Source organism: Streptomyces sp. NPDC058576 (assembly GCF_042718715.1).
Classification (GTDB): Bacteria; Actinomycetota; Actinomycetes; order Streptomycetales; family Streptomycetaceae; genus Streptomyces.
Genome location: NZ_JBHXPF010000037.1, coordinates 1 through 53,906, shown reverse-complemented (window position 1 = coordinate 53,906; position 53,906 = coordinate 1). Strand labels below are relative to the sequence as shown.

The 53,906-nt window shown below is 72.7% G+C and carries 55 protein-coding genes, 1 tRNA gene and 1 pseudogene (1 of these 57 running past the window's edge); 28 read left to right on the top strand and 29 right to left on the bottom strand.

What is annotated here, in order from left to right; all coding sequences use genetic code 11:
* The 3 genes in view from ACFWRV_RS24145 to ACFWRV_RS24135 are tightly spaced (each overlapping or abutting the next) and all read left to right on the top strand, a layout consistent with a single transcriptional unit that may run on beyond the window.
* Positions 1-1,650: the 3' portion of a putative cobaltochelatase gene (locus ACFWRV_RS24145; RefSeq protein ID WP_384337815.1), read on the top strand. It extends 402 nt beyond the left edge of the window; only the last 1,650 of its 2,052 coding nucleotides appear in the window; the start codon falls outside the window, past its left edge; the stop codon is at positions 1,648-1,650.
* A complete protein-coding gene (gene cobO, locus ACFWRV_RS24140; protein WP_384337814.1) occupies positions 1,650-2,249 on the top strand; it encodes a cob(I)yrinic acid a,c-diamide adenosyltransferase in 600 nt (199 codons plus the stop codon). Before ACFWRV_RS24145 ends, cobO begins: the two co-directional genes overlap by 1 nt.
* Positions 2,243-3,610 carry a cobyrinate a,c-diamide synthase gene (locus ACFWRV_RS24135; RefSeq protein WP_384337813.1) on the top strand — a complete coding sequence of 456 codons (1,368 nt, stop codon included), beginning with the start codon at positions 2,243-2,245 and terminating at the stop codon, positions 3,608-3,610. The genes cobO and ACFWRV_RS24135 overlap by 7 nt, the downstream gene beginning before the upstream one ends.
* A 47-nt stretch (positions 3,611-3,657) precedes the next feature.
* Here the strand turns inward: ACFWRV_RS24135 and ACFWRV_RS24130 are convergent, their stop codons facing one another.
* Entirely contained in the window at positions 3,658-4,389 is a 732-nt protein-coding gene (locus ACFWRV_RS24130; RefSeq protein ID WP_384337811.1) for a ZIP family metal transporter, read from the bottom strand.
* Between the two features lie 178 nt (positions 4,390-4,567).
* On the opposite strand from ACFWRV_RS24130, the gene cobC reads away from it, so the two are divergent.
* Positions 4,568-6,169: an Rv2231c family pyridoxal phosphate-dependent protein CobC gene (gene cobC / locus ACFWRV_RS24125; RefSeq protein WP_384337809.1), complete on the top strand. Its 1,602-nt coding sequence runs from the start codon at positions 4,568-4,570 to the stop codon at positions 6,167-6,169.
* A gap of 56 nt (positions 6,170-6,225) precedes the next feature.
* On the opposite strand, the gene ACFWRV_RS24120 is transcribed toward cobC, so the two are convergent.
* Both ACFWRV_RS24120 and ACFWRV_RS24115 read right to left on the bottom strand, forming a co-directional pair.
* On the bottom strand, positions 6,226-7,227 hold the full coding sequence (locus ACFWRV_RS24120; protein WP_384337808.1) for an SCO1860 family LAETG-anchored protein: 1,002 nt from the start codon (positions 7,225-7,227) through the stop codon (positions 6,226-6,228).
* Between the two features lie 303 nt (positions 7,228-7,530).
* Positions 7,531-8,607, bottom strand: coding sequence for an amidohydrolase family protein (locus ACFWRV_RS24115; protein WP_384337841.1), 1,077 nt, complete (start codon positions 8,605-8,607; stop codon positions 7,531-7,533).
* Positions 8,608-8,753: 146 nt separating this feature from the next.
* On the opposite strand from ACFWRV_RS24115, the gene ACFWRV_RS24110 reads away from it, so the two are divergent.
* The 6 genes from ACFWRV_RS24110 (at position 8,754) to ACFWRV_RS24085 (ending at position 14,692) form a co-directional block, all read left to right on the top strand.
* Positions 8,754-9,860 (top strand): pyridoxal-phosphate-dependent aminotransferase family protein, encoded by a 1,107-nt coding sequence (locus tag ACFWRV_RS24110; RefSeq protein ID WP_384337806.1) that lies wholly within the window; start codon positions 8,754-8,756, stop codon positions 9,858-9,860.
* A gap of 310 nt (positions 9,861-10,170) precedes the next feature.
* Positions 10,171-10,701 (top strand): diaminobutyrate acetyltransferase, encoded by a 531-nt coding sequence (gene ectA / locus ACFWRV_RS24105; protein WP_384337804.1) that lies wholly within the window; start codon positions 10,171-10,173, stop codon positions 10,699-10,701.
* Between the two features lie 184 nt (positions 10,702-10,885).
* Complete coding sequence (gene ectB, locus ACFWRV_RS24100; protein ID WP_384337802.1) at positions 10,886-12,148, top strand: diaminobutyrate--2-oxoglutarate transaminase; 1,263 nt, start codon at positions 10,886-10,888, stop codon at positions 12,146-12,148.
* 89 nt (positions 12,149-12,237) lie between these two features.
* A complete protein-coding gene (locus ACFWRV_RS24095) occupies positions 12,238-12,636 on the top strand; it encodes an ectoine synthase (RefSeq protein WP_006123624.1) in 399 nt (132 codons plus the stop codon).
* A 3-nt stretch (positions 12,637-12,639) separates the two neighbouring features.
* Positions 12,640-13,533 carry an ectoine hydroxylase gene (gene thpD / locus ACFWRV_RS24090; RefSeq protein WP_384337800.1) on the top strand — a complete coding sequence of 298 codons (894 nt, stop codon included), beginning with the start codon at positions 12,640-12,642 and terminating at the stop codon, positions 13,531-13,533.
* Positions 13,534-13,657: 124 nt separating this feature from the next.
* A complete protein-coding gene (locus ACFWRV_RS24085; RefSeq protein WP_384337798.1) occupies positions 13,658-14,692 on the top strand; it encodes a VOC family protein in 1,035 nt (344 codons plus the stop codon).
* On the opposite strand, the gene ACFWRV_RS24080 is transcribed toward ACFWRV_RS24085, so the two are convergent.
* Positions 14,668-15,738, bottom strand: coding sequence for an alkene reductase (locus tag ACFWRV_RS24080; RefSeq protein ID WP_384337796.1), 1,071 nt, complete (start codon positions 15,736-15,738; stop codon positions 14,668-14,670). The genes ACFWRV_RS24085 and ACFWRV_RS24080 overlap by 25 nt on opposite strands.
* Before the next feature lie 164 nt (positions 15,739-15,902).
* On the opposite strand from ACFWRV_RS24080, the gene ACFWRV_RS24075 reads away from it, so the two are divergent.
* Positions 15,903-16,409, top strand: a complete 507-nt coding sequence (locus tag ACFWRV_RS24075; protein WP_384337795.1) for a MarR family winged helix-turn-helix transcriptional regulator — start codon at positions 15,903-15,905, stop codon at positions 16,407-16,409.
* A 24-nt stretch (positions 16,410-16,433) separates the two neighbouring features.
* Here the strand turns inward: ACFWRV_RS24075 and ACFWRV_RS24070 are convergent, their stop codons facing one another.
* The 4 genes from ACFWRV_RS24070 to ACFWRV_RS24055 all read right to left on the bottom strand — a co-directional run bounded on the left by ACFWRV_RS24070 (position 16,434) and on the right by ACFWRV_RS24055 (position 20,563).
* On the bottom strand, positions 16,434-17,492 hold the full coding sequence (locus ACFWRV_RS24070; protein WP_384337793.1) for an aminotransferase class V-fold PLP-dependent enzyme: 1,059 nt from the start codon (positions 17,490-17,492) through the stop codon (positions 16,434-16,436).
* A 97-nt stretch (positions 17,493-17,589) separates the two neighbouring features.
* Positions 17,590-18,306 carry a DsbA family oxidoreductase gene (locus tag ACFWRV_RS24065; RefSeq protein ID WP_384337791.1) on the bottom strand — a complete coding sequence of 239 codons (717 nt, stop codon included), beginning with the start codon at positions 18,304-18,306 and terminating at the stop codon, positions 17,590-17,592.
* A 125-nt stretch (positions 18,307-18,431) separates the two neighbouring features.
* Positions 18,432-19,043, bottom strand: a complete 612-nt coding sequence (locus ACFWRV_RS24060; protein WP_384337789.1) for a DUF1349 domain-containing protein — start codon at positions 19,041-19,043, stop codon at positions 18,432-18,434.
* The gene (locus ACFWRV_RS24055; protein WP_384337787.1) at positions 19,040-20,563 is read right to left on the bottom strand and encodes an aldehyde dehydrogenase (NADP(+)); all 1,524 of its coding nucleotides are present in this window, start codon (positions 20,561-20,563) and stop codon (positions 19,040-19,042) included. Before ACFWRV_RS24055 ends, ACFWRV_RS24060 begins: the two co-directional genes overlap by 4 nt.
* A 237-nt stretch (positions 20,564-20,800) precedes the next feature.
* Here ACFWRV_RS24055 and ACFWRV_RS24050 point away from each other — a divergent pair, with 237 nt between their 5' ends.
* From ACFWRV_RS24050 to ACFWRV_RS24020, 7 genes are all read left to right on the top strand, one after another.
* Positions 20,801-21,571, top strand: coding sequence for an IclR family transcriptional regulator (locus tag ACFWRV_RS24050; RefSeq protein WP_384337785.1), 771 nt, complete (start codon positions 20,801-20,803; stop codon positions 21,569-21,571).
* A complete protein-coding gene (locus ACFWRV_RS24045) occupies positions 21,571-22,050 on the top strand; it encodes a GNAT family N-acetyltransferase (RefSeq protein ID WP_384337783.1) in 480 nt (159 codons plus the stop codon). The genes ACFWRV_RS24050 and ACFWRV_RS24045 overlap by 1 nt, the downstream gene beginning before the upstream one ends.
* Positions 22,051-22,144: 94 nt before the next feature.
* A complete protein-coding gene (locus ACFWRV_RS24040) occupies positions 22,145-23,224 on the top strand; it encodes a hypothetical protein (protein ID WP_384337782.1) in 1,080 nt (359 codons plus the stop codon).
* Positions 23,221-24,534 (top strand): sensor histidine kinase, encoded by a 1,314-nt coding sequence (locus ACFWRV_RS24035; protein WP_384337780.1) that lies wholly within the window; start codon positions 23,221-23,223, stop codon positions 24,532-24,534. The genes ACFWRV_RS24040 and ACFWRV_RS24035 overlap by 4 nt, the downstream gene beginning before the upstream one ends.
* On the top strand, positions 24,531-25,193 hold the full coding sequence (locus ACFWRV_RS24030; protein ID WP_384337778.1) for a response regulator: 663 nt from the start codon (positions 24,531-24,533) through the stop codon (positions 25,191-25,193). Before ACFWRV_RS24035 ends, ACFWRV_RS24030 begins: the two co-directional genes overlap by 4 nt.
* 90 nt (positions 25,194-25,283) lie before the next feature.
* The gene (locus ACFWRV_RS24025; protein ID WP_384337776.1) at positions 25,284-26,735 is read left to right on the top strand and encodes a peptidoglycan D,D-transpeptidase FtsI family protein; all 1,452 of its coding nucleotides are present in this window, start codon (positions 25,284-25,286) and stop codon (positions 26,733-26,735) included.
* Positions 26,736-26,861: 126 nt separating this feature from the next.
* Positions 26,862-28,091 carry an MFS transporter gene (locus ACFWRV_RS24020; RefSeq protein ID WP_384337840.1) on the top strand — a complete coding sequence of 410 codons (1,230 nt, stop codon included), beginning with the start codon at positions 26,862-26,864 and terminating at the stop codon, positions 28,089-28,091.
* Here the strand turns inward: ACFWRV_RS24020 and ACFWRV_RS24015 are convergent.
* Complete coding sequence (locus ACFWRV_RS24015) at positions 28,077-29,252, bottom strand: hypothetical protein (RefSeq protein WP_384337775.1); 1,176 nt, start codon at positions 29,250-29,252, stop codon at positions 28,077-28,079. The genes ACFWRV_RS24020 and ACFWRV_RS24015 overlap by 15 nt on opposite strands.
* Positions 29,249-30,223 (bottom strand): 5-dehydro-4-deoxyglucarate dehydratase, encoded by a 975-nt coding sequence (locus ACFWRV_RS24010; RefSeq protein ID WP_384337773.1) that lies wholly within the window; start codon positions 30,221-30,223, stop codon positions 29,249-29,251. Before ACFWRV_RS24010 ends, ACFWRV_RS24015 begins: the two co-directional genes overlap by 4 nt.
* A gap of 238 nt (positions 30,224-30,461) precedes the next feature.
* On the opposite strand from ACFWRV_RS24010, the gene ACFWRV_RS24005 reads away from it, so the two are divergent.
* The 3 genes from ACFWRV_RS24005 to ACFWRV_RS23995 all read left to right on the top strand — a co-directional run bounded on the left by ACFWRV_RS24005 (position 30,462) and on the right by ACFWRV_RS23995 (position 32,870).
* Positions 30,462-31,271, top strand: a complete 810-nt coding sequence (locus tag ACFWRV_RS24005; RefSeq protein ID WP_384337771.1) for an NAD-dependent epimerase/dehydratase family protein — start codon at positions 30,462-30,464, stop codon at positions 31,269-31,271.
* A gap of 72 nt (positions 31,272-31,343) precedes the next feature.
* Complete coding sequence (locus tag ACFWRV_RS24000; protein WP_384337769.1) at positions 31,344-31,565, top strand: hypothetical protein; 222 nt, start codon at positions 31,344-31,346, stop codon at positions 31,563-31,565.
* 84 nt (positions 31,566-31,649) lie between these two features.
* On the top strand, positions 31,650-32,870 hold the full coding sequence (locus tag ACFWRV_RS23995) for a TerD family protein (protein WP_384337767.1): 1,221 nt from the start codon (positions 31,650-31,652) through the stop codon (positions 32,868-32,870).
* 97 nt (positions 32,871-32,967) lie between these two features.
* On the opposite strand, the gene ACFWRV_RS23990 is transcribed toward ACFWRV_RS23995, so the two are convergent.
* The 4 genes from ACFWRV_RS23990 to ACFWRV_RS23975 all read right to left on the bottom strand — a co-directional run bounded on the left by ACFWRV_RS23990 (position 32,968) and on the right by ACFWRV_RS23975 (position 35,866).
* Positions 32,968-33,198, bottom strand: coding sequence for a hypothetical protein (locus ACFWRV_RS23990; protein WP_003969918.1), 231 nt, complete (start codon positions 33,196-33,198; stop codon positions 32,968-32,970).
* A gap of 191 nt (positions 33,199-33,389) precedes the next feature.
* Positions 33,390-33,476 (bottom strand) — tRNA-Gly (locus ACFWRV_RS23985).
* Positions 33,465-34,961 carry a hypothetical protein gene (locus ACFWRV_RS23980; RefSeq protein ID WP_384337765.1) on the bottom strand — a complete coding sequence of 499 codons (1,497 nt, stop codon included), beginning with the start codon at positions 34,959-34,961 and terminating at the stop codon, positions 33,465-33,467. Before ACFWRV_RS23980 ends, ACFWRV_RS23985 begins: the two co-directional genes overlap by 12 nt.
* Before the next feature lie 191 nt (positions 34,962-35,152).
* Positions 35,153-35,866 (bottom strand): antibiotic biosynthesis monooxygenase, encoded by a 714-nt coding sequence (locus tag ACFWRV_RS23975; protein WP_384337763.1) that lies wholly within the window; start codon positions 35,864-35,866, stop codon positions 35,153-35,155.
* Positions 35,867-36,036: 170 nt separating this feature from the next.
* Here ACFWRV_RS23975 and ACFWRV_RS23970 point away from each other — a divergent pair, with 170 nt between their 5' ends.
* Positions 36,037-36,822 carry a phosphodiesterase gene (locus tag ACFWRV_RS23970; protein ID WP_384337761.1) on the top strand — a complete coding sequence of 262 codons (786 nt, stop codon included), beginning with the start codon at positions 36,037-36,039 and terminating at the stop codon, positions 36,820-36,822.
* A 69-nt stretch (positions 36,823-36,891) separates the two neighbouring features.
* Here ACFWRV_RS23970 and ACFWRV_RS23965 read toward each other — a convergent pair whose 3' ends face one another.
* A complete protein-coding gene (locus ACFWRV_RS23965) occupies positions 36,892-37,566 on the bottom strand; it encodes a DUF4232 domain-containing protein (RefSeq protein ID WP_384337759.1) in 675 nt (224 codons plus the stop codon).
* A 153-nt stretch (positions 37,567-37,719) separates the two neighbouring features.
* On the opposite strand from ACFWRV_RS23965, the gene dapA reads away from it, so the two are divergent.
* Positions 37,720-38,601, top strand: coding sequence for a 4-hydroxy-tetrahydrodipicolinate synthase (gene dapA, locus ACFWRV_RS23960; RefSeq protein ID WP_384337757.1), 882 nt, complete (start codon positions 37,720-37,722; stop codon positions 38,599-38,601).
* A 19-nt stretch (positions 38,602-38,620) separates the two neighbouring features.
* Here the strand turns inward: dapA and dapD are convergent, their stop codons facing one another.
* The gene (dapD, locus tag ACFWRV_RS23955) at positions 38,621-39,619 is read right to left on the bottom strand and encodes a 2,3,4,5-tetrahydropyridine-2,6-dicarboxylate N-succinyltransferase (RefSeq protein WP_384337755.1); all 999 of its coding nucleotides are present in this window, start codon (positions 39,617-39,619) and stop codon (positions 38,621-38,623) included.
* Between the two features lie 132 nt (positions 39,620-39,751).
* Here dapD and ACFWRV_RS23950 point away from each other — a divergent pair.
* Positions 39,752-39,952, top strand: a pseudogene (locus ACFWRV_RS23950) (HxlR family transcriptional regulator); the annotation flags it as partial.
* Positions 39,953-39,976: 24 nt separating this feature from the next.
* On the opposite strand, the gene ACFWRV_RS23945 reads toward ACFWRV_RS23950, so the two are convergent.
* A complete protein-coding gene (locus tag ACFWRV_RS23945; RefSeq protein WP_384337753.1) occupies positions 39,977-40,549 on the bottom strand; it encodes a TetR/AcrR family transcriptional regulator in 573 nt (190 codons plus the stop codon).
* Positions 40,549-40,875 (bottom strand): multidrug efflux SMR transporter, encoded by a 327-nt coding sequence (locus ACFWRV_RS23940; RefSeq protein WP_215111704.1) that lies wholly within the window; start codon positions 40,873-40,875, stop codon positions 40,549-40,551. The genes ACFWRV_RS23945 and ACFWRV_RS23940 overlap by 1 nt, the downstream gene beginning before the upstream one ends.
* Positions 40,876-41,162: 287 nt before the next feature.
* Between ACFWRV_RS23940 and ACFWRV_RS23935 the strand changes: the two genes are divergently transcribed.
* On the top strand, positions 41,163-42,152 hold the full coding sequence (locus ACFWRV_RS23935) for a hypothetical protein (RefSeq protein WP_384337751.1): 990 nt from the start codon (positions 41,163-41,165) through the stop codon (positions 42,150-42,152).
* A 19-nt stretch (positions 42,153-42,171) separates the two neighbouring features.
* On the opposite strand, the gene ACFWRV_RS23930 is transcribed toward ACFWRV_RS23935, so the two are convergent.
* The 9 genes from ACFWRV_RS23930 to ACFWRV_RS23890 all read right to left on the bottom strand — a co-directional run bounded on the left by ACFWRV_RS23930 (position 42,172) and on the right by ACFWRV_RS23890 (position 49,188).
* On the bottom strand, positions 42,172-42,537 hold the full coding sequence (locus ACFWRV_RS23930) for a VOC family protein (protein WP_384337749.1): 366 nt from the start codon (positions 42,535-42,537) through the stop codon (positions 42,172-42,174).
* Between the two features lie 53 nt (positions 42,538-42,590).
* Positions 42,591-42,929 carry a metal-sulfur cluster assembly factor gene (locus ACFWRV_RS23925; RefSeq protein WP_003969897.1) on the bottom strand — a complete coding sequence of 113 codons (339 nt, stop codon included), beginning with the start codon at positions 42,927-42,929 and terminating at the stop codon, positions 42,591-42,593.
* Positions 42,926-43,381 (bottom strand): Fe-S cluster assembly sulfur transfer protein SufU, encoded by a 456-nt coding sequence (gene sufU / locus ACFWRV_RS23920; RefSeq protein ID WP_384337747.1) that lies wholly within the window; start codon positions 43,379-43,381, stop codon positions 42,926-42,928. The genes ACFWRV_RS23925 and sufU overlap by 4 nt, the downstream gene beginning before the upstream one ends.
* A 10-nt stretch (positions 43,382-43,391) precedes the next feature.
* Positions 43,392-44,660, bottom strand: coding sequence for a cysteine desulfurase (locus ACFWRV_RS23915; RefSeq protein WP_384337745.1), 1,269 nt, complete (start codon positions 44,658-44,660; stop codon positions 43,392-43,394).
* A complete protein-coding gene (sufC, locus tag ACFWRV_RS23910; RefSeq protein ID WP_381987049.1) occupies positions 44,657-45,421 on the bottom strand; it encodes a Fe-S cluster assembly ATPase SufC in 765 nt (254 codons plus the stop codon). The genes ACFWRV_RS23915 and sufC overlap by 4 nt, the downstream gene beginning before the upstream one ends.
* Before the next feature lie 7 nt (positions 45,422-45,428).
* Positions 45,429-45,746: a bifunctional 3-phenylpropionate/cinnamic acid dioxygenase ferredoxin subunit gene (locus tag ACFWRV_RS23905; protein WP_003969893.1), complete on the bottom strand. Its 318-nt coding sequence runs from the start codon at positions 45,744-45,746 to the stop codon at positions 45,429-45,431.
* The gene (gene sufD, locus ACFWRV_RS23900; protein ID WP_384337742.1) at positions 45,746-46,927 is read right to left on the bottom strand and encodes a Fe-S cluster assembly protein SufD; all 1,182 of its coding nucleotides are present in this window, start codon (positions 46,925-46,927) and stop codon (positions 45,746-45,748) included. Before sufD ends, ACFWRV_RS23905 begins: the two co-directional genes overlap by 1 nt.
* A gap of 99 nt (positions 46,928-47,026) precedes the next feature.
* Positions 47,027-48,448, bottom strand: a complete 1,422-nt coding sequence (sufB, locus tag ACFWRV_RS23895; RefSeq protein ID WP_007448476.1) for a Fe-S cluster assembly protein SufB — start codon at positions 48,446-48,448, stop codon at positions 47,027-47,029.
* Positions 48,445-49,188 (bottom strand): helix-turn-helix transcriptional regulator, encoded by a 744-nt coding sequence (locus ACFWRV_RS23890; RefSeq protein WP_384337740.1) that lies wholly within the window; start codon positions 49,186-49,188, stop codon positions 48,445-48,447. Before ACFWRV_RS23890 ends, sufB begins: the two co-directional genes overlap by 4 nt.
* Positions 49,189-49,324: 136 nt before the next feature.
* Here ACFWRV_RS23890 and ACFWRV_RS23885 point away from each other — a divergent pair, with 136 nt between their 5' ends.
* The 3 genes from ACFWRV_RS23885 (at position 49,325) to ACFWRV_RS23875 (ending at position 52,081) form a co-directional block, all read left to right on the top strand.
* Positions 49,325-50,251, top strand: coding sequence for an ABC transporter ATP-binding protein (locus ACFWRV_RS23885; RefSeq protein WP_384337738.1), 927 nt, complete (start codon positions 49,325-49,327; stop codon positions 50,249-50,251).
* Positions 50,248-51,015 (top strand): ABC transporter permease, encoded by a 768-nt coding sequence (locus tag ACFWRV_RS23880; RefSeq protein WP_384337736.1) that lies wholly within the window; start codon positions 50,248-50,250, stop codon positions 51,013-51,015. The genes ACFWRV_RS23885 and ACFWRV_RS23880 overlap by 4 nt, the downstream gene beginning before the upstream one ends.
* A 79-nt stretch (positions 51,016-51,094) precedes the next feature.
* Entirely contained in the window at positions 51,095-52,081 is a 987-nt protein-coding gene (locus tag ACFWRV_RS23875) for a heme A synthase (protein ID WP_384337734.1), read from the top strand.
* A 52-nt stretch (positions 52,082-52,133) separates the two neighbouring features.
* Here the strand turns inward: ACFWRV_RS23875 and ACFWRV_RS23870 are convergent, their stop codons facing one another.
* Both ACFWRV_RS23870 and ACFWRV_RS23865 read right to left on the bottom strand, forming a co-directional pair.
* Positions 52,134-53,267: an amidohydrolase family protein gene (locus tag ACFWRV_RS23870; protein WP_384337732.1), complete on the bottom strand. Its 1,134-nt coding sequence runs from the start codon at positions 53,265-53,267 to the stop codon at positions 52,134-52,136.
* Positions 53,268-53,373: 106 nt separating this feature from the next.
* Positions 53,374-53,751, bottom strand: coding sequence for a hypothetical protein (locus ACFWRV_RS23865; protein WP_382777822.1), 378 nt, complete (start codon positions 53,749-53,751; stop codon positions 53,374-53,376).
* Positions 53,752-53,906 lie beyond the last annotated feature (155 nt).

Below are 53,906 nucleotides of genomic sequence, written 5' to 3'. Positions count from 1 at the left end.
TACGTCGACGAGGTCAACCTGCTCCACGACCACCTGGTGGACCTGCTGCTGGACGCGGCGGCCATGGGCGCTTCGTACGTCGAGCGCGAAGGCGTCTCCGTACGGCATGCGGCGCGGTTCCTGCTGGTCGGGACGATGAACCCGGAAGAGGGCGAGCTGCGGCCGCAGTTGCTGGACCGGTTCGGGCTGACCGTGGAGGTGGCCGCGTCCCGGGACACCGACGAGCGGGTCGAGGTCGTGCGGCGCCGGCTCGCGTACGACGACGATCCCGAGGGGTTCGCCGCGCGCTGGGCCGCGGAGGAGTCGGCGCTGCGGGAGCGGATCGCCACCGCGCGTGCCCTGCTCCCCCGCGTCGTGCTCGGTGACGGCGTGCTGCGGCAGATCGCCGCCACCTGCGCCGCGTTCGAGGTCGACGGGATGCGGGCCGACATCGTGATGGCCCGCACCGCCACCGCGCTCGCCGCCTGGGCGGGGCGCGAGGAGGTCACCTCCGACGACGTACGGCAGGCGGCTCTGCTGGCCCTCCCCCACCGGCGGCGACGCAACCCGTTCGACGCGCCGGGTCTCGACGAGGACAAGCTCGACCGGACGCTGGACGAGGCCGCCGGGGATCAGGAGCAGGACAGCGACCCGGGCGACGACGACCCCGACCCCGGCCCGGACGGCGGAGGCGACGGGGGCGGTGGCGGTGGGGTGCCGCCGCAGGCCGACGGGGAGGACCGTACGCCGCCGCAGGGCGAGGGCGGCTCGGACGACACGCCGTCCCAGGCCCCCGAGGGCAAGCCCGACGCGCCCGGCCGGTCCTCCGGAGCCGAGCAGCAGCCGGTGGCGTCCGCCGAGCCGTTCCGGGCGAAGATGCTCAGCGTGCCGGGGCTGGGCGAGGGGGCGGCCGGACGGCGCTCCCGGGCGCGTACCGAGCACGGGCGTACGACCGGCGCGCGTCGGCCGCAGGGGGCGCTGACCAAGCTGCACCTGGCCGCGACCGTGCAGGCCGCCGCCCCGCACCAGCACGCGCGCGGGCGCTCCGGGCGCGGGCTCGTGGTGCGCCGGGACGATCTGCGGCAGGCGACCCGGGAGGGGCGTGAGGGCAACCTCGTGCTGTTCGTCGTGGACGCCTCCGGGTCGATGGCGGCCCGGCAGCGGATGAGCGCGGTCAAGGGGGCCGTGCTGTCGCTGTTGCTGGACGCCTACCAGCGGCGGGACAAGGTCGGTCTGGTCACCTTCCGGGGCAAGGAGGCCGAGGTGGCGCTGCCGCCGACCTCGTCCGTGGACGCGGCCGCCTCCCGCCTGGAGTCGCTGCCGACCGGGGGCCGTACCCCGCTGGCCGCGGGGCTGCTGAAGGCCCATGACGTGCTGCGGGTGGAGCGGCTGCGCGATCCGTCGCGGCGCCCGCTGCTGGTCGTGGTGACGGACGGGCGGGCGACCGGCGGTCCGGAGCCGGTGGCGCTCGCGGGGCGGGCCGGGCGGCTGCACCGCTCGGAGGGGACGGCCTCGGTCGTCGTGGACTGCGAGTCCGGGTACGTACGCCTCGGTCTCGCCGGGGAGCTCGCCCGGGAGTTGGGAGGCACCGCCGTCACGCTGGACGAGCTGCGGGCCGACTCGATCGCCGGGCTCGTCAAGGACGTCACCGCAGCCGGGAGGGCCGCTTAATGCCGCAGGGACAGCCGATATCGGTGCCGGACGACGGGCTCACCACCCGTCAGCGGCGCAACCGACCGCTCCTGTTCGTGCACACGGGCATAGGCAAGGGCAAGTCGACGGCGGCCTTCGGGCTCGCGCTGCGGGCCTGGAACCAGGGCTGGCCGATCGGGGTGTTCCAGTTCGTGAAGTCGGCGAAGTGGAAGGTCGGCGAGGAGAACGCGCTGAAGGTGCTGGGCGCGAGCGGCGAGGGCGGCACGGTCGACTGGCACAAGATGGGCGAGGGCTGGTCCTGGGTCCAGCGCGACGGCCAGCTCGACAACGAGGAGAAGGCCCGCGAGGGCTGGGAGCAGGTCAAGCGCGACCTGGCGGCCGAGACGTACAAGCTCTACGTGCTGGACGAGTTCGCCTATCCGCTGCACTGGGGCTGGATCGACACCGACGAGGTCGTCGAGGTGATGCGGAACCGGCCCGGCACCCAGCACGTGGTGATCACTGGCCGCAACGCGCCGGACGCGCTGATCGAGGCCGCCGACCTGGTGACCGACATGGCGAAGGTCAAGCACCCGATGGACGCGGGGCAGAAGGGCCAGAGGGGCATCGAGTGGTGAGTGTGCCCCGTCTGGTCATCGCCGCTCCTGCCTCCAACAGCGGCAAGACCACCGTCGCCACCGGTCTGATGGCCGCCTTCGCCGCGCGCGGGCTCGCCGTCTCACCGCACAAGGTCGGCCCGGACTACATCGATCCGGGCTACCACTCCCTGGCGACGGGCCGCCCCGGCCGGAACCTCGACGCGTACATGTGCGGGACGGATCTCATCGCCCCGCTGTTCGCGCACGGCTCGGCGGGGTGCGACCTCGCCGTGGTCGAGGGCGTGATGGGGCTGTACGACGGTGCCTCGGGGCAGGGTGAGCTGGCGTCGACCGCGCAGGTGGCCAAGCTGCTCAGGGCCCCGGTGGTGCTGGTCGTGGACGCCTCCTCGCAGTCGCGGTCGGTGGCGGCCCTGGTGCACGGGTTCGCCTCCTGGGACCCGGAGGTGCGGATCGGCGGGGTGATCCTGAACAAGGTGGCCTCCGACCGGCACGAGGCGCTGCTGCGGGACGCGCTGGACGAGTCCGGGCTGCCGGTGCTCGGGGTGATCCGGCGGGCCCCGCAGGTCGCGACGCCCTCCCGGCACCTGGGTCTGGTCCCGGTGGCCGAGCGGCAGGACGACGCGGTGGACGCCGTACGCGCCATGGGCGAGCGGGTGCGCGCCGGGTGCGACCTGGACGCGCTGATGGCGCTGGCGCGGACGGCGCCCGCGCTGCCGGACGAGCCGTGGGCACCGGCGTACGCCCCGGCTGCCTCCGGTCAGGGGCCCCGGCCCGTCGTCGCCGTGGCCGGCGGGGCGGCCTTCACCTTCGCGTACGCGGAGCACGCCGAGCTGCTGACGGCGGCCGGTGCGGAGGTCGTGGTCGTCGACCCGCTGCGGGACGAGAAGCTGCCGGTGGGGACGGCGGGCCTCGTGATCGGCGGCGGGTTCCCGGAGGTGTACGCCCCCGAGCTGTCGGCCAACGAGCCGTTGCGGCGGGCGGTGACCGAGCTGGCCCGGAGCGGGGCCCCGGTGGCCGCCGAGTGCGCGGGGCTGCTGTATCTGGCGCGGGAGCTGGACGGGAAGCCGATGTGCGGGGTGCTGGACGCCGAGGCCCGGATGTCGGAGCGGCTCACGCTCGGCTACCGGCAGGCGGTGGCGGTCTCGGACAGTCCGCTGGCGGTGGCGGGGACCCGGATGCGCGGTCATGAGTTCCACCGCACGGTGCTGGAGCCGGGGGCGGGGACCACACCGGCCTGGGGCATGCACCAGCCGGAGCGGCGGGTCGAGGGGTACGTCCAGCGGGGCGTGCACGCGAGCTATCTGCACACCCACTGGGCCGCGTCGCCGGGTGTGGCCCGGCGGTTCGTGGAGCACTGCCGGGTGCTTCCGGCGCGGTGAGCGGCGGCGCGTCCGGCGCACCGGGACGTCCGGGGCGTACGCGCGGCTCACTCCGCGATGCCGACGACCAGCCAGATGAAGCCCACGCCCCCGATGGTGCAGAGAAGGGTGGAGCGGGCGGGATGGGTGTGGTGCGCCTCGGGAAGGATCTCCGCAGCGGCCAGGTAGAGCAGCGCTCCGCCGAAGAAGCCGAGATAGCCGCCGAGCAGTTCCTCCGGAAGGGTGAACAGCAGCGTCGTCGCCGCGCCCACGACCGGCGCCACGGCGGCCGCGAACAGCATCAGGAGCGCCTTGCGGCGGGCGTTCCCGTAAAGACTGGTGAGGGTGTACGTGTTGAATCCGTCGGCGAAGTCATGACTGATCACCGCCAGCGCGACGGCCACGCCCATGGAGCCGCTGACCTGAAAGGCGGCGCCGAGCGCGATGCCGTCCATAAGGCTGTGGCCGACCATCGCGGCGGCCGCCGTCAGCCCCACCTGCGGGACGCGGTCGCCCTGGTGGCCCGCCGCCCCGTGTGCCACCTGGCGTGCGGACAGCAGCCGCTCGACCAGATGCGCCACCAGGAAGCCGCCCACGAAGAGCAGCAGGGCGGCCGGCACCCCGAACACCGGCTCGCCCGCCGCCTCGATCGCCTCCGGCAGGAGGTCCAGCCCGACCACGCCGAGCATCAGCCCGCCCGCGAGGCCGAGCACCAGATGACGGCGGTCGGTGACGCGTTGGGCGACCCAGCCGCCGGCCAGGGTCATCAGGAACGCGCCGAGCGCGACGAACACCGCCATGGGGCCTTGCTAGCCGATCGGGCCCTCCCTCCGCATCTCAGGGTGTCCTTACCGGCGGCGTCCGGCGTGCCCCCGCGGCCGTCCGGGTCCGTGCTCCGTATACGGAACGTCCGCGCCCGCTCCCCCGTACCACCGACGTACCACCGAGACGTATGACCTGAAAGGCAGGACTCCGCCGATGACCGGAGCATCCGTCGGACCCGGACCGGAGTCCGGCGCCCGCAGTCTGGTGGTGGGGGTCGGCGCACGCCGGGGCGCCCGTGGCGATGTGGTGTTCGCCCTGATCGAGGCGGTGTTGGACCGGGCGGGTCTGAGCGCGGCGGACGTGGTGGAGGTGGCGACGGTCGACGCCAAGGGGGACGAGCCGGGGATCGTGGAGGCGGCGGCCCGGCTCGGGGTGCCGGTGCGTACCCATCCGGCCGGGGCGCTGGCCGCGGTCCGGGTGCCGCACCCGTCGGGGGCGGTGGACGCGGCGGTGGGGACCGGGTCGGTCGCGGAGGCGGCGGCGCTGATCGAGGCGGACGAGCTGGTGGTGCCGAAGACCCGCGCCCCGGGCGGGAAGTCGGCGGGCGCGGGGACGGCGACCTGTGCGGTGGCCCGCCGGCTGCGGGCCGCCGACGGGACTTTCGATGTTTCCGGGAGGAAAACTTCCACCTCACCGGTGACGGCGGGCTCCCGCCCGTTCACCATGGCTGCCATGACTCCCCCCACGCGGAACATCGAGAGCGCCGGGCCCGACCTGCGCCACCACGGCGACGCGGAGGTGCGCGGCGAGAATCTGACCGATCTCGCCGTGAACGTCCGTACCCACACTCCCCCCGAGTGGCTGCGCGAGCGGATAGCCGCGTCGCTCACCTCGCTGGCGGCCTATCCCGACGGGTCCTCCGCCCGCGCCGCGGTCGCCGGCCGGCACGGGCTGCCGGTGGAGCGGGTGCTGCTGACGGCGGGCGCGGCCGAGGCGTTCGTCCTGATCGCCCGCGCCCTTCCGGCCCGCTGTCCGGTCGTGGTGCACCCGCAGTTCACGGAACCGGAGGCGGCGCTGCGGGCGGCCGGGCACGGGGTGGGGCGGGTGCTGCTGCGCGCCGGGGACGGTTTCCGGCTCGATCCGGCGGCGGTGCCCGAGGAGGCGGACCTCGTGGTGATCGGGAATCCGACGAACCCGACGTCGGTGCTGCATCCGGCGGCCCTGCTGGAGAAGCTGGCCAGACCCGGGCGGACGCTGGTGGTCGACGAGGCGTTCATGGACGTCGTGCCGGGCGAGCGCGAGGCGCTGTGCGACCGGACGGACGTCCCGGGGCTCGTCGTGCTGCGCAGCCTCACCAAGACCTGGGGGCTCGCCGGGCTGCGGATCGGTTACGTCCTGGCCGAGCCGGAGACCGTGGCGCTGCTCGCCGAGGCGCAGCCGCTGTGGCCGGTGTCGTCCCCGGCGCTGGCGGCGGCGGAGGCGTGCATGGAGCCGCGGGCGCTGGTGGAGGCGGCGGAGGCGGCGGACCGGATCACGGTGGACCGGGCCCATCTCCTCGCCGGGCTGGCCGAGTTCAGCGAGGTGGAGGTGGTGGAGGCGGCCCGGGGGCCGTTCGTCCTGGTGCGTCTGGAGCGGGCGGCGGAGGTCCGGGAGCGGCTGCGGCTGCTGGGGTTCGCGGCCCGGCGCGGCGATACGTTCCCGGGGCTCGGGCCGCAGTGGCTGCGGCTCGCGGTCCGCGACCGGGCCACGACCAATCGTTTCCTCCAGGCCCTGGACCAGGCCGTGCAGGCGCTGCCCGCGAGATCGGGGCGCTGAGCCCCGCACAGGGGGGCGGTGTCCGTCGTGCGAGCGCCGCCCCCCTGTCACGCGTATCAGCTCTGACCGCTGCCGCGCCTGCGGGCCAGCACCGTGGCGCCCGCGCCGACGGCGAGGAGCAGGGCCGCTCCGCCCGCGATGAACGGGGTGGTGGAGCTGCCGCCGGTCTCGGCGAGGTTGGCCTCGGTGGGGGCGGTGCCGGTGTCGGAGCCGGTCTGGGTCTTCACGTCGCCGCCGCCCTTGCCGCCGTCGCCCTGGTCGCCGCCGGTGGAGCCTCCGTCGGTGGAACCACCGGAGTCGCCGCCCGTCGTGCCGCCGTCCGTGGAGCCCGGCTCCTCCGGGGTCTTCGGCCCCTTCGGGGTCTCGCAGGTCGCCTCGGCGAGGGTGACCTCGCCGTTGACCTCGGCGACGTTGAGCTTCAGCGGGTTGACCGACACCTTGAGCTGGAGCGCCGTCGCGGCCGCCGTGCGCTCGGTGGTGACCGTCTTGGACAGGTCGAGGGTGACCTCGCCGACGCCCGGCACCGACACCTGGGTCGGGCCGCCCGCGCTGAGCGTCACCTTCTTGCCGAGCACCGCGACGTGGCCGAGCACGTTCGACTCGGCGACGGGCTGCTTGCCCGCTTCGCAGACCGCCTTGGAGGTGACCTTCTCGACCTCGATGAGTGAGAGCGCCGCGAGTCCGGGAACGTGGATCCGGGCCTTCGCCAGGTTGGTGTACCCCTCGGCCCTGTGCTCGTCCACGGTGGCGTTCGCGGTGGCCACGTCGGCGCGCAGGACGTCGACCGGGCGGCCCTGCACCCCGTCCAGGTTCACGGTCAGCGCGGTCTTCTCGGCGCTGGCCGGGGCCTGCACCTCGTTGAGCGTGACCTTGAGGGGCACCTTGACGGACTTGTTGAGGAGTGAGACGTCGAGCCCGGTACGGAGCACGACCGCGCTCGCCCTGCCCTCGCCGGTGGTGGGCGTCGCCGGGGCTGCGTGCGCGGGGACGGCGGCAAGCAGAGCGACGGGGGCGGCGGCGACCGCCACGGCGGCGAGACGGAAGGTGTTGCTGTTCAAGATGGTGGAACCCCCACAAGAGACATGGAGCCACCGGCGCAGTCCAATGGGGGACATCGCCTGCGCCGGCGGCCTCGACTCCGTGAATCTTTACGCACTGAGGGTGAACTGGCGGATACCTGACGTGAGTTCACCCCAAAGGGGGGTTTCCGCGCGCATATTCGAATCTTTCGGCACGTGCGTTCCCTCCTGCCCCTCCCCGTCACCCGTTTCACGCGGCATGAGCCGCGGTGCGCGCCGGGGCTGAGCTACACCAACGAGCCGGCGACCGTATACGTCACTGGCTGTCAACGCATCGCACCATCAGCCGACGACGCGCCCGTTCAGCACGATGTGGCGCGGGGCCGCCAGCACCCGGACGTCCGCGCGCGGGTCCTCGTCGTACACGACCAGGTCCGCGGGAGCGCCCTCCTCCAGCGCGGGCCGTCCCAGCCAGCGCCTGGCTCCCCACGCGGTGGCGGAGAGGGCCTCCAGGGGCGGGATGCCCGCCTTGACCAGCTCGGCGACCTCGCCCGCGACCAGGCCGTGCGCCAGGGAGCCGCCCGCGTCGGTGCCGACGTAGACCGGGATTCCCGCGTCGTACGCGGCGCGCACGGTGTCGTAGCGCCGTTCGTACAGCTGCCGCATGTGGGCCGACCAGCGGGGGAACCTGGCCTCGCCGCCCGCCGCGAGGTCGGGGAAGGTGGCGATGTTGACCAGCGTCGGGACGATCGCGACCCCGCGCTCCGCGAAGAGCGGGATGGTGTCCTCGGTGAGGCCCGTGGCGTGCTCGATGCAGTCGATGCCCGCCTCCACCAGGTCGCGCAACGACTCCTCCGCGAAGCAGTGCGCCGTGACCCGGGCGCCCAGGCGGTGCGCCTCGGCGATGGCCGCCTCGACCTCGCCGCGCGGCCAGCAGGCGGTCAGGTCCCCGGCGTCGCGGTCGATCCAGTCCCCCACCAGCTTGACCCAGCCGTCCCCGCGCCGGGCCTCCTGGGCGACGTACGCGACGAGGTCGCCGGGCTCGATCTCGTGCGCGTAGTTACGGATGTAGCGGCGGGTCCTGGCGATGTGGCGGCCGGCCCTGATGATCTTCGGCAGGTCCTCGCGGTCGTCGGTCCAGCGGGTGTCGGAGGGCGATCCGGCGTCCCGGATCAGCAGCGTCCCGGCCTCCCGGTCGGTGAGGGCCTGCTTCTCGGCGGTCGCCCTGTCGACCGGGCCGTGCCGGTCCAGGCCCACATGGCAGTGCGCGTCGACCAGTCCGGGCAGCGCCCAGCCCCTGACCGTCACCGCGTCGTCCGCACCGGGCGGCCGCTCGAAGGTGATCCGCCCGCCCACGGCCCACAGTTCGTCCCGCACCTCGTCCGGGCCGATGAGCACCCGGCCCTTCACCCGCAGCACCCGCCGCTCCTCCCGGTCGCTCACCTGGCCACTCCCCGATCATTCACGCGATCACTCATACGCGGCACTGTACGAGGCCGCCGGTGGGCCATCGGTAGGCTTCCAGTGCCTTTCGACCGACGGACGAACCCGAAGAGAGCCCCACCGTGACGCACCCCTTCCTCGACCTCCCCCCGCTCACCGCCGACCACTTCGCGGCGATCGAGCGGCGCGTGGCCCGGCTCCTCGCCACGGAGCAGGACGTCGTCATCACCCAGGGCGAGGCGCTGCTGCCGCTGGAGGGCTGCATCCGCAGCGGCGCGCGGCCCGGCTCGACCGCGCTGAACGTGGTCACGGGACCGTACGGGCAGACCTTCGGCAACTGGCTGCGGGACTGCGGCGCGCAGGTCGTCGACCTCGCGGTGCCCTTCCACACGGCGGTCACCGCCGACCAGGTCGCCGAGGCGCTCGCCGAGCACCCGGAGATCGACTTCGTCTCGCTGGTGCACGCGGAGGCGGCGACCGGCAACACCAACCCGGTCGCCGAGATCGGCGAGGTGGTCCGGGCGCACGGCGCGCTCTTCATGCTGGACGCGGTCGCCTCGGTGGGCGCCGAGCCGCTGCTGCCGGACGCCTGGGGCGTCGACCTGTGCGTGATCGGCGCGCAGAAGGCCATGGGCGGACCCGCCGGGGTGTCGGCGGTGTCGGTGAGCGCGCGGGCCTGGGAGCGGATCGCCGCCAACCCGGCCGCCCCGCGCCGCTCGTACCTCTCCCTGCTGGACTGGAAGGAGCGCTGGATCGACGGCGGCCGCACGGCCCTGCCGCACGCCCCGGCGCAGCTGGAGATGCTGGGCCTGGAGGCGTGTGCGGCGCGGATCGAGGACGAGGGCCTGGAGACGGTGATGGCCCGCCACGCCTCGGCCGCCGCGGCGACCCGGGCCGGAGCGGTGGCCCTGGGCGGCGGGCTGGAACCGTACGTCCACGAGGCGCGGGACGCGGCCCCGGTGGCGACGACGCTGCGCACCCCGGCGGGGACGGACGCGGCCGCGCTGGTCGCGGCGGCACGGGCGGCGGACCCCGCGCTGCCGCTCGTCGCGGGCGGCGGGGCGCTGTCCAAGGAGATGATCCGGGTCAACCATTACGGGGCGGAGGCGACGCGGGGCGCGGTGCTGTCCTCGCTCGCGGCTCTGGGGGCGGCGCTGGCCGATGCGGGCCGGCGGGTCGATATCGAGGCTGCCCGCCGGGCTGTTTCGGAAACCTGGCCGATCCGTTAAGTTATCGATAATGCGGGGAGCTGCTTTTTCGAAAGCAGCTCCCCGCATTCTTCTGCCCGCTTTTCCGTGACCTAAACGCGGCAGTTTTCGCGCGGATCGAGCTTCATGATTCGGACACGTGCCGGGAGAGTTACGACCTTGTGACCGACTCCACACGGGCAGCATTATGCCCGATAAATTCAGGACAAAGCAGGTGAAATTCCACCCGAATCAGGGGGGAGTTCGCGCACGCCTGATAACACATGATCGCCCTCCACCCAACCCTTTGCGTCGATGCAATTTCGAAATTTGCTGGGTAAATTCAATTCGCATGACCGCAGCACCAGCAGATTTTGCCCGTGCCCGAAGCGAATTCCTCAGTATCGATGCGCCGCGAGTGGAGGACGGAGCCGCGATCTGGCGCATTGCCCGCGACTCCCAGGTCCTGGACCTGAACTCCTCGTACAGCTACCTGCTGTGGTGCCGTGACTTCGCCGCGACCTCCGCCGTCGCCCGGGGCGAGACCGGCGAGCCCATCGCCTTCGTGACGGGCTACATCAGGCCCGACCGCCCCCAGACCCTCGTCGTCTGGCAGGTGGCCGTCGACCAGGCCCACCGCGGCAAGGGGCTGGCCGCCACTCTGCTGGACGCGCTGACCGCCCGGGTCGCCGCCGACCAGGGCCTGTCGTCCGTGGAGACGACGATCACCCCGGACAACACCGCCTCCGACCGGCTGTTCACGTCCTACGCCCAGCGTCACGACGTCGCCCTGGAGCACGAGGTGCTCTTCGACGGGGAGCTGTTCCCCGAAGACACGCACCTGCCCGAGGTGCTCTACCGGATCGGTCCGTTCGCCACCTGAGCCCGCCCGGGCACGACCCCGGCGTACCCGACCCGTACGTCCGATGACCGGCGCACCCGACCTGTGCGCCCGGTCCCCACGACTTTTCGCGCCGGCCGACCACCCGGCGCGGTCCCGGCCGCATCCGTGCGGCGGGGAGCACCAGACCACCGCCCGTCACACCCCCTCACGCAGGAGATCCGCTGTGACCATCACCCCGCCCGCACTGAGCGTCTTCGAGACCCTGGAGTCGGAGGTCCGGAGCTACTGCCGCGGCTGGCCCGCCGTGTTCGACCGCGCGCAGGGCGCCCGGCTGACCGACGAGGACGGCCACTCCTACCTGGACTTCTTCGCCGGGGCCGGCTCGCTCAACTACGGCCACAACAACCCGGTCCTGAAACGAGCGCTGATCGACTACATCGAGCGCGACGGCATCACCCACGGCCTGGACATGGCGACCACCGCCAAGCGCGCGTTCCTGGAGACGTTCCAGAACGTGATCCTGCGGCCGCGCGACCTGCCGTACAAGGTGATGTTCCCCGGCCCGACCGGCACCAACGCCGTCGAGTCGGCGCTGAAGCTGGCCCGCAAGGTCAAGGGCCGCGAGTCCGTCGTCTCGTTCACCAACGCCTTCCACGGCATGTCGCTGGGCTCGCTCGCCGTCACCGGCAACGCGTTCAAGCGCGCCGGGGCGGGGATTCCGCTGGTGCACGGCACCCCGATGCCGTTCGACAACTACTTCGACGGCCAGGTCCCCGACTTCCTGTGGTTCGAGCGGCTTCTCGAGGACCAGGGCTCCGGTCTCAACAAGCCCGCCGCGGTGATCGTGGAGACGGTCCAGGGCGAGGGCGGCATCAACGTCGCCCGCGCCGAGTGGCTGCGGGCGCTGCAGGACCTGTGCCACCGCCAGGACATGCTGCTGATCGTCGACGACATCCAGATGGGCTGCGGCCGCACCGGCGGCTTCTTCTCCTTCGAGGAGGCCGGGATCACCCCGGACATCGTCACGCTGTCGAAGTCCATCAGCGGTTACGGGCTGCCGATGTCGCTGTGCCTGTTCAAGCCGGAGCTGGACATCTGGGAGCCGGGCGAGCACAACGGCACCTTCCGCGGCAACAACCCGGCCTTCGTCACGGCCGCCGCCGTGCTGCAGGCGTACTGGGCGGACGGCCAGATGGAGAAGCAGACCCTGGCCCGGGGCGAGCAGGTCGAGCAGACCCTGCTGGCCATCTGCGCCGAGGAGCCGACCGCGCAGTTCCGCGGCCGGGGCCTGGTGTGGGGCATGGAGTTCGAGGACCCGGCGCGCGCCTCGGCGGTCTGCGCCCGCGCCTTCGAGCTGGGGCTCCTGCTGGAGACCTCCGGCCCGCAGAGCGAGGTCGTCAAGCTGCTGCCGCCGCTGACCATCACCCCCGAGGAACTGGACGAGGGCCTGCGCACGCTGGCCCGCTGCGTCCGCGAAACGGCCTGACCCGGCACTGCCGGGGCAGGCGGAGAAGAAGAGGTCCCGGGCCGCGAGGCCCGGGGCCTGCGCAGAGAAGAGAAAGGCAACCGCTCACCGTGATCGTCCGATCGTTCAGTGACATCGAGAACACCGACCGGCATGTGAAGGCCGCGTCCGGCACCTGGGAGAGCAAGCGCATCGTGCTCGCCAAGGAGAAGGTGGGCTTCTCGCTCCACGAGACCGTGCTGTACGCGGGCACGGAGACCTCCATGTGGTACGCGAACCACATCGAGGCGGTGCTGTGCACCGAGGGCGAGGCCGAGCTCACCAACGACGAGACCGGCGAGAAGCACTGGATCACGCCCGGCACGATGTACCTGCTGGACGGACATGAGCGGCACACCATGCGGCCCAAGACCGACTTCCGCTGCGTGTGCGTCTTCAATCCCCCCGTCACCGGACGGGAGGACCATGACGAGAACGGTGTCTACCCACTGCTGACCGAGGAGGGCTGAACCATGACCACCGAAGTACGCGCCGATCTGTACCCCTCGCGCGGCGCCGCCGAGATGACCACTCCCCGCCAGGACCCGGTCATCTGGTCCGCGCCGGGCGCCCCGGGTCCGATCGCCGCCAGGGACCTCCAGGGTTACGAGCACGACGGCTTCCTCACCGTCGACCAGCTCGTCACCCCGGACGAGGTCGGCGTCTACGAGGCGGAGCTGAACCGGCTGATCTCCGACCCGGCGATCCGCGCCGACGAGCGCTCGATCGTCGAGAAGCAGTCGCAGAACGTGCGGTCCGTCTTCGAGGTCCACAAGATCAGCGAGGTCTTCGCCGCCCTGGTCCGCGACGAGCGGGTGGTGGGCCGGGCCCGCCAGATCCTCGGCTCGGACGTGTACGTCCACCAGTCCCGGATCAACGTGAAGCCGGGCTTCGGGGCCACGGGCTTCTACTGGCACTCGGACTTCGAGACCTGGCACGCGGAGGACGGTCTGCCGAACATGCGGACGGTGTCCGTGTCGATCGCGCTGACCGAGAACTTCGACACCAACGGCGGGCTGATGATCATGCCCGGTTCGCACAAGTCCTTCCTCGGCTGTGCGGGCGAGACGCCGCAGGACAACTACAAGAAGTCGCTCCAGATGCAGGACGCCGGCACCCCGTCCGACGAGGCGCTGACGAAGATGGCCGACCGCCACGGCATCAGGCTCTTCACGGGCAAGGCCGGTTCGGCGACCTGGTTCGACTGCAACGCCATGCACGGCTCGGGCGACAACATCACCCCGTACGCGCGCAGCAACGTCTTCATCGTCTTCAACAGCGTGGAGAACGAGGCGCAGGAGCCTTTCGCGGCTCCGATCCGCCGACCCGAGTTCATCGGGGCGCGGGACTTCACCCCGGTGAAGTAGCGGGAGGAGCAGGCGAGATGGGGCCGGGACGGTACGCCGTCCCGGCCCTTCGCGTGTGCCGCCCCGGGCCGCGGGGCGGTAACTCGCTGGACCGGGGCCGGGACCGGCGGGGAGGGTGGCGCCCATGACTTCCCACGTACGTCACATCACGATCGACTGCGCCGACGCCTACGGGCTCGGCACCTTCTGGGCCCGGGTGCTCGGCGCGCCGATCTCCGACGAGGACTCCCCCGGCGATCCGGAGGCCCTGGTCGAGACCCCCGGCGCGGCGATCCTCTTCGTCCAGGTGGACGAGGAGAAGCAGACCAAGAACCGCGTCCATCTGGACATCCAGCCGCAGGACCGCTCCCGCGACGAGGAGGTCGAGCGGCTGCTCGCGCTCGGGGCGACCCTGGTCGGCGACCACCGCAGACCGAACGGGCGGGGTTGGGCGACGCTCGCCGATCCCGAGGGCAACGAGTTCTGCGTGGAGTGCGGCGCGGCCGAGCGGGCGGCGCTGACCGGGACCCGGCTGCCGGTGACCGCCGACGACGTGACGAGCGCCGTACGGCTCGCGGTGGACCTGCTGGCCGGGGCTCCGGCGGACCGCTGGGACGAGCCCGCCGGCAGCCTCACCTGGACCTGCTGGGAGACGGCGGAGCACCTGGGCGACGATCTCCTCGCGTACGCGGTGCAGTTGGGACCTCGTACACCTCCGCTGGACCGCGAGGTGCCCTACCGGTGGGCGCCCGATCGGCAGGGCGGACCCCACAACGCGGTCTTCGCCGACCGGGAGGCCGGGCCCGCCGGGCTGCTCGCCACGCTGGAGGCGAGCGGGGCGCTGCTGGCCTCGATGACGCGGACGACACCGCCCGAGGTGCGCTCGTACCACGGGTACGGGATCTCCGACCCGGAGGGCTTCGCCGCGATGGGCGTGGTGGAGACCCTGGTGCACACCCATGACCTGGCCGAGGGCCTGGGGCTGAGGTGGGCGCCGCCCGGAGCGCTCTGCGACCGGGTGCTGGCCCGGCTCTTCCCCGACGCCCCGGCGGGCGGCGACCGGTGGGCCGTCCTGCTGTGGGCCACCGGCCGCGCCGAGCTGCCGGACCACCCGCGCCGCACCGCGTGGCGGTGGGACGGGCGGCCCCTGGAGGATCAGACGGCGTCGAGCGCCGGGTAGTCGGTGTAGCCCTTGGCGTCGCCGCCGAAGAAGGTCGACGGGTCGGGGGTGTTGAACGGGCCGCCCGCCTTCAGCCGGGCGGGCAGGTCCGGGTTGGCGAGGAAGAGCGCCCCGTAGGAGATCAGGTCGGCGATGCCGTCGTCGATGACCGTGTGGTCGCCGGGTCCGGTGGCCCCCTCGGTGTGCACGTTGATGACGAGGGCGCCGGAGAAGGCCTTGCGCAGGGCGAGGGTCAGCTCGCGGATCGGGGCGGCCTCCAGGACGTGCAGGTAGGCGAGGCCGAGCGGCTCGATCTGCTGGACCAGCGAGGTGTACGTGGCCTCCGGCGCGGGCTCGTCGATGCCGTTGTACGGGTTGCCGGGCGAGATGCGCAGCGCGGTGCGCTCCGGTCCGATCTCGGCGGCGACGGCCTTGACGACCTCGACGGCGAACCGGGTGCGGGCCTCGTCGGAGCCGCCCCACGCGTCGGTGCGCAGGTTGGTGTTGGGAGCCAGGAACTGCTGGATGAGGTAGCCGTTGGCGCCGTGCAGCTCGACGCCGTCGAACCCGGCGTCCAGGGCGTTGCGGGAGGCGGCGACGAAGTCGGCGACGGTCGCGCGGACCTCGGCGTCGGTCAGCTCCCGCGGCTCGACGAAGTCCTTCGGCCCGACGTGGGTGTAGACCTGGCCCTCGGCCTTCACCGGGGAGGCGCTGACGGGGACGAGTCCGTCGGGGAGCAGGACCGGGTGGCCGATGCGGCCCGCGTGCATGATCTGGGCGAAGATCTTGCCGCCCTTCGCGTGCACCGCGTCGGTGACCGTACGCCAGGAGGCGACCTGTTCGGCGCTGTGCAGGCCGGGCGTGGAGGGGTAGCCCTGCCCCACGACGGACGGCTGGATGCCCTCGGTGATCAGGAGGCCGGCGGAGGCGCGCTGGGCGTAGTACGTGGCGGTGAGCTCGGTGGCGGTGCCGCCCTCACCGGCCCGGCTGCGGGTCATCGGGGCCAGCGCGATGCGGTTGGCCAGCAGGGTGCCGGACAGGTCGATCGGGTCGAAAGCGGTGGTCATGAGGGCTCCCAGGAAAGTATGTGGTCGGCCAATCATCGGCGCCGACGGCAACTGTAACGCATTCATTGGCCGACCAAGGTAAAGTCGTGGGAAACCGTCGGGCATCATCGGAAGCCGCCCCCGACAGCGGCCGCTCGCAGCCCTGAGGACCCCAGGAGCCCGTCATGACCACCGGCCGTGCCACCCCCGCGGAAGACGCCTGTACGAACGCGCTGCCCACGGCGGCGCTCAGCGGGCCCGTGAGCCACGCCGTCTCCCGGGTGGCCCGGCTGCACCGGATCGCGGCGGGCAAGGCGCTCAAGGGGGTGGACCTCTACCCGGGACAGGAGCTGCTGATGATGCATCTGTGGGACCGGGGGGCGGTCCGTCAGACGGAGCTGATCAGGGCCCTGGACCTGGACCCGTCCACGGTCACCAAGATGCTCCAGCGGCTGGAGCAGACCGGGCATGTGCGCCGCCGCCCCGACCCGGCGGACCGGCGCGCCGTGCTGGTCGAGGCGACGGACGAGAGCTGCGCGCTGCACACGGCGGTCCGGGCCGCCTGGGGCAGCCTGGAGGAGCACACGCTGGCGGGCCTGGAGCCGGCCGAGCGCACGGAGCTGGTCCGGCTGCTGGCGAAGGTCGAGGAGAACCTCTGCCGGGAGACCGGGGACTGCCCCGACCGGCGCTGAGCCGGACGGGACGGACGCGGGGCTTCAGGCGAGGAACTCCAGCACCCGGTCCACATCGGCCCCGGTGTTGTAGAGGTGGCAGGAGATCCGCAGATTCCCGGCCGGGGCGGACACGGCGATTCCGGCCTCCACCAGGCCGGGCTGACGGCCGTCGAGTCCGGGTACGGTGACGATCGCCGACTCCCCGGGTACCGGCTCGTGCCCCAGCTCCGCCAGCCCCGCCCGCAGCCGGGCCGCGAGCCCGGTGGCGTGGGCGTACAGGGCGTCGGGACCGACCTCCGCGAGCAGGTCCAGGGAGCGCTCGGCCCCGTGGTACGAGAGGAAGGCGGGCGGCTCGTCGAAGCCGCGGGCGGTGGGGGCCAGGCGCTCCAGCGGTCCGTAGTTGCCGTTCCAGGGGGCGCCGGCGGAGACCCAGCCGGCGAAGAGGGGCGGCAGGGTGTCCTGCGCCTCCTCGGTGACGGTCAGGAACGACGTACCGCGCGGGCAGAGCAGGAACTTGAAGCCGCCGGTGACGGTGTAGTCGTACGCCCCGGCGTCCAGCGGGAACCAGCCCGCCGCCTGGGTGGCGTCCAGCAGGGTCCGGGCCCCGTGCGCCGCGGCGGCCGCGCGGACGGCGGCGAGGTCGGCCACCCGGCCGTCGGCCGACTGCACGGCGGAGAAGGCGACCAGGGCGGTCGACGGGCGTACGGCCCCGGCGAGGTCCGTCAGCGGCACATACCGCACGCGCAGATCGCCGCGGAGCGCGAACGGGCTGACCACGGAGGAGAACTCGCCCTCGGGGCAGAGGACTTCGGCGCCGGGCGGCAGCGAGGCGGCGATCAGGCCGACGTGGACGGTGACGGAACTGCCGGTGGCGACCCGGTCCGGGTGGACCCCGGCGAGCCGGGCGAACCCGACCCGGGCGGCCTCCACCGCCTCGAAGCTGCCCGCCCCCACCCGGCGCCCCGCGGCGTTCTCCTCGGCCAGCGCCTTGACGGCGGCGATCGTCCGGCGGGGCAGCAGGCCCCAGCTGGAGGTGTTGAGGTAGGTGACTTCCGGCGCGAACTCGACGGCTGCCGCTTGGATGGGCGCGAGGATCGACATACGTCCACCCTGAAGGCCCCTCAACCCACAGTCAATTACGGAGAGTCAAGGGGCTCCACAGGCATGCTCGTGGTCGGCTGCGGCTGACGCGGCCGGCTCAGCTCCGGGGTACCTCGCAGGCCCCGTCCGTGTCGCAGCCGGCCGCGTCCCCGCCGACCGTGGTGAGGGCGGTGGCGGGGCGGTCCTTCCAGGCCCGCTCCAGCGCCTGGACGAAGACCTCCGAGGGCTGGCCGCCGGAGATCCCGTACCGCCGGTCGAGGACGAAGAACGGCACGGCGTTGGCGCCCAGTTCGGCCGCCTCGCGCTCGTCGGTCCGGACGTCGTCCGCGTACGCCCCGGGGTCGGCGAGCACCGCACGGGCCTCGTCGGCGTCGAGTCCGGCCGCCACGGCGAGGTCGATCAGCACCTCGTCGTCGAAGACGGACCGTTCCTCGGCGAAGTTCGCCCGGTAGGCGAGGGTCAGCAGCTCGTCCTGGCGGCCCCGGGCCTTGGCCAGGTGCAGCAGCCGGTGGATGTCGAAGGTGGAGCCGTGGTCACGGCCCTCGGCGCGGTAGCCGAGCCCCTCGGCCCGCGCGTTGGCCGCGACGTCGGCCTCCATCGAGGCGGCCTCCTCGCGGCTGCGGCCGTACTTCTCGGCCAGCATGTCGATCACGAGCGCGGTGTCGCCCTTGGCCCGGGAGGGGTCGAGCTCGAAGGAGCGGTGCACCACCTCGACCTCGTCCCGGTGGGCGAACTCCGCGAGGCCCTTCTCGAAGCGGGCCTTGCCGATGTAGCACCACGGACAAGCGATGTCGCTCCAGATCTCGACGCGCATGACTCTTCTTCTCTCCAGGGATCGCGGACGGGGTGCGGAGGATGCCTCCGCACATCAGGTCTCTGGGTCGAACACGGAACCGGACCAGCTGATTCCCGGCCCCGCCCCGATGTCCGCTCCCCCCGTCACCGCCCGTCGCGCAGGTTCTCCACTCCCCCGGCCTGGAAAGCGATCCGGTCGAAGACCGCCCCGCAGCCCTCGCCGGTGGGCGACTGGACGAGGAAGCCGACCCGGGCGGCTGCCCGCTCCTCGCTCGTACCGAGGGTGAAGACGCGGACGAAGGTCCAGCTCTCGCCGTCGGCGGAGGCGTGGAAGGCGTAGGCGCTGCCGGTGCGGCTCAGGCGGAGCCAGCAGACGCCCTCCTCCACCACGAAGGCGTTGGCGTCGTCGGAGTGGCCCCGGGTGACGACGGTGCAGACGGTCGGGAGGTCGGCGGAGTGCTCCAGGCAGAGCTTGGCCCACTCCCGGTCCCCGACGTGGAGGTACAGCGCCCCCGCGTCACCGGCCGAGACCAGGCCCGGGCGGACCCGGGCCAGCAGCCGGAAGTCCCCGTCACCCACCGCGCCGAGCAGGCGTGGGGCGTCGGAGGCCGGATCGAGGGAGTCGCCGGACGGGGGGACGAACAGGTCCTGGCCGGGTCCGGCCCTGCCGGTGAGTACGCCGTCGGCGTGGGTCCAGCGTCCGTCGGGGCCCGCCGCGTCCAGGCCGAAGGGAAGGGGGTCCAGGTGCAGCGTCATGCCCGGCGCCCGTCCACCCGGCGGGGCAGGCCCAGCGGGTTGTCCTCGCGGAGCTCCGGCGGGAGGAGCGTCTCGGGGGTGGACTGGTACGTGACCGGGCGCAGCCAGCGTTCGATCGCCGTCGCGCCGACCGAGGTGGAGGCGGAGGTGGTGGCGGGGTAGGGGCCGCCGTGGTGCTGGGCGGGGGCGACGGCGACGCCCGTCGGCCAGCCGTTGACGAGGATGCGCCCGGCGAGCGGGGTGAGGGCGGCGAGGAGAGGGGCCGCGTCGGGGTCCCCGGCCTCCTCCGTGGCGGTCTGGAGGGTGGCGGTGAGGTTCCCGGGCAGCCGGGCGAGGACGGCGGCGACCTCGTCGACCGAGGCGTAGCGGGCGACCACGGTGACCGGGCCGAAGCACTCCTCCAGCAGCGTGTCGTGCGGGCCCTTCGCGGTCAGCCGGGCGGCCGGCACGGTGAGGAAGCCGGCGGAGACGGTGTGCTCGCCCGCCGCACCGGGGGTGACGGGAGCGTCGACGTCCGGCAGCGCGGCCCTCTCCCGTACACCCGTGACGAAGGCGTCCCGGATGCGGTGGTCCAGCAGGACGCCGGAGCCGGTGGAGCTGACCGTCTCGGTGAGGGTCTTGAGGAGCTGGTCGCCCGCCGCCCCCTCGGGGACCAGGACGAAGCCGGGCTTGGTGCAGAACTGCCCGGCGCCGAGCATCATCGAGCCGCCGAGCCCCGCGCCGATCTCGCCGGCGCGTTCGGCGGCGGCGGCTCCGGTGACGACGACCGGGTTGAGGGAGCCGAGTTCGCCGTGGAAGGGGATCGGGGTGGGGCGGGCGGCCGCCGCGTCGAACAGGGCCCGTCCGCCGCGTACCGAGCCGGTGAAGCCCGCGGCGCTCACCAGCGGGTGCCGGATCAGCTCGACGCCCGCGTCGAAGCCGTGCACCAGGGTCAGCACGTCCTCGGGCAGGCCGCTGCGGGCGGCGGCGCGGCGGAGGACGGAGGCGCAGAGTTCGGAGGTCGCCGGGTGGTCGGGGTGCGCCTTGACGACGACCGGGCAGCCGGCCGCGAGCGCGCTGGCCGTGTCGCCGCCGGGGACGGAGAAGGCGAGCGGGAAGTTGCCGGCCGCGTAGACGGCGACGACTCCGAGCGGGATCTTGTAGCGGCGCAGGTCGGGCCAGGGCGGGGTGCGGGACCCGTCCTGGTGGTCGATGTGGACGTCGAGGTAGGCACCTTCGTCGACGACCTCCGCGAAGGCCCTCAACTGGGCTGCGGTACGGGCGAGTTCACCGGTGAGGCGGGCCGGTCCGAGGGCGGTCTCCGCGTCGGCGGCCTCGATGATGTGCTCGCCGGACTCCTCCAGCAGCTCCGCCGCCGTCCGCAGGAAAGCGGCGCGCGCCGTGCGGTCGGCGAGGGCGTCGCGGACGGCCCGGGCCGCCCGGACCACGCGGTCGACCTCCTCGGCGGTGGCCTCCACGGCAACCTGCTCGCGCGGGTTCCCCGTTCGGGGGTCGACACTCCAGACTGGTGCTGCGCTCACCGTGCTTCCCTTCCGTCGTGCGACCGTCGTGCGACCGGATTCCGACCGGCTCCCGGCCGATGTGCGGCCGACTGCGGCCGCGCATCGGCAAGTGTTCGTTATTCTGAACAGAGTTCCTGATCGTGAATGCCCTGGGACTCTATTTCCGGGCGTTCCGTGTTGGCAATCGTGCGGCGGCTTTTCGGACGACGACGCGGACGAGAAGTCGATGAGCTGGAGAAGAAGGGGGCGTGGGCGATGTCGGTCGCCGAGTCCGGTGGGGCACAGGTCAAGTCCGCGGTACGGACGGTGGAGCTCCTCGAATACTTCGCGGGGCGGCCCGGCATGCACTCGCTGGCCGCCGTCCAGGAGGCGGTCGGCTATCCCAAGTCCAGCCTCTACATGCTGCTGCGCACCCTGGTGGAGCTGGGCTGGGTGGAGACGGACGCGACGGGCACCCGGTACGGGATCGGCGTCCGCGCCCTGCTGGTCGGCACGTCGTACATCGACGGCGACGAGGTCGTGGCCGCCGCCCGCCCCACCCTGGACCGGCTGTCCGACGACACCACGGAGACGATCCACCTGGCCCGGCTCGACGGGACGAACGTGGTCTACCTCGCGACCCGGCAGTCCCAGCACTATCTGCGCCCCTTCACCCGGGTCGGCCGCCGGCTGCCCGCGCACTCCACCTCGCTCGGCAAGGCGCTGCTGGCCACCCACAGCGACGAGCAGGTGCGCAAGATGCTGCCCGAGACGCTGCCCGCGCTGACCGAGCACACCATCACGGACCGCGAGAAGCTCATCGAGGAGCTGCGGCTGGTCCGCGAGCAGGGCTACGCGGTGGACCGCGAGGAGAACACCCTCGGCCTGCGCTGCTTCGGCGTGGCGATCCCCTACCGGACGCCCGCGCGCGACGCGATCAGCTGCTCGGTGCCGGTCGCCCGGCTCACCCCCGGCCACGAACAGATGGTGAAGGACGCCCTGTTCGACGCGCGGGACCGGCTCACGCTCGCCACCCGGAGGCTCTGATGGCCCCGATGGCGCTGCGCCCGGTCCAGGACGGGGACCTGCCGCTGTTCTTCGGCTGGATGAGCGATCCCGAGGCGACCCGTGTCGCCGCGTTCACCCCGAAGGACCCCACCGACCGCGCCGCGTTCGACGCCCACTGGGCGCGGATCCGGGCCGGGTCCAGCGGGGTGGTGATGCGCACGGTGGTGGCCGACGGTGTCGTGGTGGGCCATGTCGGGGCGTACGGGGACGTCGGCGACCGCCAGGTCACGTACTGGATCGGCCGGGCGCACTGGGGTCGCGGGCTGGCGACGGCCGCGCTGCTCGCCTTCCTCGACGAGACGCCCACGCGCCCGCTGCACGCGCGGGCGGCGGCCGACAACCTCGGCTCGCGCCGGGTGCTGGAGAAGTGCGGCTTCGTGGTGACCGGCACGGACCGGGGGTTCGCCCAGGCCCGGGACGAGGAGATCGACGAGGTGCTGGTGACGCTGCGCGCGTAGGCCGTGTCGTGGGGATCTGCCTCCCCCGCGCGGCGGAGACGGATCGTCGGCGGGCAGGACGTGCGGGGGCGGCCCGCCCGGAAGCCTGGGTGCCATGACAGTCGATCCGCGAACCGGCGGCAGCGCACCGCCCGAACCACCCCCGTACCGCATCGGCCGTGCACGGACCGTGCTCCGGGCGCTCGCCATGGTGTCCTGCGTGCCCTACATCGCCCTCAAGACAGCCTGGATGGCGGGCAGTCGGCTCGGCATCCCGGACGGCAGCGCGCTGCTCGACGGCGGTACCGCGCTGCGGGTCGCCAATGGCGCCACGGTACTGATGGACGGCGCCGTCATCGTCCTCGCCCTGCTGCTCACCCGGCCCTGGGGCAGGCGGGCGCCCGCCTGGCTGCTGGTGCCGCCGATGTGGGTGGCGAGCGGTCTGCTGCTGCCGATCATGACGGCCTTCCCGGTCCAGATGGTCGTACGGCTCCTCGGCGGTGGCGGCGGGCGGCCGGTCGGCGAGGGGACCTCCGAGCCGTTCCTCGACCCGTGGGTCTTCGGTGTCGTCTACGGCGGATTCATCGTCCAGGGCCTCGCCCTCGGGGCCCTCTTCGCGCTGTACGCCAGGGAACGCTGGGGCCGTCTGTGGCAGGGGCGGCTGCGGGATCTGCCGGAGAGTCCGACCTCGCCCGCTCTGCGCGCGACCGCCGTCGCCGCCGCGTCGGCGGCGCTTCTCCCGGGCGTCACCCACCTGATGTGGGTCACCGGCTCGACCGCCGGGCTCAACGCGGGCCGGGCGGCGGACCGCACCAGCGACTTCTACGTCCTCGAAGCCGTCAGCCTGCTCTTCGTGGTGGTCACCGCCGCCGGGGTGCTGCTGCTCGCCTTCCGGCGCACCGGCCGTATCCCCCTGCGCCTGCCGCTCGTCCTGGCCTGGGCCGGTTCGGCGCAGATGGCCTGCTGGGGAGGGTGGTTGAGTGTCGCCGCGCTGATGGGCGCGGGCGAAGCGGCGGACCGTCCGACGGCGGCGACGATGGTGACCTACGCTGTCCAGATGCTGGCCGGGGCGCTCGTCGTGACGCTGGGCGCGTACTTCGTCGCGGAGCGCGCGGCGGCTTCCGCGCTGCCCCCGGCCGCTGGGGACCCAGCCCCGGCAGCCCCTGCCCCGGCCGCCGCCGACCGGGTGTCATGAAGCCGCTCGCCGCACTGTTCGGACGGCGGGCGCGGCTGCGCTGGCTGCATCTGATCATCGGCGGCGCGCTGCTGATGCCGTACTTCCTGGTCGGCACGGTCCTGGTCGGTATGGCGGGCGGCGGGGAACAGCCCTTCTCCTCCGTGTCCGCCCAGCTCGTCGCGTTCGCCCTCGCCCTGCCGATGGCGGCGGTCACCGGCTTCTTCGCCCTGGTGCGGCCGCTGTCCGTGGCCGCGGCCCGCGACCTGTGCGGGGTTCCGCCCGCCCTGCTGGCCGACGGGCCCGCCCGGACCCGGCAGGCCCGGGTGCGTACCGCCCTCTGGTACACCCTGCATCTGGCGCTCGGCGGGATCATCAGCGGGGCCACGCTGGCACTGCCGCCGTTCGCGGTGGCGGTGACCGCCCTGCCGTTCTTCGCGGGGCTGCGCGACACCTGGCTGCTCGACGGGCCCGAGGCGCTGCGGGAGCCGTGGGCCCTGGCCCTCGCGCCGTTCGCCGGGCTCGCGATGCTGCTGGCGCTGGCGCTGGCCGCCGCCGTGGCCGGGGAGGCGCTGGCCCGGCGGGCCCCGGTGCTGCTGGGGCCGACGCCGGAGGACCGGCTGGCCGCCGCCGAGCGCCGCGCGGCGGATCTGGCGGTGCGCAACCGGCTGGCCCGGGAGCTGCACGACTCGGTGGGGCACGCGCTGAGTGCCGTGACCCTTCAGGCGGGGGCGGCGCGCCGGGTCCTGGACCGGGATCCGGAGTTCGTCCGCGAGGCGCTGACCGCCATCGAGGAGACGACGCGGCGCACGGTCGGCGAGCTGGACTCGGTGCTGGGGCTGTTGCGGCAGGACGGGGAGCCGGCCGACGAGGGCACCGCGTACGGGCCGGGGCTGGACGCGCTCGACGGGCTGCTGGCCTGCTGCGGGGTGCCGGTGGCGTACGAGCGCGAGGACGATCCGGGTGCTCCGGGCGCGGTGGACCCGGTGGTCTCGCGGGAGGCGTTCCGGATCGTCCAGGAGGGGCTGAGCAACGCCCTGCGGCACGGCGGGGGCGGCCCGTCGCCGGTGCGGCTGCTGATCGCGGTACGGGAGAGGGAGCTGGAGATCGTGCTGGAGAATCCGCTGGGCGAACGGCCGGCCGGGCTGCGTCCCGGGGGCGGGCACGGGCTGCCCGGCATCGCGGAGCGGGCCGTCCTGCTGGGCGGCCGGGCCGAGGCGCGAGCGTGCGACGGCGTCTGGCGGCTGGCAGCCCGGCTGCCGCTGACGGTCGCGGGGCCGACGCCGGGGACGGTGCCGGGGACGGCCGGCCGGACGGAGGGGCGGCGATGAGCGGGGCCCCGGTGCGGGTGGTGCTCGCGGACGACGAGCGGATGGTGCGTACGGCGCTGCGGGTGATCCTGGAGGCCGAGGAGGGCATCGAGGTCGTCGGGGAGGCCGCCACCGGTGCGGAGGCCGTCTCCGTGGTGCGGGCGCTGCGGCCCGACGTGGTGCTGATGGACGTACGGATGCCGGAGATCGACGGCATCCGGGCCACGGAGCAGATCCTCGCCACGCTGTCCGACCCGCCGAGGATCGTCGTCGTGACGACCTTCGAGAACGACGCGTACGTGTACGAGGCCCTGCGCGCCGGGGCGGCCGGGTTCCTGCTGAAGCGGGCGGCCGCCGAGGAGCTGGTGCAGGCGGTGCGCCTGGTGGCGCACGGCGACTCCCTCCTCTATCCGGCGGCGGTGCGCACGCTGGCCACCGAGCACGCCGGGCGGCGGGCGGCCGTGGCTCCGGCGTGGGTGGCGAGGCTGACCGGGCGGGAGGCGGACGTGCTGCGGCTGATGGCGGCGGGGCTGACGAACGCGGAGATCGCGGGCCGGCTCTCGGTGGGCCCGGCGACGGCGAAGACGCATGTGGCGGCGGTCCTCGCGAAGACCGGGGCCCGGGACCGCACCCAGGCGGTCATCGCGGCGTACGAGTCCGGTTTCATCACCCCCGCCTGAGCGGCCGGTCCCCGTGCGCCGGGTGAGAAATCGGTGAGAAGCGGCACGATCGGGAACGGCCGGAGCGGGCCCGCTCGTCCCTCCAGCGGGATGAACAAGACAATCAGGCGCGCTTCGGTCTTCTGCCTGCTCATGGTGCTCGCCCTGCTGGTGCGGGCGACGTGGGTGCAGGGCTACGAGGCCAAGGCGCTCGCAGACGACGAGCACAACCGGCGGAACACCATCGCGCAGTACGCGCAGCCGCTCGGGGACATCATCGTGGCCGGTTCGCCGGTCACCGGATCGAAGGGGACCAGTGGCGGCGACCTCCGGTACAAGCGCACGTACACCCAGGGCGAGCTGTACGCGGCCGTCACCGGCTACAGCTCCCAGGCGTACGGGGCGACCCAGCTCGAAGGCATCCACAGCGACGTCCTGGACGGCACGGACGACCGGCTGAAGAACCCGAAGGACCTGATCACCGGCGGGCAGGCGGCCCCGGGCAACGTCCTCACCACCATCGACCCGGACGTCCAGAAGGCGGCCTACGAGGCGCTCGGCGACGACAAGGGCGCGGCGGTGGCGATCGACCCGAAGACCGGCCGGATCCTCGGCATGGTCTCCACCCCCTCCTACGACCCTTCGAAGATCAGCGGGACGACGGACGGGGACGCCTGGCAGGCGCTGCTGGACGACCCGGACAAGCCGCTGGTCAACCGGGCGCTGCGGCAGCCGCTCGCGCCGGGCTCCACGTTCAAGCTGGTGGTCGCGGCGGCCGCGCTGGAGAACGGCCTCTACGGCTCGGTCGACGAGCGCACCGACAGCCCCGACCCGTACACCCTGCCGGGCACCAGCACCGTCCTGCGCAACGAGAACGCGTCCGCCCCCTGCGAGAACGCGACGCTGCGCACCGCGCTCCAGTACTCCTGCAACAACGTCTTCGCGAAGGCCGCCGCCGATCTCGGCCAGGACAAGGTCAAGGAGATGGCGGACGCGTTCGGGTTCGGCACCGAGAAGCTGGACGTCCCGGTGCGGGCGGCGAAGAGCGTCTACCCGACCGGCATGGACAAGGCGCAGACGGCGCTGAGCGGCATCGGCCAGTTCGAGGTCACCGCGACCCCGCTCCAGATGGCGATGGTCAGCTCGGCGCTGGCCAACGGCGGTGAGCTGGCCGCGCCGCACATGGTCTCCCAGGTGACCGACGGGGACGGCACGGCGCTGGAGGAGACCGGCGACGGCGACACGGAGCGCGTGGTGGAGGAGTCGACCGCCGAGCAGCTGCGGAGCGCGATGGTGACGGTCGTCGAGGAGGGCACCGGCACCAACGCCAAGATCGCCGGGGCCGAGGTCGGCGGCAAGACGGGCACCGCGCAGAACGGCGTGGACAACAGCAACACCCCCTACGCCTGGTTCACCTCGTACGCGAAGGACCGCGACAGCGGCAAGGAGGTCGCGGTCGCGGTGATCGTCGAGGACTCCGGCTCGGCGCGCTCCGAGGTCAGCGGCAACGGACTGGCCGCACCGATCGCGCAGAAGACGATGAAGGCGGCGCTGGAGCGATGAGCGAGGCGCCCCCGGACGTCCGGGGGCGCCGGCGTAACGTCACCGCACGGCCCGCATAAGGCATCCGCCCGATGCCGCCGGAGGGCCTTACTCCCCAGACTCCCCTGCATGAGTGGCATGAGGGGCATGGGCGGTTCGGCGGTGCTGCGGGTCCTGCGGGACCGGACGGCCGGGCGCTGTCTGGCAGGGGTGGTCGTCTCCGGTTTCGGTACGTCGGCCCTGTGGCTCACGGCGGGGATCTGGGTCAAGTCGCTGACCGGGTCGAACAGTCTGGCGGCCCTGACGGTGTGCGCGATGTGGGCCCCGGTGCTGGCCGGGCCCGTGCTCGGCGCGCTCGCGGACCGGCTGGACCGGAAGACGCTGCTGGTCCGGGGCAATCTGGCGATGGCCTGCCTGCTGGTCCCGCTGGTGCTGGTGGACTCGGGCTCCACGGTCTGGCTGCTCTTCGTGGTGTTGGTGCTCCACGGGGCGAGCGGCGTCCTGCTCGACGCGGCGGAGTCGGCGCTCGTCGCGGGGACCGTGCCCGCCTCCCTGCTGGCGGACTTCAACGGGCTGCGGATGACGGCCAACGAGGGCATGAAGCTGGTCGCCCCGCTGGCGGGCGCGGGGCTCTACGCGCGGTTCGGCGGCCCGGCCGTGGCCCTGGCGGCCGCGGCGACGTGCGCCCTGGCCGCCCTGGTCTTCGCCCGGCTGCCGGCACGGGAGGCTCCGCAGGGCACCGCCACGGCCCCGGCCGGTTCCTGGCGCGATGAACTCGCCGCCGGGCTGCGGCGGATCCGCGCCTCGGCGGTGCTGCGCCCGCTGGTGACGGCGGGCGCGGCGACGATGCTGCTGGCGGGGGTGAACGGGGCCGTCACCTTCGCGTACGTCGATGATGTGCTCGGCCGGGACCCGGCGTACGCGGGGGTGTTGTACGCGGTCCAGGGCGCCGGTTCGGTGGCGGTGGGGCTGCTCGCCGGGCCGCTGCTGCGCCGCCTGCCCGAGCGGGTGTTCGCGGCGGGCGGGATGGCGTTGTTCGCGCTGGCGGTCGGGGCGCGGACGCTGCCGTGGGAGCCGGTGGCCCTGGCGGCGAGCGCGGTGATCGGGTTCGGTCTGCCGTGCGTGCTGATCGCGGCGATGACGGCGGTGCAGCGGGAGACGCCGGACGAGGTGCTCGGGCGTACGGCGGCGACGGCGGGCTCGCTGATGACGGCGCCCAACGCGGTGGCCCTGGCGCTGGGGGCGGGGCTCGTCGCGGTGGTGGACGTGCGGGTGCTGACGGCGGGGGCCGGGGTGGCCGGGGTGCTGGCCGCGGTGGCGCTGACGGCGGGGGCGCGGCGGCTCCATCGCCGTACCCCCGCCTCACCCCAGCCGTGAGAGTGCGGCGGCGACCGCCTCCAGGTCCGGGCCCGAGGCGAGTCCCGCGTGGTACAGGCGCAGTTGGTCCGCGCCGAGCGAGGCGGCGTGGGCCGCGTCGCGCTCCAGGGTGCGGGGGCTGCCGCCCATCCCGGCGACGATCCCGAAGGTGGCGGCGCGCACCCCGCCGCGCCCGGCGAACGGCCCGAGGACCGCTTCCCGTTGGGCGTCGGGTCCGGTGCAGGGCAGCACCACGCCGTCCGCCACGGCGAGGACGTGGTCCGGCTCGACGCCGACGTCGGCCCCGGTGCGGTACGGGACGGGGTCCGCGTGCAGCAGCACCTGGAAGCCGGGCGGGGCCGCCGCCCGTACGGCTGCGACGGCCGCTTCCTGGAACGTGCGGGCCACCCGGCCGCGCCATCGCAGCGTGGCGTCCGCGTGTTCGGGCCCGAGCAGCTTCGAGATGCCTTCGCGGCCGGACTCCGGGGAGCCGGCGCCGGACCAGGCCGGTTCCAGGGCCCGGCGGACGGCGGCGGACAGCGCCTGCGGGTCGGCGCCCACCTCCCCGTACCCCTCGCGGCACACGGCGCAGAAGCACAGCGACATCAGATACCGCGCCGCGTCGCCGAGGCCCACACCGGCGGTCTTGTCGTGGGCGTGCAGATGGGCGAAGCCGTACCAGCCGCAGGACTCCAGTTCGGTGCCGTGCGCGCCGGGCCGGGCGGCGGCCTCCGCGGCGAGATCCACGAGGTAGGCGCGCACGGCGGGGCGGGCGATGCAGGGGGCCCAGGGGTAGCGGTCCCCGTAGGCGTTGACGACCGAGGTGTCCGGGTGCTCCGCGCCGAGACGCGAGCTGTGCGCGAGGACCACCCAGCTGTGCACCTCAAGGCCGGCGGCGGCCAGCGCCCCGGCGGCCTCCCCGAACGGATCGTCGCCGGCCGTCCAGCTCTGGCGGTACGGGGCGAGGGCCCGCCCGGCCCAGCGGTCCGGGTCGGGCGGGTAGAGGACGGCGGCGTGCTCGGCGGTCACGACGCGGTGGGCGGGGTGGCGGGGGGTCAGGGCCCGGGTGGAGTGGTAGGCGGAGGCCAGGGTGACCTGCCGGACGCCGAGGTCCGCGATCCGGGCGGCGGCGGCCGGGTCCCCGACGACGTCCCACGGATAGAGGAAGGCGCCCGCCCTCACGCCCGGTCCCCCGGCCGGCCCCCCGCAGTGGCGTGCTCCGCCAGCAGGGTGCGGCCGCTCGCGATGATCTCGATGAGGTCCTTGACGTGCGCGGCGGGCGGTTCGGTGAGCGGGGTGCGCACCTCGCCGACGTCCAGACCCTGGAGCCGGACACCGGCCTTGACCAGGGAGACGGCGTACCCGCGCCCCTTGGCGCGCAGTTCGACCAGCGGCCGGTAGAAGTGGTCGAGCAGCGCGTTGACCAAGGCGTCGTCGCCGGAGTCCAGGGCCCGGTGGAAGGCGAGCGCGATGTCCGGGGCGAAGGCGAAGACGGCGGAGGAGTAGAGGGTGACGCCGATGCCCCGGTAGGCGAGGCCGGTGAGCTCGGCGGTCGGCAGCCCGTTGAAGTAGAGGAAGCCGTCGCCGGGCCGGTGGGTGCGGACCGCGCTGACGATGCGCTGCATGAGGTCGAGGTCGCCGTGGCCGTCCTTGAGCCCGATGATGCCGGGCGTGCGGGCCAGGGCCACCACGGTCTCCGGTGTGAAGACCGCGTTGTCGCGCTGGTAGACGATCGTCTCCAGGCCGGTGGCCGCCGCGAGGTCCGCGTAGTGGTTCAGCAGCCCTTCCTGTCCGGCGACGACGAGATAGGGCGGCATGGCGAGGAGCCCGTCGGCTCCGGCCTCCTCGGCGGCCCGCGCGTACTGGACGGCGAGGGCCGTTCCGTAACCGGCCCCGGCGACGACCGGGAGCTGTCCGGCGGTCTCCTCGACGGCGGCGGCGACCGCGAGGCGGAACTCCTCGGGGGTCAGCGCGTGGAACTCGCCCGTGCCGCAGCAGGCGAAGACGGCGGCGGCTCCGGCGTCGATCCCGGCCCGCACATGGGCGCGGAAGACGTCCAGGTCGACGGTGCCGTCCGGCCCGAACGCGGTCACCGGGAAGAAGAGCGGCCCGGCGACTTCGCTGAGCCGGGCGGCAAGGGGGGCTGAGGTCACGGGCGCTCCCTGAGCGAGTTCAGGCGTACACGGCACGGCGTGCACCATTCTGATCGACGTCCATATTTCTGAACACGCCCACGCTAAAGCAGCCTTCGACGGCAGGTCAAGGCGGACGCCGCACCGACGCGGCCTCTTGACGCGGGCCTCCCTCACCTTCTTAGCTTGTCCACGGATGTGAATGACATCCAGGATCGCGCACAGAGTCGCTCGCGTTTCACCCCGAGGAGACCCTCGTATGACCGCTCCCCGTACCGTCCTGCTCACCGGCGCCGCAGGCGGCCTCGGCACCCTGATGCGGGGACTGCTGCCCGCGTACGGATACGACCTGCGGCTGTACGACCTGGTCCCGGTGGAGGGCGCGCCCGACGCGATCACCGCCGACCTGAACGACCGGGAGGCGCTGCGCGAGGCCGTGCGCGGGGTGGACGCGGTGATCCATCTGGCGGGAATCTCGCTGGAGTCCACGTTCGACAAGATCCTCCGCGCCAACATCCAGGGCACGCACGCGCTCTACGAGGCGGCCCGCGAGGCGGGCGTCCCGCGCATCGTGTCCGCCTCCTCCAACCACGTCATCGGCCACACCCCGCGCCCGGCCGCCGGTGGTCCGCTGATCCCCCTGGACACCCCGCGCCGCCCGGACACCTTCTACGGGCTCTCGAAGAGCTTCGGCGAGGACCTGGCACAGCTCTACTGGGACCGGCACGGACTGGAGACGGTGTCGGTACGGATCGGGTCCTGCTTCCCGGAGCCCACCTCGGTGCGGATGCTGTCGGTCTGGCTGAGCCCCGCCGACGGCGCGCGCCTGTTCCACGCGGCCCTCACCGCCGAGGACGTCGGCCACACCGTCGTCTACGGCTCCTCCGCCAACACCCGCCTGTGGTGGGACCTGACACCGGCGCGGGCGCTGGGCTACCGGCCGCTGGACGACTCGGAGCCGTACGCGGCGCAGCTCGTCGCCGACCAGGGCGAGCTGGACCCGGGCAATCCGGCGCACACCCGCGTGGGCGGCCACTTCGTGACCGACCCGCCGATCTGGCCGCACTGAGCCGGCGGGCCGGAAGGCGGGGAGGGCGGAAATGCGGGCGACGCGGGGCTTCGGGGCGGGCAGGATACGGGCATGCCGAGACCCTCCGGATTCCAGTACGAACAGCAGGGCGACCAGAGCGTCACCATCACCCACCACGGGCGGCCCGCGGGCACCCTGCGCGGTGGCCGGGCGGAGAAGTTCCTGGCCGAGGTGGCATCGGGCGACGCCCAGATGGTGATGGCGCGCTGGACCGGCGCGTACAAGCACGGCAACGAGCGCACCGCCCGCAACCACCCGCGCAACCGCCGCTGAGTCGGTTCCGGCGGGCGAAAAGTGTCCGGCGGACGGGCGCGAAGGTAAGGGAACGGCAAAGCAGGGTCGTTCGTTACCCCGTGCATGACCGCAATGACCCCCGGCTCGAACATTCCTCTCCCCGCCGCCCGCGTGGCGGTGGACGTCGCCGCTCCGGTGCGGCTCGACGTCTCGGGCCTGCTGCTCACCGCCGACGGCAAGGTGCGCTCCGACGACGACTTCATCTTCTACAACCAGCCCTCGGGCCCCGGCGTGACCTACCGCGCCGGCGGGGGCTCGGGACCCGACGCGATCGTGGTGGACACCACCGCCGTCCCGCCGGGCATCGAGAAGATCGTCGTCACCGCGAGCCCGGACGCCGAGGGCCAGACCTTCCAGGGCGTCGAGCCCACCGCCACCGTGCGCAACGCGGACGACGGCAGCGCGCTCGCCACCTTCACCCCGCCGCAGCTGGGCGCCGAGACGGCGCTCGTGGTCATCGAGATCTACCTGCGCAACGGCGCCTGGAAGGCCCGCGCGGTCGGCCAGGGCTACGCGAACGGTCTCGCCGGGATTGCCACGGACTTCGGCGTCTCGGTCGAGGAGCCCGCGGCCCCGGTCGCGCCTCCGGTCCCGGCGGCCCCCGCTCCGGTCGCGCCCCAGGCCCCCGCCCCGGTCGCCGCTCCCGTCGACCCCCGGATCGCACCGCCCGCTCCCCCGGCGGCCCCCGCAGCGCCCGCCGGCTCCGGGAAGATCAACCTGGACAAGGGCCGGGTCAACCTCCAGAAGAACCAGACCGTGTCCCTCGTCAAGGGCGGCGCACCGCTGCTCTCGCGGGTCAGGATGGGCCTGGGCTGGGAGCCCGCGTTCCGCGGCAAGGACATCGACCTGGACGCGTCGGTGATCGCCTACGGCCCCAACCGCAACCACCTGGACAGCTGCTACTTCGGCAAGCTGACCATTCTGAACGGGGCGATCAAGCACTCCGGCGACAACCTCACCGGTGAGGGCGCGGGCGACGACGAGGCGATCGTCGTGGACCTGGGCCGGATCCCCGCGGACGCGACGGGCCTGGTCTTCACGGTGAACTCGTTCACCGGCCAGAAGTTCAACGAGGTCGCCAAGGCCTACTGCCGGCTGATCGACGACGCCTCGGGCGAGGAGCTGGTGCGCTTCGACCTCACCGGCGCCGAGCCGCAGACCGGCGTGATGATGGCCAAGCTCATCAAGCAGTTCACCGGCGAGTGGGAGATGACCGCGATCGGCGAGTTCGTGAAGTCGCGCACCGTGCGGGGCATGGTGAAGCCCGCCGCCAAGGCCCTCTGAGGGGCCTGCGGACCCGGAACGGAGTCCGGGGCGCCTGAAGGGATTCAGGCGCCCCGGATCCGGAGAAGGCGGACGCTGCTCGTGCTCGTCTCGCGTCTCAGAGCTTGGTCAACTTGGAGTACGGGCTCAGGATCCTTCCCTGACGCCCCGAGAAGTCGATGAGGACTGCGTCGTTGTCGCCCTCGACAGCAAGAATCCTGCCGAGCCCGAACTGGTCGTGCGACACCCTGTCGCCCACATCGAAGCATTCGACCGGTGGGGCCTCCTGGGCCGGGCGGTTGAAGGGACTGGAAGGCAGGTGACGCCGGGATCCGGCTGACTGTTTCATTACGTCGAGTATGCGCCCTGTGAAGGCCCGACGCCATGCCCGTCGGCGCAGGGGCCCCAGAAGTGCCGGATTCGTAATCAGCGCTCACCAGGGCCGGTCAGCGCTTACTGCCGCCTCCAGCAGCGAAACCACGCGGAACGCGGCATCGGAAAGACCCCCGAAGGTGTGGCGTTTTTCGCTTCGCCCGCCGGGGCGGACGGGCGGTGTCGAACCGCCGACACCTGCTGGGGAGGAGCAGCGCTCAGGACAGGAGCTACGCGCCGCTCTCAGCCGTCCGCGCGCGACCGAGCCTTGAACGCCGCCTTGCGGGCGTCCTTGGCGGCCTTCTTGTCGCTGTGCAGCCGGCCCATGGCCTCCAGCACGTCGGCGGTGGCCGGGTGGTCGACCCGCCAGACCTCGTCGAAGAAGCCGCTGTGCTGTGCGGAGAGGCCCTCGATCAGGCCCTGGAGCTCGTCCAGCTCGCCGTCCGCGTCCAGTTGCGCGGCGATGGTGTCGATGGCCAGCCAGAAGATCATGTCCTCCGGCGGGGCGGGCACGTCGGCGGCGCCGCGCTCCGCGAGCCAGACCCGGGCCAGGCCGCCCAGTTCCGGGTCGCCGAGCACCGCGCGTACGGGCGGCTCCGCCTCGGGGCCGGCCAGGGCGAGGGCCTGCTGGCAGTGGAGGCGGCGCAGCGGGGCGCCCTCGTCCGTGCCGCGCGCGGCGGCCAGCAGCTCGGCCGCCGCCGATACCGCGCCCTCGGCGTACCCCGCGAGCCAGAGCTTGACCTCGGCGCGGGCGGCGGACTCCGGGTAGTGGGCGATGCCGTCGAGGAGGACGTCGGCGCCCTTGCCCGCGAGGTCGCCGACGGCGGGCGCGTCCATCCCGGCTTCCAGCATCCGGGCCCGGATGCCGTACAGGCCGAGGGGGGTGAGCTGGACCATGCCGTAGCGGGTGACGTCCTCGTCGTCGGCCCCGGCGACGGAGTCGTCCGCGGCTTCGCCCTCCTCGACCAGCAGCGCCTCGTCGACCGGCCGGTATGCGACGATCCCGATGGGTTCGAGGAGCCGGAACTGGTCGTCCAGGCGCATCATCGCCTCCGACACCTGCTCCAGGATGTCGTCCGTGGGCTCGCCCATGTCGTCGGGGACGATCATCGACGCGGCGAGGGCGGGCAGCGGGACCGGTCCATCGCCCGCGCCGTTGTCCGCGAGGGTGAGCAGGTAGAGGTTGCCGAGGACGCCGTCGAGGAATTCCGACTCGGCCTCCGGGTCCCAGTCCAGGGCGTCGAAGTCGATCGAGCCGTCCTCGCCGACGAGGTCCGCGAAGTCGTCCAGGACGGGTGCGGTGGCGTCGGCGTGCACCGCGTCCAGGCCGTCCAGCCAGATGGACAGGACGTCCTGCGGGGAGCCGCCCGTGAGCAGGGCCAGGTTCTCGCCCGCGGTGACGGTGCCCTCGGCCTCGGAGCCGTCCGAGCCCTCCGAGCCGTCCGGAAGTCCGTCCTCCTCGGGGTCGGTGACGTCGAGGAGACCGGTGTCCACGGCGAGCCGCCAGGCCTCGCTGGCGTACGCGGCGCCGTCCTCGTCGGCCGGGAGCCCGAGGTGCTCGGCGGCCGCGGGCAGCTGTGCCTCGACGAGCTCGCCGCCCGCCCCGACACGGGTCTCGGGACCGGCCCACCGGGCGAGCCTGACGGCGCGGACGAACAGCGGAGCGGCGAGCGCGTCCCGTGCCAGTTCGGCCTCGGAGTTCAGCCGCACCGGCGGCAGGGAGGGGCGCTCTGCGGACATCGGGGGGTCTCCTCGGTGCGTGCTCGGGGGCGTACGGAGTGCGTACGCGGTTCAGCCGCCCAAGCCTAGACGTATTTCGCCGCCTGCCGCCCGCCGCTTGCCCCCATCGCTCTCCGCCGCTTCCGCCCGCCGCGATCACCCGCCTGCGGCCCGGCGCTCTCGTCACCTGCCGCCCGCCGCGGGTGGGCGCGCTACCCTTCCGCGCCCGGCTCCATGCTGAGCGCGGGGGTGTAGCGGTGCACGCCGCCGCCGGTCATGCCCGGGTACTTCTGGACGCGTTCCCAGAGCGGGTACGGGGAACCGACGCCCTCACCGGGGGCGGCGAGGGCCGCGATGTGGTGCTCGGCGCTCTCCCACTCGGCGTAGTTGAGGACCCGGGTGCCGTCCGTGCTCGCGTGGAAGTGCGCGGCGATGCCGCCGGCGGGCAGCTCGGCCTCGTCGCCGAGCGCCTCGAACACGCGGTCCACCCAGTCGCGTTGCCGGGCGGGGTCGGGCCCGTCGAACTCGACGTCGACGATGACGACGCAGCCGGTCTCCCGGGTGTCGCCCTCGGCCCGGAGTCCGGAGCGGTACAGCGCGTACGTGTGCAGGGCGATCCGTTCGATGCCGGGGACGGCGGCGTCGATCTCGGCGTTGCGGGCGTCGCGGCTCTCGCGTACGAAGTCCTGGTAGGCCTGCTCGCCGGTCCACTGGGAGTAGTGGAGCAGGGTCGCGCCGTCCTCTCCTTCGTAGACGCTGTAGGAGAGCAGCCCCGGGTGCGGCCATTCCCGGCTCTCCCAGGCCTTCCGGATGGCGCCGACGGCCTCCCGCTGCCGCTGCGGTGTCCCGACGTTCCAGGTGCTGGCCTTGGCGATCCCGGCGTCGGCGCGGGCCGGGTCGGGGCGGTCGGTGAAGTGCGTGGTCATGGCGGTGGTCCCCTCTCACGCGCGCCGTTCGGTGCGCCGTGATCACCACCGTCACACCTCAAGTCCGGTCGAGGTCAAGGCCGTTCCCGCCGACGCGTCCGCGCGTCCGTTCGCCCACGGCGTGAGCGGCCACGGGTGCGGTGGGAGGCGGCCGGGGAAGGAGGGGAACCATGACCCTCTCCGTGGCGCACCTGAGCGACCCGCACCTCACCACCGGCCCCGGGGCGGCGGCCCCCGCGGCGGGGTTGCGGGCCGCTCTGCGCCGGGTGCTCGCCCTGGATCCGCTCCCGGACTGCGCCGTGATCACCGGTGATCTCACCGAGCGGGGGGAGCGGGGCGAGTACACGGCACTGCGCGAGGAGGTCGACGCGTTCCCGCTGCCCCTGCACCTGGTGGCGGGGAACCACGACGTGCCCGAGGCTCTCGTGGGCGGGTTCGGCGGGACGCGTTTCCTGGGCGGGGGGACGCTGACGTCGTACGTGGTGGAGCATCCGGCGTTCACGGTCGTGGTCCTGGACTCGTGGGTCGCCGGTTCCCCGGGCGGGCGGCTGGGTTCTTTGCAGCTGGCCTGGCTGGACCGGGCCCTCGCCCAGCGCCCCGGCGTACCGGCCCTCGTCTGCCTGCACCACCCGCCGGTTCCGGTCGGCATTCCGTTCCTGGACGCGATGGGCCTGGCGGACGGCCCCGCGCTGGCCGGGGTGGTCGCCGCGCACCCCCGGGTCGTCCGGGTGCTGGCGGGCCATGTGCACCGCCCGGTCACCGCGCCCTTCGCGGGCAGTACGGTGGCCGTCGCGCCGAGCACGTACCGGCAGAGCGGGCTGGTGCTGCGGGAGGGTGTGCCGGGCCGTCCGGACGAGCCTGCGGCGTTCCTGCTGCACGTGCTGCCCGGGGCTCCGGCGGGCGCGGCCTGGGTCACGCACACCGTCCCCACGGCCGGGGCCGCACCGGGGAGCTGAGGTCCGGCCGGGGCGCCCGAGTTCCGGCCCGCCGCCGAAATCCCGTCATCGGCCACCGAAGTCCCTTCCTCAGCCGCCGAGTTCGGTGCGCCAGGCCGTGGTGTTGAGCTCGTCCATCAGCCGGATGTCGTGGCCCTCCAGCGGGAAGACCCGCACCGGGAGGCCGGGGGCGGCGGAGACCGCCAGTGCGTCGCCCTCGATGAGGTCGCCGCCCTCGGGCGTGGAGACCCAGGCGAGGATCGACTTCACGGTGCGGCCGGGGTCGAGCTGGAGCTTCTTCGGGCCCGGGTCGTTGCCGAAGTACGAACCGTCCTCGTTGACCTTGACGGACAGAGGGCGGCCGTCCTCGCCGAGGGCCCGGACCCAGGGGTAGCCGTCGACGGCGTAGGGCTCGCGGCCGCAGTTGGTGAGGGTCAGCACGACGGCCCGGTGCATCATCCCGGTCTCCACCGGGCCCATGTCCACCACGACCCCGGACGCGGGGCACTTCCCGGGCGGGGCGGAGGTAGGGCCGGTCTGCGCCGGGGCGCCCTGGGCGGGCGCGTCGGCACCCGGCGCGGGGGTCGGGGGCAGCGTCTCGGCGCGGACGACGCCGGGCCGGGAAGCGGAGGCGGACGGGGTGGGGTCCGGCCGTTCCCCCTCGCCGGCCGGGACGAGGAAGCCCGAACAGCCGGTCAGCGCCGCCAGCGTGGCCGTCAGCAGGATCAGGGGGACCCGTCTCCGTACCCGTATGCGCCCGCCCATGTCGCCCACCCCTCGCCGCGGCCGGTCACCCGCCCGCTCATCGGTCATGTCAGGAGGAGCGGAAGCGCCCGCCCGACTCTTCAGCATCCCTTGCCGTTCGTCACAAGGAGATCTAAGTGGACCTTTCCGGTTCCCGGCGCAGACACTTCGGGCATGACCGCCACCGCACCGCGCCCCTTCGGCCGCGCACTCTGCGCCATGATCACGCCCTTCACCGCCACCGGGGCCCTGGATGAGGACGCCGCCCGCGCGCATGCCGCGCGGCTGGTGGCACAGGGCTGCGACGGGATCGTCCTCAGCGGCACCACGGGCGAGTCCCCCACCACGACGGAGGCCGAGAAGTCCGCCCTGCTGCGGGCCGTCCGGGCGGAGGTCGGTGACGGAGTGCCGCTGCTCTCCGGTGTCGGCGGCCCGGACACCGCGCACACCCTGCGCCTGGCGCGGGAGGCCGAGGAGGCGGGCGCGGACGGGCTGCTGGTGGTGACCCCGTACTACAGCCGCCCGCCGCAGGCCGCCGTAGAGGCGTACTTCCTGCGGGTCGCGGACTCCACCGGCCTGCCGCTGATGCTGTACGACATCCCCGGCCGCACCGGCACACGGATCGAGCCGGAGACCGTGCTGCGGCTGGCGGAGCACCCGCGGATCGTCGCGGTGAAGGACTGCTCCCTGGACCTGCTCGGCGCGACGAAGGTGCTGGCCCGCACCTCGCTCGCGTACTACTCGGGCTGCGAGGAGCTGAACCTGCCGCTGTACGCGGTGGGCGGCGCGGGTTACGTCAGTACGGTCGCGAACGTGGTCCCCCGCCGGATGCGGGCGCCGCTGGACGCGTTCGACGCGGGCCGCACCGACGAGGCGGCCCGGCTCAACGGGCTCACGGCGCGCCTCACCGAACTGATGATGGCGAGCGGCCTCCCCGGCACCGTCACCGCGAAGGCGCTCCTGGACGCGGGCCCGGTCCGGGAACCGCTGCAGCCCGCCGGGCGCGAGGCGGCCGACGGGCTGCGGAAGGCGTACGAGGAACTTCTCGCGGCCTGATGTACGGGAACAGCGGAGATCAGTTGTGGGCGTGCAGCACGTCGTTCAGGCCGCCCCAGACCGCGTTGTTCGGGCGGGCCTCGACGGTGCCGGTGACCGAGTTGCGGCGGAAGAGGATGTTCGAGGCGCCGGACAGCTCGCGGGCCTTGACGACCTGACCGTCCGGCAGCGTGACGCGCGTACCGGCGGTGACGTACAGACCGGCCTCGACGACGCACTCGTCGCCGAGCGCGATCCCGACGCCCGCCTCCGCCCCGACCAGGCAGCGCTCGCCGATGATGATGCGCTCCTTGCCGCCGCCGGAGAGGGTGCCCATGGTGGACGCGCCGCCGCCGATGTCCGAGCCGTCGCCGACGACGACGCCCGCGGAGATCCGGCCCTCGACCATGGAGGTGCCGAGCGTGCCGGCGTTGAAGTTGACGAAGCCCTCGTGCATGACGGTGGTCCCGGCGGCGAGGTGCGCGCCGAGCCGGACGCGGTCGGCGTCGGCGATGCGTACGCCCTTGGGCGCCACGTAGTCCGTCATGCGCGGGAACTTGTCGACCGAGGTGACCTGGAGGTGCAGGCCCTCGGCGCGGGCGTTGAGGCGGACCCGGTCCAGGTCGTCGACGGCGACCGGGCCGAGCGAGGTCCAGGCGACGTTGGCGAGCAGCCCGAAGAGCCCGTCGAGGTTCTGGCCGTGCGGCTGGACGAGCCGGTGCGAGAGCAGGTGCAGGCGCAGGTAGGCGTCGTGCGCGTCGAGCGGCTTGTCGTCGAGCGAGGAGATGACCGTGGACACGGCGACGATCTCGACACCGCGCCGGGCGTCCACGCCGATCGCCTTGGCGGCGCCCTCGCCGAGGCGATTGACGGCCTCGTCCGGGGTGAGCCGCTGCGTACCGGCGGGGCCGGGGTCGGAGGTCAGCTCGGGGGCGGGGAACCAGGTGTCGAGGACGGTGCCGTCACCGGCGACGGTGGCGAGGCCGGCGGCGACGGCGCCGGTGGTACGGGCAGAACCCTGGGAAGTCGTGTCGGTCATGAACAGCAACCTAACCGGCCGGGGCCCGCTCGGGCGAACCGGTCTCAGCGTGCGGCCCCTTTCCCGAAGCCCGCGCCCAAACGGCCCTGGGCGTGGCCGGGCGCCTGGTCGGCGACGTGGGCGGTGGCGGGGCGCTTCCCGTCGTTCTCGGACGCGGACCTGGCGCTGACGGCGGCGCTGCGGCTGCCGACGTTCCGGGCGGCGGGCGTGAGCGGACTCAAGCGGCTGACGCTGGTGGTGGACCGGGAGCGGACAATCCGCGAGGTGCTGTACCCGATCACGGACATCGGACCGAGCGTGCACGAGGCGCGGGAAGCGGTCCGCCCCCCGGCGGCCCGACCGAGGGCCCCGACGCGGTCAGGCGCCGCCGCCCGCGACGATCCGCCCCAGCATCTTCCGGGTGTACGGGGCGTCGAACGTGCCCCCGGTCAGCAGCACCTGGAGGCAGACGCCGTCCAGCAGCGCGACAAGGGCCCGCGCGGTCTCCGGGTCGGTGCGCCGGGACAGCAGCGCGACGGCCTCCTCGGTCCACTCGGCGGCGACGGGGCGCAGCGCGGGGCGGCGCAGGGCCGCGAGGTACAGCTCGTACTCCAGCTCGATCGCCCCGCGTTCACCCGCGAACCACCGGCCCAGCAGCCGGGTCAGCTCCCCCGCGAGGTCCGCCTCCGCCGGACCCCGTTCGCCGTCCCCCTCCCCGGCGAAGAGGCCGCTGGAGCGCAGCGCCTGGACGAAGTTCTCGTTGCACCGGCGCAGGGCGGCGACCAGGAGCTCGTCGAGCGAGCCGAAGTGGTACGTGGTCGAGCCGAGCGGCACATCGGCCTCGGCGGCCACGGTGCGATGACTGAGCCCGGCTATCCCGTCGGAAGCGATGACGGTCAGCGCCGCATCGATGATGCGTGTCCGCCGGGCGGGGTCGTACCGCCGGGCCATCAGTGGGCCCCTCCCAGGTTGAGGACGACGACTCCGGCGACGATCAGGGCGATGCCTGTGATCTTGACCAGGCCGCTGGACTCCCCCAGGAAGAGGATCCCGATGAGGGCGACGGCCGCGGTGCCGACGCCGGCCCAGATGGCGTACGCGGTGCCGACGGAGAGCGTCTTGAGGGTCTGCGCGAGCAGGGTGAAGGCGATGAGGTAGCCCACCACGGTGCCGATCGAGGGCCAGAGCCGGGTGAAGCCCTCGCTGTACTTCATGGCCGTCGTCCCGGCCACCTCCGCCGCGATGGCGGCGGCGAGCAGCCCGTATGCATATCCCATGTGTACGACTGTACCCAACGTTGTGTACGGCCGTACCTATCATCGGCCCACGTCGGGGGCGCTACGGTGTGCCGACCGAACACACGGCCCGGTACCCGGGCCGCCGACATGACGGAGACGCAGTGGCGCAGGACGCAGGGTGGGGCGGTGGCCCGTACGGGGGCGCACCTCACGGTGGGGGGCCCTTCCACGGGGGCGCGCAGGGAGCGGGCGGCGGCTGGCACGGCGGGTGGGCGGCACCGCCGAAGCCGGGGGTGATACCCCTGGCGCCGCTGAGGGTCTCGGACATGCTCAGCGGCGCCTTCGCGACGATCGGGCGGTACTGGAAACCGCTGATCGGCGTGGCGCTGACGCTGTTCGGCGCGGTGGCGCTCGTGATGGTCGTCGCTCTGGTGGTGGCCGCATCCGCCGTGGCGAGCCAGTGGGACGAGCTGACGTCCGATTCCCCGGGCTCGCCCGACGCCGCCGAACTCGTCCCGCTGGGCGTGGCGTTCGGCGTGCTGATGGTCATCGGCATGATCGTCTACCTGCTGGCGTCGGCCATGATGCAGGCGGCGGTCCCCGTCGTCCTCCAGGAAGCCGTCCTGGGCCGCCCGATCCGCTTCGGGGAGGTCTGGAAGCGGGCGTGGTCGCGGGTCTGGTCGATCATCGGCGCGGTGTTCCTGACCGGGCTGATCATGATCGTCCCGATGGCCCTCTTCCTGCTCGCCTTCGTCGGGCTGATGGCCTACACGGTCTCGCTGGGCGACGAGGACGGCTTGATGCCGATGGCGCTGGTCGGCTCTCTCCTCGGGCTGGTCCTGGCTCCGGTGGCGATGTGGCTCTGGGTGCGGTTCTCCCTGGCCCCGACCGTCGTGGTCTTCGAGAACCAGCGCCCGGTGGCGGCCCTGCGACGCTCGGCCCAGCTCGTGCGCGGCACCTGGTGGCGGGTCTTCGGCGTCACGCTGCTCGGCTTCGGGCTCGCGGCCGTCATCGGCTTCATGATCCAGATGCCCTTCCAGATGATCGGCATGGTTCCCGGCCTGTTCGACCCCGCGGACATGGGTTCCGAACCCAGCGACGGAGCGCTCATCGCCATGCTCGGCAGTGTGGCGCTGCTGTCGTTCATCAGCCAGATGATCTCCCAGCTGATCACGATGATCCTCCCGCCGCTGGTGATCGGCCTGCTGTACGTCGACCTCCGGATGCGCACGGAGAACCTGGGCCCGGTCCTGGCCGGGGCGGCGGGAGCGACCCTGCCGGAGCAGTACGGCCCGCCGCCGCCCGCCCACGTCTGACGACGTCGGGGGGGAGGCCTCAGTCGGTCAGGGTGCGCTTGGGGCGCAGCACGCAGAACTCGTTGCCCTCGGGGTCGGCCATCACCACGAAGGTGGCGTCCGGTCCCTGGCCGACGTCCACCCGCCGGGCGCCGAGCGCGAGGATCCGCTCGACCTCGGCGGCCTGGTCGTCCGGGGTCAGGTCGATGTGCATCCGGTTCTTGACGGTCTTCCCCTCGGGCACGGGGAGGAAGCACATGCCCGGCAGCGCGGTCTCGTGCGCGCCGATGATGATCTCCTCCTCGTGCTCGAAGAGCACCTGCCAGTCCAGCACCGCACTCCAGAAGCGGGCCAGCAGCGGCAGGTCGTGAGCGTCGACGGCGATGTGGTACGTGGAGACGGCCATGCCCGCCAGTCTGCCTGGCGGGCATGGCCGTTCGTCACTCTCCGAGGAGCGTGTCAGACGTTGAACCCCAGCGCGCGGAGCTGCTCGCGTCCGTCGTCGGTGATCTTGTCCGGGCCCCACGGCGGCATCCAGACCCAGTTGATCCGCAGCTCGTTGACGATGCCGTCCGTGGCGGACTTCGCCTGGTCCTCGATGACGTCGGTCAGCGGGCAGGCCGCGGACGTCAGGGTCATGTCGAGGGTGGCGATGTTGGCGTCGTCGACGTGGATGCCGTAGATCAGGCCCAGGTTGACGACGTCGATGCCCAGCTCGGGGTCGACGACGTCGTACAGCGCCTCGCGGACCTCCTCCTCGGAGGCCGGCTTCATGGTCGCGGTCTCGTTGTCGCTCATGCGGTCTTCCCTTCGGACAGCGCCTTGGCCGTCGCGTCCTTCCACGCCATCCAGCTCAGCAGCGCGCACTTGACCCGGGCGGGGTACTTGGAGACGCCGGCGAACGCGACGGCGTCCTCCAGCACCTCCTCCATCGCGTCGTCCGGCTCCAGCTGGCCCTTGGACTGCATCAGCTGCAGGAACGCGTCCTGGATCTTCTGCGCCTGGGACAGCTCCTTGCCGACGAGCAGCTCGTTCAGCACGGAGGCGGAGGCCTGGCTGATGGAGCAGCCCTGGCCCTCGTAGCTCACGTCGGCGATGGTCTCGCCGTCGTACTTCACCCGGAGTGTGATCTCGTCGCCGCACGTCGGATTGACGTGGTGCACCTCGGCGTCGCCGTCCCGCAGGCCTCGCCCGTGGGGGTGCTTGTAGTGGTCCAGGATCACTTCCTGGTACATGGAATCAAGCTTCACCAGTCAGCCCTCAGCCGAAGAAGTTCCGGACGTGCTCCAGCCCGTCCACCAGAGCGTCGACCTCGGCGGGCGTGGAGTACAGATAGAACGACGCTCGCGTCGTCGCGGGAATTCCGTACCGCAGGCAGACCGGGCGCGCGCAGTGGTGCCCGACCCGGACGGCGATGCCCTGCTCGTCGAGGACCTGGCCCACGTCGTGCGGGTGGATGTCGCCGAGCGTGAAGGAGATCGCCGCGCCGCGGTCCTCGGCCGTCGCCGGACCGATGATCCGCAGGTCGGGAACCTCCAGGAGGCGCTTCACCGCGTACCCGGTGATCGCCTTCTCGTGCTGGTGGATCCGCTCCATGCCGATCGAGGTGAGGTAGTCCACGGCCGCGCCGAGGCCGACGGCCTGGGCGATCGGGGGCGTACCGGCCTCGAACTTGTGCGGCGCGGGAGCGTAGGTGGACGAGTGCATCGACACGGTCTCGATCATCTCGCCGCCGCCGAGGAACGGAGGCAGGTCCTCCAGGAGCTCCTGCCGTCCCCACAGCACGCCGATGCCCGTCGGGCCGACCATCTTGTGGCCGGTGAAGGCCACGAAGTCGGCCTGGAGCGCCTGCACGTCGAGCACCATGTGCGGGGCCGCCTGCGAGGCGTCGATGCAGACCAGCGCGCCGACCTGCTGGGCGCGGCGGATGATCTGCTCGACCGGGTTGACGGTGCCCAGGATGTTGGAGACCAGCGTGAAGGAGACGATCTTCGTCTTCTCGGTGATGATCTCGTCGATGTTCGACAGGTCGAGCCGGCCGTCGTCGGTGATGCCGAACCACTTCAGCTTCGCGCCGGTGCGCTGCGCGAGCAGCTGCCACGGCACGATGTTGGAGTGGTGCTCCATCTCCGTGGTGACGATCTCGGTGTCGCGGTCCACCCGATAGGGCTCGTCCGCCCAGCCGAGCATGTTCGCCACGAGGTTCAGCGACTCCGAGGCGTTCTTCGTGAAGATCACCTCGTCACGGCTGGGTGCGTTGATGAAGGCGGCGACCTTGTCGCGGGCGCCCTCGTACAGCGCGGTGGCCTCCTCGGCGATCGTGTAGACGCCGCGGTGCACGTTCGCGTTGTGGCGCTCGTAGTACGTGTTGAGCGCGTCGAGGACCTGGCGCGGCTTCTGCGAGGTCGCCGCGGAGTCCAGGTAAACGACCTTCTTTCCGTCGTGGACCGTGCGGTCCAGGAGCGGGAAGTCCTTGCGGATCGCCTCGGTGTCGAGGAGGCCGGAGAGCCCCTGTCGGGCGTCAGTCACGCGGAAGCGCCACCCTTCGTGTAGGCCTCGTAGCCCTCGTTCTCCAGCTGGTCGGCCAGCTCGGCGCCGCCGGAGGCCGCGATCCGGCCGTTGGCGAAGACGTGCACGAAGTCGGGCTTGATGTACTTCAGGATGCGGGTGTAGTGCGTGATCAGCAGGGTGCCGACCTCGCCGGTCTCGCGGACCCGGTTGACGCCCTCGGAGACGGTCTTGAGCGCGTCGACGTCCAGGCCGGAGTCGGTCTCGTCCAGGACGGCGATCTTCGGCTTGAGGAGCTCCAGCTGAAGGATCTCGTGGCGCTTCTTCTCACCGCCGGAGAAGCCCTCGTTGACGTTGCGCTCGGCGAAGGACGGGTCCATCTGGAGCCCGGCCATCGTCTCCTTGACCTCCTTGACCCACGTACGCAGCTTGGGGGCCTCGCCGCGGACGGCGGTGGCGGAGGTGCGCAGGAAGTTGGAGACCGAGACACCGGGGATCTCGACCGGGTACTGCATGGCCAGGAACAGGCCGGCGCGGGCGCGCTCGTCGACGGACATCTCCAGGACGTCCTCGCCGTCCAGGGTGACCGTGCCGCTCGTGATCGTGTACTTGGGGTGACCCGCGAGCGAGTACGCGAGGGTGGACTTGCCGGACCCGTTGGGGCCCATGATGGCGTGGGTCTCGCCCTGCTTCACGGTCAGGTCGACGCCCTTGAGGATCTCCTTCGTGGCGTTGTCGGCCTCGACGGAGACGTGCAGGTCGCGGATTTCAAGCGTTGCCATGGGTGACTCAGGACTCCTGGGTGACGGAGACGAGCACATCGTCCCCTTCGATCTTTACGGGGTATACGGGGACGGGGCGCGTCGCGGGAAGGCCGGACGGCTTGCCGGTGCGGAGGTCGAACGACGATCCGTGCAGCCAGCACTCGATCGCGCAGTCCTCCACCTCGCCCTCCGAGAGGGAGACGTTCGCGTGCGAGCAGATGTCGTTGATCGCGAACACCTCGCCCTCGGTGCGGACGACGGAGACGGGTGTGCCGTCGAGCTCCACCCGCTTGGGGGTGTCGTCCTCCAGCTCACTCAGCGCACAGGCTTTGACGAAGGACATCAGACGGACGCCTTCAGCTCGGCCTCGATCTTCTCGATGAGCCGCTCCTCGACGTCCGGCAGACCGATCTGCTGGACCAGCTCGGCGAAGAAGCCGCGCACGACGAGGCGGCGGGCCTCCTCGGCCGGGATGCCGCGGGACTGGAGGTAGAAGAGCTGCTCGTCGTCGAAGCGGCCGGTCGCCGAGGCGTGGCCGGCGCCGACGATCTCGCCGGTCTCGATCTCCAGGTTGGGCACGGAGTCGACCCGGGCGCCGTCGGTGAGGACGAGGTTCCGGTTCATCTCGTAGGTGTCGGTGCCCTCGGCCGCGGCCTGGATGAGGACGTCGCCGATCCAGACGGCGTGCGCGCCGTCGCCCTGGAGGGCGCCCTTGTACACCGCGTTGGACTTGCAGTGCGGGGTGTTGTGGTCGACCAGGAGGCGGTGCTCCTGGTGCTGGCCCTTGTCGGTGAAGTACAGACCGAACAGCTCCGCCTCGCCGCCGGTGGCCGCGTAGGCGACCCGGGGGTGCAGGCGCACGACGTCGCCGCCGAAGGTGACGACGATCGACTTGAACGAGGCGTCCCGGCCGACCAGCGCGTTGTGCTGGCCGACGTGGACGGCGGTGTCGTCCCAGTCCTGGACGGAGACGACGGTCAGCTTGGCGCCGTCGCCCAGCACGTAGTCGACGTTGGCGGCGAGCACCGCGTCACCGGTGTGGTCGATGACGACGACGGCCTCGGCGAAGGCGCCCAGCTCGATGAGCTGGTGGCCGAAGGCGACGCCGCCCTCGCCGTGCACGGCGATCCTGATCGGCTCGGTGAGCACGGCTTCCTTGGCGACCGTGACGACCGAGGCCTGCTCGAAGGAGCTGTAGGCCTGGGCGGCGACCCGGTCCACCGGGGTGCCGGCCTTGCCGAGCCGGGAGTCGTCGCGGCCGACGGTCTCGACCGTGACACCCTCGGGCGCCTCGATGGCGACCTTCACGCCGCCGCCGTTCGCGACCGCGGTGCCGTCGTGCAGCCCGCGCAGCCGCTCCAGCGGCGTGAAGCGCCACTCCTCCTCACGGCCGTGCGGAACGGGGAAGTCCGCGACGTCGAAGGACGGGGGTGCGCTCATGCGGGTGGCGACGGTCGACTCGGCGGCCACCGCGATGGAGCCGGCGGTGGTGGAGCCCGCCGGAGTGTTCTGAGCCTCAGCCATGGCTGTCGTAGTGCTCGCTTTCTTCAGTCAAGAACTCGGGGGATTCGGTGGGGCGGGGACGGCCGCGGACGGCCGTCCCGGTGGTCCTCGGGCGAGGACCTAGCCGACCGAACCCTCCATCTGCAGCTCGATCAGCCGGTTGAGCTCCAGGGCGTACTCCATGGGCAGCTCCTTGGCGATCGGCTCGACGAAGCCGCGCACGATCATCGCCATGGCCTCGAACTCGGTGAGTCCGCGGCTCATGAGGTAGAAGAGCTGGTCCTCGGAGACCTTGGAGACGGTCGCCTCGTGGCCCATCGACACGTCGTCCTCACGGACGTCGACGTAGGGGTAGGTGTCCGAGCGGGAGATCGTGTCGACGAGCAGAGCGTCGCAGAGGACGTTGGACTTCGCGCCCGGCGCGCCCTCGCCGATCTCGATCAGTCCGCGGTAGGACGTACGGCCGCCGCCTCGCGCCACCGACTTGGAGACGATGTTGGAGGAGGTGTTCGGGGCCATGTGGACCATCTTGGCGCCGGCGTCCTGGTGCTGGCCTTCGCCCGCGAAGGCGATGGACAGGGTCTCGCCCTTGGCGTGCTCGCCCATCAGGTAGACGGCCGGGTACTTCATGGTGACCTTGGAGCCGATGTTGCCGTCGACCCACTCCATGGTCGCGCCCTCGTAGGCCACGGCCCGCTTGGTGACCAGGTTGTAGACGTTGTTCGACCAGTTCTGGATGGTCGTGTAGCGGCAGCGGCCGCCCTTCTTCACGATGATCTCGACCACGGCGCTGTGCAGCGAGTCCGAGGAGTAGATCGGGGCGGTGCAGCCCTCGACGTAGTGGACGTAGGCGTCCTCGTCGACGATGATCAGCGTCCGCTCGAACTGGCCCATGTTCTCCGTGTTGATACGGAAGTAGGCCTGGAGCGGGATGTCCACGTGGACGCCCTTGGGCACGTAGATGAACGAGCCGCCGGACCACACGGCCGAGTTCAGCGAGGCGAACTTGTTGTCACCGACGGGGATGACGGTGCCGAAGTACTCCTTGAAGAGCTCCGGGTGCTCCTTCAGCGCCGTGTCGGTGTCCATGAAGATGACACCCTGCGCCTCCAGCTCCTCGTTGATCTGGTGGTAGACGACCTCGGACTCGTACTGCGCGGCGACGCCGGCGACGAGGCGCTGCTTCTCCGCCTCGGGGATCCCGAGCTTGTCGTACGTGTTCTTGATGTCCTCGGGCAGGTCCTCCCAGGAGGCCGCCTGCTTCTCCGTGGACCGCACGAAGTACTTGATGTTGTCGAAGTCGATGCCCGACAGGTCCGAGCCCCAGTTCGGCATGGGCTTCTTACCGAAGAGCTTGAGGCCCTTGAGCCGCAGCTTCAGCATCCACTCGGGCTCGTTCTTCTTCTCCGAGATGTCGCGGACGACAGCCTCGGAGAGGCCGCGCTTCGCCGCCGCGCCTGCCGCGTCGGAGTCGGCCCAGCCGAATTCGTACGTACCCAGACCCTCGAGCTCAGGGTGGGCAGTCTCCGTGGGGAGCGTCATGCGGGGTTCCTCCCGGCCGTGCTTGCAGATGCTGAATGGGTGGTCTGTTGGGGTGCTGCGTGGCCACTTCGCGGCACATAGGTCGTGCACACGCCGTCGCCGTGGGCGAGGGTGGCCAGCCGCTGCACATGGGTCCCGAGGAGGCTGGAGAAGAATTCCGTCTCCGCCTCGCACAGCTGTGGGAACTGCTCGGCGACATGCGCCACCGGGCAGTGGTGCTGGCACAGCTGCTCGCCCTGCTGCGGGCCCGGCGCGCTTCGCGCCGTAGCAGCGTACCCGTCGGCGGACAGGGCCTTGGCCAGGGCCTCGGTGCGCCCCTCGGGCTCCGCGGCCTCGACCGCCGCGCGGTACGCCTCGCCCATCGCGGCCATCCGGGCACGGGCGAAGGCGATGATCGCCTCGTCCCCGCCGGATTCGGCGATGAAGCGCAGGGCGTCGGCGGCCAGCGTGTCGTAGGACTGGTCGAAGGCGTCCCTGCCGCAGTCCGTCAGGGCGAACACCTTGGCGGGCCTGCCGCGGGTCCGCGCTCCGTAGACCCGCTGTTCACGGGCTTCGACGACATCGTCGGAGACGAGGGCGTCCAGATGGCGGCGGACGGCGGCCTGGGTGAGGCCCACGCGCCCCGCGAGATCGGCGACGGTGGAGGGGCCGTGGTCCAGGATGGAGCGCGCGACCCGGTTGCGCGTCGAGCGCTCACCGGTCGCGAGTTCCTCCTGAGGAGCCCGTCCGTCGTATTTCACAACACCATTGTTGCGTAATTCATTCGAACCTGACAACCACGGTCCGAAACGATCTACGGTGTGGTTCGTCACTTAGGGTTACCTAATCTGGGCCCGCGGGACGCCCCTCCCATAGGCCCCCCTAGACTGGTGCGCCATGGAGAACGAGCCCGTCGTACAGGTCGAGAACCTGGTCAAGCGGTACGGCGCGAAGACCGCGGTGAACGGCCTCGATCTGATCGTCGCGACCGGCGCGGTGACCGCCGTCCTCGGCCCGAACGGCGCCGGGAAGACCACCACGATCGAGACCTGCGAGGGCTACCGCCGCCCCGACGCGGGCACCGTACGGGTCCTCGGCCTCGACCCGGTCGCCGACGCCGAGCGGCTGCGACCGCGGGTCGGGGTGATGCTCCAGTCCGGCGGCGTCTACTCCGGCGCCCGCGCGGAGGAGATGCTCCGGCACATGGCCAGGCTGCACGCCCACCCCCTCGACGTGGACGCCCTGATCGAGCGTCTCGGCCTCGGCGACTGCGGCCGCACCACCTACCGGCGGCTCTCCGGCGGCCAGCAGCAGCGGCTCTCCCTGGCCCTGGCGGTCGTCGGCCGGCCCGAGCTGGTCTTCCTGGACGAGCCGACCGCCGGCCTCGACCCGCAGGCCCGCCGCTCCACCTGGGACCTCGTGCGCGAGCTGCGCGCCGACGGGGTCTCCGTGGTGCTCACCACCCACTTCATGGACGAGGCCGAAGCGCTCGCCGACGACGTCGCGATCATCGACGCGGGCCGGGTCGTCGCCCAGGGCAGTCCGGAGGCGCTCTGCCGGGGCGGCGCGGAGAACACCCTGCGCTTCACCGGCCGCCCGGGGCTCGACCTCGGCTCCCTCGTCAAGGCGCTGCCCGACGGCTCCGGGGCGGCCGAGCCGCTGCCGGGGACGTACCGGGTCACCGGGAGCATCGACCCGCAGCTGCTGGCCACCGTGACCTCCTGGTGCGCCCAGCACGGCGTGATGCCCGAGGGCATCTCGGTGGAGCGGCACACCCTGGAGGACGTCTTCCTCGAACTGACCGGCAAGGAGCTGCGCGCATGAGCGCCGGTACGTACACCCCGCGCCCCGGCGCCGCCCCGCTCCCCCGGATGATCGCCGCGCAGACCGCGCTGGAGACCCGGATGCTGCTGCGCAACGGCGAGCAGCTGCTGCTGACAGTGATCATCCCGACGCTGCTGCTGGTGCTGTTCAGCGCCGTCGACATCGTCGACACCGGCTCGGGCGCGTCGGTCGACTTCCTCGCGCCGGGCATCCTCGCCCTGGCGGTGATGTCCACCGCCTTCACCGGCCAGGCCATCGCCACCGGTTTCGAACGCCGTTACGGGGTCCTCAAGCGGCTCGGGGCCTCCCCGCTGCCCCGCTGGGCGCTGATGACCGCGAAGACGCTGTCGGTGCTGGTCACCGAGGTGCTCCAGATCGTGCTGCTGACGGCGATCGCCTTCGCGCTCGGCTGGTCGCCCGAGGGCGATCCGCTCTCGGTGCTGCTGCTCCTCGTCCTGGGGACCGCCGCGTTCTCCGGGCTCGGGCTGCTGATGGCGGGGACGCTGAAGGCGGAGGCGACGCTTGCCGCCGCCAACCTGGTCTTCCTGCTGCTGCTGGTCGGCGGCGGGGTCATCGTGCCGCTGGACAAGTTCCCGGACGCGGTGCAGTCCGTGCTGGGGCTGCTGCCCGTCTCGGCACTCTCGGAGGGCCTGCGGGACGTCCTCCAGCACGGTGCGTCGATGCCGTGGACCCAGGCCGGGATCCTCGCTGTGTGGGCGGTCATCGGGCTCGGCGCGGCGGCGAAGTTCTTCCGCTGGGAGTAGCACACGGCGGCAGGGATCTTCACGGGCAAGGCGCCACGAACCACCCCCTCGTGAAAACGCGCACAAGCCCCGTCCTACGATGGTCCGCGTGGAAACCCCCATCTCCCTCATCGCCAAGCGCTGGACGCCGTCCACCAAGGTGGTGAAGCGCGCCGCGCTCTCCGCCATCATGATGAGCGTCTTCATCATCATCACCGGCGGAGCCGTCCGGCTCACCGGTTCGGGCCTCGGCTGCGACACCTGGCCCAAGTGCACCGACGACAGCCTGTTCGCGACGCCCGAACAGGGGCTGCACGGCGCGATCGAGTTCGGCAACCGGCTGCTGGCCTATGTGCTGTCGGCCGCGGTCGGCTGGGCGATCATCGCGATCAGCGCGATGAAGCCGCGCCGCCGCAAGCTGATCCGGCTGGCCTGGGTGCAGTTCTGGATCGTGCTGGCCAACGCCGTCCTCGGCGGGATCACGGTCTGGGCGGGGCTCAACCCGTGGACGGTGGCCGGGCACTTCCTGCTCGCCAACGTGCTCCTCGCCATCGCCGTGATCACCTGGGTGCGGGTGGGCGAGGGCGACGGCCCGCCGCGGCCCCGGACCCCGCTGCCGGTGCGCCGGCTGTCCTGGGCGATCCTCGCGACCACGGTCGTCCTGCTCGTGCTGGGCACCTCGGTGACCGGTTCCGGCAAGCACGCCGGCGACAGCAGCGACGTGCCGCGCATGCCGTGGGACTGGTCGGTCGCCGCCCACATCCACGCCATCGCCGCCTGGGTGGTCTGCGCCCTGGCCATCGCGATGTGGCTGGCCCTGCGGGTGGTCGACGCGCCCGCCGACACCCGGGCCCGCGCCCGTGACCTGCTGCTCGTCCTGCTCGCGCAGGGCGCGATCGGGTACGTCCAGTACTTCAGCGACGTCCCCGAGATCCTGGTCGGCATCCACATGTTCGGCTCGGCCATCCTGTTGATCGCCGTGGTCCGGCTCATCCTGAGCATGCGCGAGCGCGGCGACGACACGAGCGCCCCGCTGCCCGGCCCGTCCGCCGAGCGGCCGGAGACGGCACCGGCGACGGCCGTCTGACGGACGTACGTACGGCGGGTGAGGGGCGGCGGGTGAGGAGGCCCGCCGCCCCTCACCGCTCTCCCCCCAGCCCGTACACCCGGCGCGCGTTGCCCGACCCGATCATCGCGGCGACCCGGGCCGCGTCCTGCCGGGTCCACGCGCCGTCCTCGACCCAGGCGCCCAGTACCCGCCCCAGCGCCTCGCGGAACTGCCGCGCGCCCACCAGGTGCAGTTCCGGCAGAGCCCGGGCCCCGCTGGAGAACAGCAGCTTGCCGAACGGCGCCAGCTCCATGATCTCCGCGAGCACGGCCGCCGCCCGCGCCCCCGTCCGCGCCGGTACGGCCCCCAGGTCGGCGTAGACGTGCGGGTGCCGGCCGGCCAGCGCGGCGGTCTGCCGGTGGTACGGGTAGCCGTGCAGGAGGACGAGGTCGCAGCCGTGCCCCTCGGTCGCGGCGGCGAAGTCGGCGAGGCGGGCCGGGTCCGCGGCGCCCAGGCGCAGTTGCAGCGGCAGCCCGCAGGCCACCGCGGACCAGCGCAGATGGTCCAGCAGCTCCGGTTCGAGGGGCGCCCCGCCGCCGCCCCGGCCCACCGTGCCCCGGCGGGCGGCCCGCCGCTCCGTCTCCCGCCGGGCCAGCCAGCGTCCGGCCGCCGCCCGCACCCGGACCGGCCCCGGCGGCTCGGGGGCGGTGTACGGGGCGTCCCCGCTGACGGAGATGAACGCGACGGCCGAAGAGGCGGCGGTGTGCACGGCCTCGCCGAGGTTGACGAGGAAGGTGCCGACGGTGCCCGAGGTGTCGGCGACGTGCTCGGCGAGGACCTCCAGCCGGACGATCTCCCGGGCCTCGGAGCCCGCCGCGGAGGCCAGCTCGGCCGGTCCCGTGAGGTCGCCGGGGAGACCGGTGTCGACGAGGTGGGCGGAGACCCCGGCGGCGCGCAGCAGGCGGCGGGAGGTCTCGGCGACGCCCAGCTCGCGCCGCCTGGCCAGATAGCCGGCGGGCGGGCAGTGCGCTTCGAGGCCGAGCAGGGGCGGGCACCAGCGGCGCACGGCGAAGCCGGTCTGGGTGTCGAAGAAGGTGGTGCCGGGGGCGGCCGGGGCGCGGGAGGCGGCAAGCCGGGCCTCGAAGGTGCCGAGGCCCAGCTCGGTGCGGAGCACGCCGTGGCAGTTCTGGTCGACCAGGTCGGCCACGGGCACGGTGTCGGTCATCCGGGGCTCCCTGGGACGGCGTGCGTGTGCACGGCCTAACGGGTGAGCCCCGGGTCAGGTGTTGCCCGAGGGGATGTCTCGTCGATCAGGGCCGGAAAGAGCCGCGTCAGCGGTCGTTGGAGGGGCCGCCGACCTGGATCCCGGCCATCCGGGACCACTCGTACGGGCCGGTGCGGACCTTGAGCGCGAACTCGCCGTCGAACTCGTCGTGCATCGTGATGCCGGACTTCGCGGCCGCGCTCTCGGCCACCGCGTAGGTCGGGGCGACGAGGTCGCCCCACGCGCCGTCCTCGCCGACCAGGACGATGCGGGCGCCCGCCTGGCCGATGTAGGCGAGCTGTCCCTCCGCGCCGCCGTGCTCCTTGGCGAAGGCGCCGATCTCGCGGGCGAGCTTCGCCGCCCTGCGCCCGTCGCGCGCCGCCTTCCTGGCGTCCGTCCGTGAGGTCTGCTCGGTGTCCGCTGCGTCTGCTGCCGTCTCTGCCATGAACAGGATGCTACCGACGGGTAGATGAACTGGCGACGGGCGGGTCGGGTGGGGGGTGGGCCCCCACCCCCCCCGGGGGGCCGGGCGGAAGGGGAGTAGGGGGGGCACCCCGAGGCCCCGGACAGTGGGGAGTCCGAGGGGGTAGGTCACGGTTA

What these genes read in the sequence shown, in the direction of transcription:
- ACFWRV_RS24075 (WP_384337795.1), top strand. Translation starts at nt 15,903, where the DNA reads ATGACCACCGGCCGTGCCACCCCCGCGGAAGACGCCTGTACGAACGCG.
- ACFWRV_RS24065 (WP_384337791.1), bottom strand. Translation starts at nt 18,306, where the DNA reads ATGCGCGTCGAGATCTGGAGCGACATCGCTTGTCCGTGGTGCTACATC.
- ACFWRV_RS23905 (WP_003969893.1), bottom strand. Translation starts at nt 45,746, where the DNA reads ATGTCCTTCGTCAAAGCCTGTGCGCTGAGTGAGCTGGAGGACGACACC.
- ACFWRV_RS24080 (WP_384337796.1), bottom strand. Translation starts at nt 15,738, where the DNA reads ATGACCACCGCTTTCGACCCGATCGACCTGTCCGGCACCCTGCTGGCC.
- ACFWRV_RS23970 (WP_384337761.1), top strand. Translation starts at nt 36,037, where the DNA reads ATGACCCTCTCCGTGGCGCACCTGAGCGACCCGCACCTCACCACCGGC.
- ACFWRV_RS24130 (WP_384337811.1), bottom strand. Translation starts at nt 4,389, where the DNA reads ATGGCGGTGTTCGTCGCGCTCGGCGCGTTCCTGATGACCCTGGCCGGC.
- ACFWRV_RS23990 (WP_003969918.1), bottom strand. Translation starts at nt 33,198, where the DNA reads ATGAAACAGTCAGCCGGATCCCGGCGTCACCTGCCTTCCAGTCCCTTC.
- sufD (WP_384337742.1), bottom strand. Translation starts at nt 46,927, where the DNA reads ATGGCTGAGGCTCAGAACACTCCGGCGGGCTCCACCACCGCCGGCTCC.
- dapD (WP_384337755.1), bottom strand. Translation starts at nt 39,619, where the DNA reads ATGACCGACACGACTTCCCAGGGTTCTGCCCGTACCACCGGCGCCGTC.
- ACFWRV_RS24025 (WP_384337776.1), top strand. Translation starts at nt 25,284, where the DNA reads ATGAACAAGACAATCAGGCGCGCTTCGGTCTTCTGCCTGCTCATGGTG.
- ACFWRV_RS23980 (WP_384337765.1), bottom strand. Translation starts at nt 34,961, where the DNA reads ATGTCCGCAGAGCGCCCCTCCCTGCCGCCGGTGCGGCTGAACTCCGAG.
- ACFWRV_RS23995 (WP_384337767.1), top strand. Translation starts at nt 31,650, where the DNA reads ATGACCGCAATGACCCCCGGCTCGAACATTCCTCTCCCCGCCGCCCGC.
- ACFWRV_RS23870 (WP_384337732.1), bottom strand. Translation starts at nt 53,267, where the DNA reads ATGACCGACACCGTGCCCGTGGCCGACCTGGTCGACCAGAACTGCCAC.
- ectA (WP_384337804.1), top strand. Translation starts at nt 10,171, where the DNA reads ATGACCGCAGCACCAGCAGATTTTGCCCGTGCCCGAAGCGAATTCCTC.
- ACFWRV_RS23930 (WP_384337749.1), bottom strand. Translation starts at nt 42,537, where the DNA reads ATGGCCGTCTCCACGTACCACATCGCCGTCGACGCTCACGACCTGCCG.
- sufC (WP_381987049.1), bottom strand. Translation starts at nt 45,421, where the DNA reads ATGGCAACGCTTGAAATCCGCGACCTGCACGTCTCCGTCGAGGCCGAC.
- ACFWRV_RS24060 (WP_384337789.1), bottom strand. Translation starts at nt 19,043, where the DNA reads ATGACGCTGCACCTGGACCCCCTTCCCTTCGGCCTGGACGCGGCGGGC.
- ACFWRV_RS24030 (WP_384337778.1), top strand. Translation starts at nt 24,531, where the DNA reads ATGAGCGGGGCCCCGGTGCGGGTGGTGCTCGCGGACGACGAGCGGATG.
- ACFWRV_RS23925 (WP_003969897.1), bottom strand. Translation starts at nt 42,929, where the DNA reads ATGAGCGACAACGAGACCGCGACCATGAAGCCGGCCTCCGAGGAGGAG.
- ACFWRV_RS24070 (WP_384337793.1), bottom strand. Translation starts at nt 17,492, where the DNA reads ATGTCGATCCTCGCGCCCATCCAAGCGGCAGCCGTCGAGTTCGCGCCG.
- ACFWRV_RS24050 (WP_384337785.1), top strand. Translation starts at nt 20,801, where the DNA reads ATGTCGGTCGCCGAGTCCGGTGGGGCACAGGTCAAGTCCGCGGTACGG.
- ACFWRV_RS23880 (WP_384337736.1), top strand. Translation starts at nt 50,248, where the DNA reads ATGAGCGCCGGTACGTACACCCCGCGCCCCGGCGCCGCCCCGCTCCCC.
- ACFWRV_RS24020 (WP_384337840.1), top strand. Translation starts at nt 26,862, where the DNA reads ATGGGCGGTTCGGCGGTGCTGCGGGTCCTGCGGGACCGGACGGCCGGG.
- ACFWRV_RS23935 (WP_384337751.1), top strand. Translation starts at nt 41,163, where the DNA reads ATGCTCAGCGGCGCCTTCGCGACGATCGGGCGGTACTGGAAACCGCTG.
- ACFWRV_RS23945 (WP_384337753.1), bottom strand. Translation starts at nt 40,549, where the DNA reads ATGGCCCGGCGGTACGACCCCGCCCGGCGGACACGCATCATCGATGCG.
- cobC (WP_384337809.1), top strand. Translation starts at nt 4,568, where the DNA reads ATGACCGGAGCATCCGTCGGACCCGGACCGGAGTCCGGCGCCCGCAGT.
- ACFWRV_RS23885 (WP_384337738.1), top strand. Translation starts at nt 49,325, where the DNA reads ATGGAGAACGAGCCCGTCGTACAGGTCGAGAACCTGGTCAAGCGGTAC.
- ACFWRV_RS24045 (WP_384337783.1), top strand. Translation starts at nt 21,571, where the DNA reads ATGGCCCCGATGGCGCTGCGCCCGGTCCAGGACGGGGACCTGCCGCTG.
- ACFWRV_RS23940 (WP_215111704.1), bottom strand. Translation starts at nt 40,875, where the DNA reads ATGGGATATGCATACGGGCTGCTCGCCGCCGCCATCGCGGCGGAGGTG.
- ACFWRV_RS23875 (WP_384337734.1), top strand. Translation starts at nt 51,095, where the DNA reads ATGGTCCGCGTGGAAACCCCCATCTCCCTCATCGCCAAGCGCTGGACG.
- ACFWRV_RS23865 (WP_382777822.1), bottom strand. Translation starts at nt 53,751, where the DNA reads ATGGCAGAGACGGCAGCAGACGCAGCGGACACCGAGCAGACCTCACGG.
- sufB (WP_007448476.1), bottom strand. Translation starts at nt 48,448, where the DNA reads ATGACGCTCCCCACGGAGACTGCCCACCCTGAGCTCGAGGGTCTGGGT.
- ACFWRV_RS24000 (WP_384337769.1), top strand. Translation starts at nt 31,344, where the DNA reads ATGCCGAGACCCTCCGGATTCCAGTACGAACAGCAGGGCGACCAGAGC.
- ACFWRV_RS24005 (WP_384337771.1), top strand. Translation starts at nt 30,462, where the DNA reads ATGACCGCTCCCCGTACCGTCCTGCTCACCGGCGCCGCAGGCGGCCTC.
- ACFWRV_RS24040 (WP_384337782.1), top strand. Translation starts at nt 22,145, where the DNA reads ATGACAGTCGATCCGCGAACCGGCGGCAGCGCACCGCCCGAACCACCC.
- ACFWRV_RS23975 (WP_384337763.1), bottom strand. Translation starts at nt 35,866, where the DNA reads ATGACCACGCACTTCACCGACCGCCCCGACCCGGCCCGCGCCGACGCC.
- ACFWRV_RS24035 (WP_384337780.1), top strand. Translation starts at nt 23,221, where the DNA reads ATGAAGCCGCTCGCCGCACTGTTCGGACGGCGGGCGCGGCTGCGCTGG.
- thpD (WP_384337800.1), top strand. Translation starts at nt 12,640, where the DNA reads ATGACCACCGAAGTACGCGCCGATCTGTACCCCTCGCGCGGCGCCGCC.
- dapA (WP_384337757.1), top strand. Translation starts at nt 37,720, where the DNA reads ATGACCGCCACCGCACCGCGCCCCTTCGGCCGCGCACTCTGCGCCATG.
- cobO (WP_384337814.1), top strand. Translation starts at nt 1,650, where the DNA reads ATGCCGCAGGGACAGCCGATATCGGTGCCGGACGACGGGCTCACCACC.
- ACFWRV_RS24085 (WP_384337798.1), top strand. Translation starts at nt 13,658, where the DNA reads ATGACTTCCCACGTACGTCACATCACGATCGACTGCGCCGACGCCTAC.
- ACFWRV_RS23965 (WP_384337759.1), bottom strand. Translation starts at nt 37,566, where the DNA reads ATGGGCGGGCGCATACGGGTACGGAGACGGGTCCCCCTGATCCTGCTG.